This window comes from Chlamydia poikilotherma (genome assembly GCF_900239975.1).
GTDB classification, from domain to species: domain Bacteria; phylum Chlamydiota; class Chlamydiia; order Chlamydiales; family Chlamydiaceae; genus Chlamydia; species Chlamydia poikilotherma.
Genome location: NZ_LS992154.1, coordinates 980,414 through 1,038,084 on the forward strand (window position 1 = coordinate 980,414; position 57,671 = coordinate 1,038,084).

Here is a 57,671-nt window from a genome sequence, read left to right on the forward strand (position 1 = left end):
GAGGGAAGAACTCGAATTATTGTTAAAGATTCATGATAAAAAACAGGGATCTTAAAAGTAGTTTAGCATAGAAAAAAGGCTTGTTTTTTTATTAGCTCATATGCTCCTAAAAATAAGATATCCTTTCGGGAACAGGTGATATGCATAACAAATCTTCAGAAGCTTATCGTATTATTCATATCTCTGATGTGCATTTTTGTGTCTTCCCCAAGAATCCATTAACCTGTCTTAATAAAAGATTTAAAGGGGCATTACGCCAAGTATTTGGTGGCGTTACATTCCAATCATCAACTATATCCGAACGTTTCCCTGACTTAGTTGTAAAATTGCAAGCTGATAGCATTTGTATTACAGGAGATTTTTCTCTTACAGCTTTGGACGCAGAGTTCCTACTTGCTCAAAAATTTGTGAATAACCTAGAAAAGCATGCTTCCGTCCACGTACTTCCTGGAAATCATGACGTTTATACTCAGAAGGCACTGAATCACCAAACATTTTATCAATACTTTCCTAATACACAATTACAAAATCAACAAATCTCTTTTAATAAACTTATAGACCACTGGTGGCTAGTCTTATTAGATTGTTCTTGTTTGAATGGTTGGTTCTCAGCGAATGGTATGATAAAGTCATCTCAAATTTCTGTTTTAGAAAATTTCATTCTTAGTCTTCCTCCAAAAGAAAACATTATCATCGCTAATCACTATCCTCTTTTACCTACAAAAGATCCTTCTCATGATTTAATGAATCACCTACTTTTACAACATGTCCTGAAAAAGTATGCTAATGTACGTTTATATCTTCATGGGCATAATCATCAGGCTGCAGTTTACAACTGTAAAGATCATGCACCAAATATGATTTTAAATAGTGGTTCTATCTCATTACCTTCTAATGCGCGTTTTCATATTATAGACCTGTACTCCCAAGGGTATCATGTCTATACTGCAGCAATAACCAATCTCTTAGACACAAAAAAACCTTTAGAGATCTCTATAGAAGCTAGTCTGGAGTCGTGGTAATTTAAAAAATAGGATGAAAAATAGAAGAAACTGTGTAGAAAACTACACACCTTCTTCATAAATTTTTTCTGCGATAACTCGAAATACTTCTGGAGTATCAGGAACTTCGCAATGAGAAATGTCACGAGTAGATTCCGGCATAGCTACGAGCTTTTCAACCCAAACTTTCCGTTTTCTTTGTTCTTCAAGAACCAAAGCCTTATCTCGTAATTTTTTAAGCAGCTTTGCTTCTGCAGATAGCTCTTTTGTTTTCTTTGTTTCCATACTATGGAATCTAAAAAAAATCATGTTTTTTACACAATAGAACTTCTTATAGCTAGCAACTACTTAGAGACTCGGGATTCGTAACTCCCTGTGCGTGTATCTATTTTAACAACTTCACCTTCTTCAATGAAAATAGGAACCATAATTTTTGCTCCTGTATTGGTCGTTGCTGGTTTCAATACTCTTCCTGAAGCTGTATCTCCGCGTACACCTGGCGCTGTTTCAGCAATAGTAAGTTCCATAAAAATTGGAGGTTCTACCCCAATAACATTACCGTTGTATAAGACTAATGTATAGATTGTATCTTCTAATAACCACTGCCGGATATTTTCTATTTTATCCCAGAAAATCATCTCTTGTTCAAATGTCTCATCATCCATGAAGGTAGCGCCTTCTTGATCCGAGTAGAGGAAACGCATCTGTTGCTCTCGTACATCTGCGGTTTCTACAGATTCCCCAGACTTAAACGTTCTTTCAATGACTCTTCCAGTCAAAAAATTCTTTACCTTAATCCTATTGAAGGCTTGGCCTTTTCCTGGTTTTACAAAGTCATTTTGCAAAATCAAATAGGGTTGACCATCTATTTCTATTCTTAATCCTACACGAAATTCACTAGTACTTACACGAACCATGGGGCCATTTATCCTTAAAATTCTCCTATTTATGTTATCTAGGACATTTTCCTTTGTCCAGAAGAATGTCTCCTATAGCCTAGGTCTATGCATCAAGAAAAAATTATTGATTTTAGTTTAAACGTGCAATTTTCCTATACACCATATAAAGCAAGTTAATATTTGATCTCGACAAATATCTAGTTGAACTAGGGAGCGAAAGCATGTCCAAGCAAAAAGACACAAATATCAATGAATCAAAAATAGCCCAGGATATGTTAGAGCGTTATTCCGGATCGACTATTGAAGAGTTTTGTCCTTATCTGCTCTTAACAAATTTTGCTTATTATACCCATGTATTTGCAGAAGCTTATCAAGTACCCATTTCAAAGGGGTCGATGTTTTCCGCAGCACACGCGCCTCAGGTGAATGCTTCTATTCTTGATTTTAAGTTGGGGTCTCCTGGAGCAGCTTTAACTGTCGACTTATGTTCGTTTCTTCCTAATGTAAAGGCTGCTGTAATGCTGGGTATGTGTGGTGGGCTACGTTCACACTATCAAATTGGGGATTATTTTGTGCCTATAGCTAGCATTCGAGGAGAAGGAACTTCGGATGTTTATTTCCCTCCCGAAGTCCCTGCTTTAGCAAACTTTATGGTTCAGAAAACTATTACAGAGATATTAGAAGAGAAAAAATCAAATTACCATATCGGAATTACCCACACTACAAATATCCGCTTTTGGGAATTCAATAAGGAATTTAGAAAGAAGCTTTATGAAAATAAAGCCCAAACCATAGAAATGGAATGTGCTACATTATTTTCCGTGGGTTATAGAAGAAATCTTCCTATGGGGGCTCTACTCATTATTTCAGATTTACCTCTAAGAAAAGAAGGAATAAAGACTAAGGAAAGTGGAAACCTTGTATTGAAGACCTACACACACGATCATATCGCCACAGGAATTGATGTCGTGACAAAATTAGACACAGTATTGCGAAATCGTTCTACAAACACACACAAAGGCTTACCCCATATGGAACTTGGGGAGGCTGACGATACGATGCCTAAAAATTCTGGAATCTCAGATAATGATTATTGAGAAAGTATCCTTTGCAAAATGCAATCTGCAGTAAATCCACAAGCTTCTGCTACATCAGCGGGAGCTCCGGAATAACCAAATCTATCCATGGCAATGGCTAAACCACTAGAACCTATATATTTATACCACCCCAATGCAGATCCTGCTTCTATAGATACTCTTAAACCTAAATCACCGCCGATTACACTCTCTCGATATTCAAAATCTTGCTGTTCGAATAGTTCCCAACAGGGGAAGGAAATTACACGAACTTTCTTATCTAAGTAGATTAACTCTTGAGCAACAGCTAAAGCTAAATGCAACTCCGATCCTGTAGCAAATAAAGTATAATCTGGCTTGCCTTGAGTCTCTTTTAAAACAATATAGGCTCCGCGTCCTACACCTTCTTTAAATGGTCTGTTTGTTTGCGCTAGAGTAGGTAAGTTTTGCCGGGAAAGAATCAATGCCGTAGGACCGAGATAGCGCAGTGCTGCATGCCAAGCTCCTTTCACTTCATTAGCATCTCCAGGACGGATAACTTGTAAACTTGGAATTGCCCTTAATGACATGATCTGTTCGATAGGTTGATGTGTTGGACCATCCTCACCAACAAAAATAGAATCATGGGTAAATTGGTAAATAACAGGCAACTTTGCCAATGCTGCCAAACGAATTGCATTCCTTAAGTAATCAGAGAATACTAAGAATGTTCCTCCAAAAGGTCGGAATACTTGAGAATAGGCTAAACCATTCATAATGGCTCCCATACCGAATTCTCGAACACCATATTTAATATTTCTTCCAGAAAAGTCGTGGCTATTAATATCTTTAGCATCTGCTATCCATGTTCCATCTGAACTTGACAAATCTGCAGATCCCCCAATAAGGGAAGGAATGTTCTTGGCTAAATTTTGAATGATCTTGTTAGACGCAGCGCGACCAGCTATAGCCTCTGGCATTTCTATATTTTCAAGTATTGTATCTAATTTTTCTGAGGAGATTGCAGCTTTTAGCGAAAGAAATTCTTGATGCAAATCAGGAAATTGACGGGACCAAACACGAAAATCGTCCTGCCATTCCTCTTGAACTTTACGATCTTCTTGTAATTTATGGGAAAAGAAAGACTTTACTACGGGAGAAATAAAGAATTTCTCTTCAGGAAGATGCCAAAAACGCTTTGTCTGTTCTACTCCATCTTCTCCTAAAGGCGCTCCGTGTGCCTTATGACTCCCTTCTTTAGGAGAACCATGACCTATAACTGTATGGGCTACTATTAATACAGGACGTTGCTGTGATTGTTTAATTTTTACAAATGTTTCATGAATAATGGAAAAGTCATATCCATCTATTTCATAAACTTCCCAACCGTAAGATTCAAAACGCTTCTTTACATCTTCAGAACTTACTTCCCCTAAGAAGCCATCTAAAACAATATTATTGTAGTCATATATAACTACAAGATTATCTAAACCTAGGGTTCCTGCTAAACTACAGACTTCATGGCTAACGCCTTCCATCATGCATCCATCACCAGATAAACAATATACTTTACTATTGAAAATTTCATGCTCAGGTCGATTAAAGCGGACTTGAAGCATTTTCATAGATAAAGCCATACCTACGGCATTTCCTAAACCCTGACCTAAAGGTCCAGTAGTGGCTTCAACACCCTCTGTTTCTCCAAATTCTGGATGGCCAGGAGTCCGTGAATGTAACTGACGAAATTGCTGCAGATCTTCTAGAGAAACATCGTATCCAGCAAGATAAAGACAAGCATATAATAATGCCGAGCCGTGTCCTGCTGACAAAACAAACCGGTCTCTATCAATCCATAAAGGATCTTTGGAATTATGTCTCAAAACATAACTATACAAGTATGCGGCAAGTTCCGCACAGCCTAAAGGCAATCCCGGATGACCAGAACCAGCTTTTTGAATGATCTCTATGCTTAACTGTTTAAGAGTTCCCGAGATCTTTTCTAAGACATCTATATCTAATTCTCTGTTGACCATTTGTCGGACCTAAAAGCACTTCACAAGAATACAAAGATCAAAATTATAAGGTATGCATTACCAAAAAGCAAGACTACTCAATTCATACACGCTTTCACAACTCTTATATGTCCATCTCACATTAATTTATCTCAACTGAACAAAACATTTGTCCATGTCTAAGAACAAAAAGATTCTTTCTTAGGACAGTATTAGAGACTAAAATCAATCTCTCCCATATAATTAGATAGAGCAAGAACATTTTTGACATTACAAAGTCATGCCTTATGTTAAGTAACACTCTTCGATCTAATTTTTTAAAATTTTACGCTAACCGCCACCACACCATCGTTCCTTCTTCTCCCGTTTTCCCTCATAACGACCCCTCAATTCTTTTTACAAACGCAGGAATGAACCAATTTAAGGATATTTTTTTAAACAAAGAAACTGTGAGCTATACGCGAGCCACCACTTCTCAAAAATGTATCCGTGCTGGAGGCAAGCATAATGACCTTGATAATGTTGGACATACATCACGTCATCTTACTTTCTTCGAAATGTTAGGGAATTTCTCTTTCGGTGATTATTTTAAAGAGCAAGCGATTGCTTTTGCCTGGGAAGTATCTCTATCTGTATTTAATTTCGATCCTGATTTTATTTATGCGACTGTTCATGAAAAAGATGATGAAGCTTTTGCTCTTTGGGAAAAGCATCTTCCCTCGGAACGTATTTTCAGATTAACTGACAAGGATAACTTCTGGAGTATGGCAGAAACCGGTCCTTGCGGATACTGTTCTGAGCTTCTTTTTGATCGTGGCGAAAAATTTGGCAAAGCCACATCTCCCCTGGAAGATACTGAAGGTGAACGCTTTTTAGAATATTGGAATCTTGTTTTCATGGAATTCAATCGTACGGCGGAGAGTTCTCTATTAGCTTTACCTAGTAAACATGTCGATACAGGCGCAGGGTTAGAACGCCTGGTTTCTATTATTTCTGGGACAGATACAGTTTTCGAAGCTGATGTTTTACGTCTTCTTATTTCAAAAACAGAAGAACTGTCAGGGAAAACTTATAACGCAGACAAGGCTTTAGGCGCTGCTTTTAGAGTCATTGCAGATCATACGCGCTCATTATCCTTTGCTATTGCTGATGGTTTACTTCCTGGAAACACAGAACGTGGTTACGTATTAAGAAAAATTTTACGAAGATCTATCAACTATGGGAAACGTTTAGGATTTACTAAACCTTTCTTAGCAGAAATTGTTCCCTCTTTAGTTGATGCTATGGGAGAGGCCTATCCTGAATTACGCCTATCTTTATCCCAAATTCAAGAAGTTATGACTATGGAAGAAGAGAATTACTTTAAATCTCTTCATCGTGGTGGGAACTTACTCCAACAGGTACTCAAATCGTCATCATCATCCTCAATCATTTCTGGAGAGGATGCCTTCAAATTAAAAGACACCTATGGGTTACCCCTTGATGAAATCGCTTTATTAGCTAAAGATTACGACTTCTCCGTAGATATGGAAACCTTTCATCAATTAGAAGAAGAGGCCAAAGAACGTTCTCGAAAAAATATTGCCAAATCTCATAGTTCTACAGACGCAATTTATGACGCATTATCCTTAGGAGAGAATTCAGAGTTTATTGGTTATAATGACCTATCCTGCGATACATTTATTGAGGCAATAGTTTGTGATGGGAAACGAGTGTCTTCACTTAAGGAGAAAGAGAAAGGCACCTTAATTTTAAAAGTCACTCCTTTCTATGCAGAAAAGGGGGGCCAAATTGGAGATGCTGGAGAGATATTCTGTTCTGATGGGACATTTATTGTTAGTCATACAACGTCTCCAAAAGCAGGAATGATAATTCATCACGGAGAAGTTTCCCAAGGACAACTTTCTCAAGATCAAGCAATAACCGCACAAGTAAATTGTATTCGCAGAAAGAAAATTGGCAATAATCATACGGGCTGTCATCTTCTACATAAAGCTTTAGAGATGACTCTTGGTGATCATGTTCGGCAAGCAGGATCTTATGTTGACGATTCAAAAATTCGTTTAGATTTCACTCACCCCAAAGCTATTGCTCCAGAAGATTTAGTTTCTATTGAACTTTTAGTTAATGAAAAGATCAGGGAAAATCATCGTATAGAAACTCGTGAAGCTATGTATTCTGATGTTATGAATTCCAAAGAAATCAAACAATTTTTTGGAGATAAGTATAGCGATGTTGTCCGCGTAGTCTCAGCAGGATTTTCTCATGAACTTTGTGGAGGAACTCATGCAGAATTTACAGGAGATCTCGGTTATTTTCGCATACTTAAGGAACATGCTGTAGCCACAGGAATACGCCGCATAGAAGCTGTAACGGGTAGAGAGGCTGAGACTCTAGCACATGAAGACAATGAGGATCTCAATGAAATTTCTCTTATCTTACAATCTCCTCGAGATCAAATTCTGAATAAATTACAAAACATTCTAGAAGAGAAAAAAGAACAAGCAAAAGAGATTTCCGAATTAGAAAACAAACTTATTAATTCTCTATTGGATAAGCTTGTTGACCGTTGTCAACAGGTTGAAGATGTTTCCTATTTGATTCATCACTTACCTGAATCAGAAAGTCATCGTCTACAACGGTATGCTAACTGCTTACATCAGAAAATACCCTCACGTTTAATTTCCTTATGGACAACTCAGAAAAATGGAAAACTTATCATTTTTTCTCGAATTTCTGATGATCTTGTTAAACAAGGGCTACAGGCTAAAGATCTTTTAAAAATATTACTCACACCTTGTGGTGGTCGTTGGGGAGGAAAGGATATATTTGCACAAGGTAGTGCAGATCATCTCCCACAAGCAGACGCATTAAATAATACTTTATGGCAATGGATTTCGACCCAGTTAATTTAAATCTACCTCTCTTATCTGAAATAACTAACGCCTCTATTCCATTGCTAATAGAAAATATCCGTCCCGGAGCTCGCGGATTCTTAACTGCCAAGTTTTTCCGTGAGAGGGAAGAATCTGTAGTAATGATCACTACACGTTCTCGTATTGATGATCTTTTTGAAGATCTTTCCTCATTCTTAGGCTTCCCTCCTGTTGAGTTTCCCTCATCAGAAATTGATTTATCTCCTAAGCTTGTTAATATTGATGCCGTTGGCAAACGCGATAAGACTCTTTATGAATTATATGAAAAGAAAGCTCCTTTATTCTGCGTAACAACCCTAAAAGCCTTATTAGAGAAAACACGCTCACCAAAAGATACCGCGCATCAACATTTAGATATCCAAGTTGGAGATATGCTAGATCCTGAAATGATGATGGATCTATGCAAAAACTTGGGCTATCGCCATGAAACCCTCGCTAGTGATAAAGGAGAGTTTGCGTATAGAGGAGGGATTATTGACATCTTCCCTCTGTCTTCTCAAGAACCTTTTCGGATAGAATTTTGGGGAGAAAAGATTATCTCTATACGTCCTTTTAATCCTTCTGATCAACTTTCAACAGGGAAAGTTTCTAAGCTATCAATATCTCCAGCTACAAAAGATTCAGGGAAAGAAGTGTTATCACACTCCCTATTGGATTATTTTAATACACCCCCAAGACTTATCTTTGATAACCTAACGATGTTAGAAGATGATTTTTCTGAAATTTCAGGAACATTATCCTCGTTACCCAACCGCTTTTTATCGATTACAGATCTATGTGAACGCGCTTTCCAATCTCCCACAATTTTCTTTGAAGAGAAAAGCTTCCCTAATGTCCATAATCTTAAAAATAATGAAGTAAATATCGAAGTCTTTCATCGTCATATAAAAGCCTCTCGACTCATCGCTCCATTTATTTATCCCAATGAAACTATCGACGAACAGGAAAATCCTCTTCTAGGTTTTCTAAAAAAACTTCAAGAATATATTCCTAATAAAGGCCAACCCTTTAATGCGGCCCTCTACAATACAAAAGCAAAATCTTTAAAAGAAGCTCGTGCTTTAGTAGAAACACTAGCAGAAAATTCTATACATATTTACGAAAGACCTGGGAATCTCTCTTCAAGCTTTGCTCTTGTTCAAGAAAGATTTGCAGCGATTTCCCTTTCGGAATTTTCATCTACAAAAGTATTGAGAAGACAAAAACAGAGAAATTATTTTTCTGTAACCACAGAAGAAGTTTTTGTTCCCGTTCCTGGAGAGACTGTTGTGCATCTTCACAATGGCATCGGTAAATTTATTGGGATGGAAAAAAAACCAAATCATTTAAACATTGAAACAGATTATCTGGTTCTTGAATATGCTGATAAGGCTAGGCTGTATGTACCTTCCGATCAAGCTTACCTAATTTCACGTTACGTAGGGGCCTCTGAAAAAGCTCCTGATCTTCACAACCTGAATGGTTCTAAATGGAAAAGATCTCGAGATCTCTCTGAGAAATCCCTCGTGCTTTATGCTGAAAAACTTCTTCAGCTCGAAGCACAACGTTCTACTATACCTTCGTTTATCTATCCTCCTCACGGAGAGGAGGTGATTAAATTTGCAGAAAACTTTCCTTATGAGGAAACTCCTGATCAATTAAAGGCTATCGAACAAATTTACTCTGACATGATGTCAGATAAGTTGATGGATCGATTAATTTGTGGTGATGCCGGATTTGGAAAAACGGAAGTCATCATGCGTGCTGCTGTGAAAGCTGTTTGTGACGGTCATCGACAAGTTATTGTTATGGTACCCACAACGATTCTAGCAAACCAACATTATGAGACTTTCTCACAACGTATGGCAGGATTACCTATAAACATTGCTGTTCTTTCACGATTTTCTGAAAGGAAATCAATGAAAAAGATATTTGAGGATGCTGCTAAAGGTGATATTGACATCCTAATCGGAACACACAAGCTAATAAACAAAAATCTCGAATTTAAAAATCCTGGGTTATTAATTATTGATGAAGAACAGCGTTTCGGTGTTAAAGTCAAAGACTTCCTAAAAGAACGTTATCCTACTGTAGATTGCTTGACAGTATCTGCAACACCAATCCCCAGGACATTGTATATGTCTTTATCGGGAGCTCGTGATCTTTCTTTAATTACCATGCCCCCATTAGATAGACTTCCTGTTTCCACTTTTATTTTAGAACATAATGAAGAAACATTATCAGCATCCTTACGTCATGAATTACTTCGTGGTGGTCAAGCTTATGTGATCCATAACCGTATTGAGAGTATTTTTAGATTAGGAAATACAATACGAACATTGGTTCCTGAAGCATGCATTGCTGTTGCTCACGGACAAATGTCATCAGATGAATTAGCTTCTATTTTCCAAAAGTTTAAAGACCAGGAAATCAATATTCTCGTGGCAACAGCATTGATAGAAAACGGTATTGATATTCCTAATGCCAACACCATTTTAGTAGATCAAGCAGATAAATTTGGTATGGCTGATCTTTATCAGATGAAGGGTAGAGTAGGAAGATGGAATAGAAAAGCCTATTGTTATTTCCTAGTTTCTCATTTAGATAGGTTGTCAGGTCCCGCTGCAAAACGTTTAGAAGCTCTGAATAAACAAGAATATGGTGGGGGTATGAAAATAGCCCTTCATGATTTAGAAATTCGTGGCGCAGGAAATATCTTAGGAACAGACCAATCAGGTCACATAAGTGCAATCGGATTCAATCTCTACTGTAAACTATTGAAAAAGACAGTCGCCGCATTAAAAAATAACACCTCTCCCCTGCTATTTAACGACGACGTAAAGATAGAGTTCCCTTACAAATCACGTATTCCTGATACCTATATTGATCTGGCGTCTATGCGTATAGAATTCTATCAGAAAATAGGTAGTGCTGAAGATACTGAACAGCTTGAACTAATAAAAGAAGAGATGAGGGATCGCTTTGGTCCTATTCCTGAAGAGGTTCTATGGTTATTTGCCCTTGCTCAAGTACGCCTGTTTGCTCTACAACACAACATCTCTAGCATTAAAGGTACGGGAAATGCTTTGTATATTCAACAATGTCATGGAAAAACAAAGCAAATAAAGAAAACATTACCCTATTCTTTATCTCCAACTCCAGAATTGCTAATATCTGAAGTTTTAGAATCTATAGAAAAAACTTTTCCTCTAAAAACCCCTCGTTAAGGAGGCGTTATGTCGGGATTTTACAACGTTATAAAGCCGAAAACTACGCGGCCACCTGTCTGGTTTTTACGACAGGTAGGAAGATACATGCCTCAATATAAAGAGCTCAAGGGCTCTCAAACATTGAAAGCCTTTTTCCACAATACAGAAGCAATTACTGAAGCAACTCTTTTAGGACCGAATTTATTAAAAGTGGATGCAGCAATTTGCTTTGCTGATATTCTTTCACTATTAGACGGTTTTAATATCTCTTATGATTTCGCTCCCGGACCACAAATCTCATTTTCTCCTAATCAAGAATTGATTTTCACAAAAGACCCCAAAGAGACATTCTCCTATCTTCTTGAAGCAATTAGAAATCTTGTGAAGTGTTTAAAAGTCCCTTTAATTGCTTTCGCAGCGTCTCCTTTCACTATGGCAAGCTATCTTTTAGATGGAGGAGCTTCTAAAGATTTCCCAAAAACGATGGCGTTTCTTTATCAATATCCTGAAAGATTCGATACTTTGCTTAAGAAATTAACAGAAGGAACGGTCGTTTATCTAAAGGAACAAATTCATGCTGGAGCTTCGGCCATCCAGCTATTTGAATCTTCGAGTTTACGTTTACCCTCGGAACTATTTTCCCAATATGTGACGACACCAAATACACGGCTCATTTCTCAATTAAAGCGACAGGTCTCCTCACCTATAAGTTTATTTTGCCGCTGTTTCTATGAAAATTTTTTAGACCTTTACTCGACAGGTGCGGACACATTACATCCTGACTATCATGTAAATCTTAATAAGCTCTATAAAACAGTTACACATCCAGGATCTTTACAAGGAAATATCGATCCTGCACTATTTCTACTTCCTCAGGATGAACTTCTCGCTCATCTTGAAAAATACCTTACTACTTTGAAATATCAACCTAATTATATTTTCAATTCAGGGCATGGCATTCTTCCTGAAACTCCCCTAGAAAACGTCCAAGCTGCGGTATTATGTTTAACGTCAATTTCAACTTCTTAGAAGGTCTCCATCAACCTGCACCAAGATACACAAGCTATCCAACAGCTTTAGAATGGAAATCATCCGATGCCAATCCTGCATATCTTGCTTTTGAGCGTCTCCAAGAAGATGACCATCCGTTATCACTATATTTCCATATTCCTTTCTGTCAGTCTATGTGTCTATATTGCGGATGCTCTGTAGTAATCAATCGTCGCGAAGATATTGTAGAAGATTATATCTCTACTCTTATTAAAGAAATGGAACTCGTTCATACTCTTTTAGGAGGGAAACGGAAAACTTCACGAATTCATTTTGGAGGAGGAACTCCAAGTCGATTATCTAGAGCACTATTTGAGAAATTATTTTTTCATATTCATCGTTTGTTTGATCTTTCTGAAGTTGAAGAAATTGCTCTTGAGTTTGACCCTCGTTCTTTAAGGAATGATAGTGAAAAAGCTGAATTTATCCAGTCATTAGGATTTAACCGTGTAAGCTTAGGAGTTCAAGATACACAAGCTACTGTTCAAGAAGCTGTACGACGACGACAAAGTCATGAAGAATCTCTACATGCTTATCAGAAATTTCGAGAACTAGGTTTTGAGAGTATAAATATAGATTTGATTTATGGTCTCCCTAAGCAAACAAAAGTAACATTTACACAAACAATCGCTGATATTTTACAGATGCGTCCTGATCGCCTAGCGTTGTTTTCATTTGCCTCCATTCCATGGATAAAGCCTCATCAAAAAGCTATGAAAAAAAGTGACATGCCCTCTATGGAGGAAAAGTTCGCTATATATTCTTATGCACGACATACATTAACAAAGTCAGGATATCAGGCAATTGGTCTAGATCATTTCTCTCTACCTGAAGATCCCTTAAGCATAGCCTTTAAAAATAAAACTCTAATTCGCAATTTCCAAGGATATTCCTTACCTCCAGAAGAAGATCTTATAGGGTTAGGAATGACATCAACAAGTTTTATCCGCGGTATATATTTACAAAATGCAAAAACTCTAGAATCCTACCATGAGCAAATCCTTGGAGGATCTCTAGCAACGATTAAAAGTAAGATTCTTTCAGAAGATGATAGAATAAGAAAATGGGTAATCCATAAGCTTATGTGTACATTTGTCGTATCTAAAGAAGAATTTTCAGATCTTTTTAGCTATCGTTTTGATGAATATTTTTCCGAAAGTCAAGAACGGATAGATGGTATGGTAACGACAGGACTAATCCAAAATAGTTCTTCTTTTCTTACTGTAACTCCATTAGGAGAGCTATTTGTACGTGTAATTGCTACAGCTTTTGATGCTTATTTCTTAAAAACTGTTTCTTCAAGCCCTAGGTTTTCAAGATCTATATGAGAAAAGTCATTGTTATAGGAGCGGGAATTTCAGGATTAGCCACAGCGTGGTGGTTACATAGAAAATTCCCTAATAGCGAACTTATGATTATAGATAAGGCAGATCGTCCTGGAGGACTTATCTATACAGATCATCAAAAAGATTTTCCCTTAGATCTCGGTCCTAAAGGTTTTTTAGTTCGGGGAGAGGGAAAGTATACTCTCGGATTAATCCATGATCTAGAATTACAAGATTTCCTCGTATCCAGTGACAAAACAGCAAAAAAACGTTTTATCCGCTACAAAGGGAAAACTCGCAAAGTCTCCCCCTGGACATTGATAAAGGAGGGCTTACCTTTTGCCATGGTCAAAGATCTCTTCGCCTCCCGATATACAAAAGATAGTTCTGTTTATGATTTTCTACGTCGTCATAGTACAACAAGTCTTATTCAGAATGTGTTAAATCCCGTTGTTACAGCAATTCGTGCGGGACATAGCAATGTACTTTCTGCGCATATGGCTTTTCCAACTCTTTCTCAACGCGAAGCAAAAACAGGATCAATATTACGTAGTTATCTGAAAGAATTTTCGAAGAAAAAAAATAAGGATATTCCTTATCTCGCCTCCCTACGTCCGAATTTAGGGATTCTCATAGATACTTTAGTGAAGAAAATCCCAGCCAAATGGAAATTCTCTTCACCTGTCACAAAGATAGACTGTTCTCCCTCGGAAGTTTTGGTATCAACAGCAAACGAAACATTCTCGGCAGATTTAGCGATCTATACTGGACCTACAACTACTCTTCCCTCTCTTATTGATATTCCTGGTATCCAGCATCTCTCCAATAAAATACTCCATTGGGATCTTTCTTGTGTGACTTTAGGATGGGATAAGAATCCTCCTTCTATTCCGAAAGGTTATGGAATGCTCTTCGCCGATGAACCTCCTTTACTTGGTATTGTCTATAATACTGAAGTTTTCCCCCAGCAAATACCTGGGAAAACGGTCATCTCATTATTATTAGAAGATCGCTGGCATGACGAAGAAGCTTATGCTTTCTCTTTAGCAGCAATTTCTGAATATCTGGGAATTTCTACAAAACCTGATGTATTTTCATTATTCTCCCCAGAAGAGGGTCTTCCCCAGCATTGCGTAGGATTCCTAGAAATGAAAAAGCAAATACTTCCTTCTATTCCTCATAATCTAAAAATTGTAGGACAGAATTTTGCAGGACCAGGGTTAAATAGATGTGTAGCTTCAGCCTATCGTGCTGTCGCTGCCATTTAAAGGAAGGAAACGTTCACAAAGAGAAAGCGTTGTGGTTAACATCTCTCCGAAATATTCTCGTCGCGGAGACATTTCGAGTAATCTTTTTTCAATATGATCTAGAAGATGTTGAGCTAGCTTTTCTTTTTCATTAAGTTTCTCATAAGCGCAAGCAAGTCCCGATACCCAACGCATTTCCATAGCTACGCGATTGGTAATTTCTTCAATAAGGATTACCTGTGGGTGCTTAGGTGTTTGCCAATCTCCTTTTATCTCTTCAAAAACCTCAATAGCGCGTGAAGTATTTCCAAAAGCGAGATAAGCATCAGCAAGATCTAACTTCAAAGTATAGTATATATATGTCCAAGCTTTAGCATTTTCTCCAGATAATGTGACTTCTGAAAATTCATTTAAAGCTTTTATAAACCAACTAATTTTCCTAATTAGTGAGGATTCCACATACCCTTGAAGATAATAAACCAAAGATAATAGTGAAGAATGAGGGAAGAGTTCTTGAAAACGAGATAAATGGCATAGAGCGGTATCTTTTCCCGAAAGATAGTCTTCTATATCATAGGCAAGAAGATACAATCGATCTCCATACAAACGAAGATCCAGATTATCGCAATAGAGATCAAGATTCTCACTACACTTTCTCGTTAATGCCCAAACTAATCTAATAGTAGACTGTAACGAAGAACGTTCTTGAGAAAAGACTCTTGTTAACAATGCGCAAGATTGCGCATTTCTATAGTATAGAGAAACAAAACAACATTTCGCAAGATCTTCTAGGGATACAGATGGATCTATTTCACCTGTAGAAGATACTTCCTTCATTAGTTCCCCACGACGAAATGCCAACCATAAAGTTAAAGCTCTACTATATTCACTATCCCCCACTCTTTCTTTGGCGTTTTCTAAATAATTTTGTTCGGCGAGATCTATGTGCAGGTCAATGAGGGAAAGTATAGGACTATCGTTATGAATCCCACAATGCTTTATCATATCATAGATAAAATAGTGATAAAGATCCTCAATAGACATTCTACTGTTACCACTCAATGATTCACAGACCTTAACAACATTAGATGAAGATCCATGATCTTCTTTTATAAATAACGCATCTAGAGATTTGAGAATCTTACGGTGTAGAAATGAAAAACGAGATTTAGAGGTGAACTCTTTACAAGAATCAATTTTTTTTTGAAGAGCATAAATAAGAAACAATCCTAAACCCGCCTCTTCACGACTCCAACTTTTATAAGCCCTAAGAAAAAAATTCTCAGCATCATCATACTTTTGTTGTCGGCAAGAAATACATCCTAAATATTCATATACTCGAGCTAAAGTCACTCCCAATCTAGCAGAATGATCTAAAGTAGATAAGAAAATTTCTCGAGATTTTATGAAGTCTTGTTTTTCATAGCTATAGCAACCCAGGAAGAAACTATATTCTGGGAAATAAGCATGTTCCAAAACAAATATAGATTCTCCAGCAACTAATAGTCGCTGCATAGCTGAGAGATTTTTGATCTGATGATAGATTTCTAATAATGAAAAGTAGCCATAATAAAGTAATGTCGATTGTAAATAGTTTCCATGATCTATAAGGACTTCTAATTCGCGAATGCCTTCTTCTTGATCCCATGGAAGCGTATACAAAGCATGAGCAAGAAGAAGTACATCAACTTCATGAGCACGCTGTACTTCTCCCTTTGCTATCCTCAATACCAATTTATCAATAGCGTGCGCGTAATCTTTTTCAGCCTGACAATAGGGCAATAATAAAGATTCACAGGAAGCCTTAGCCTCTCGTGCTTTTTCAATTTCCAACCCTAAGACTATTTTCCTTAAAAAAATCTTCTCTATATCAATAACATCAGGATGGGGACTACACGTACCTGCTTCAACACTATGAGAAAGTTTATCACACAGTCTTAAAGCCTCGTCGTAATTTCCTCGTTCCTTCATTACGAGAATCTCTTGTTTTCGATCCTCATAACTACTGTGTAAAGTCATACTATAGAGCTGAAGAAGAAGATTATCTTCTAGGGTTTCTCTACCACTGTCAATATTATGAAATTGCGTTATCAAATCTCTAAGAGAAACACTATCAGGATTCAATCTCTGCCAAGCAAGACGTATTTGAGATCTGATATGAGGAGGAATTGTAACTACGGATAATAATTTTCTTACTATATCTTTACTGGTTGATCTACCATCTTGTTTTATTTTCACCTGTACATACTGGCGCGTTAGCGATGCTATAGTTTCCCAATCTCTAGGAGATAACACTGTTTTTTCAGAAATTATACGTTCTACAAATGCTGAAAAAGCTTCATCACAATCGGTTCCCGAATTCAATACTGTATGTAGATCTGCACAATGATGGCCGAAAGACAACTGCTGAGTTGGAGCAGCACTGACAACTCCTATACTCATAATTAAATAAAATTGAAAAACGCATAGACATGCGCGAAGACATACTTTCATGATAGATTTCTCTCTACCATAGTACTGGCAGGAAATATAAAAAAAATTCGCAATAGTTCAAAAAATAAACTATATGCAAACCAAAAGTATAGGAGAAGACACTATTACTAAAAAAGAAAGTTCTTTTTGAAATTTTGTTATAAATTAAATAACGACACAACCAGAACACTACCTAAAAAATACAAAAAAAATCTCATTTAATGAAAATCAACAGTTTACTTCTTCCAAAAAAAGACTTCAGCATTATATCAACTAACACACTGACAAACAAAGAAGTACGAAAAATTAAAAAAAGTAAAAATGATTCTCTGTTTTCTTTTCTCTAAAAAAATTGTTGCATGAATTTGAACAAACAAACTAATTAAAAATTAAAACAAGTAAAAATAGTTTAAAACAACAACTAGAGGACGCTTTTCATGGCGCTAAAAGATACGGCAAAAAAAATGAGAGATCTGTTGGAAAGTATCCAACAAGACTTAGACAAAGCCGAAAGAGGAAATAAAGCAGCAGCTCAGCGAGTACGCACTGACTCTATCAAATTAGAGAAGATTGCTAAGCTGTATAGAAAAGAATCGATCAAAGCTGAAAAGTCTGGCTTGATGAAACGCAAGCCTGCGACAAAAGCTAAAAAAGCTACTGCCGCTAAAAAACCTGCAAAATCTGCACCTAAGCCTAAGGCAAAAGTAAAAGCTAAACCAAAAGCTAAAGCAGCTCCTAAAGTAAAAGCTAAAGCCCCTGCAAAAAAGACTCCAGCAAAAGCAAAAGCAAAAAAAATCTCTAAATCTCGCTCCCTAAGAAAATAATTTTTTCCTTGTCTTGGTTTTTAGAGGGTAATTATATTTTATAACTTGCCCTCATTTTTTTCTTTCCCCTAGTTTTCAAAAGATTGTCCCCAGAAAGCATCCCTTATGATAAAATTCCATAGTAATTTTTATCTGCGGAATATCTTACCCTTATTTCATTCCTGCAGGTACGTGACGAGTTTTACATAAAACCCTACCTAAGGTGGGCTATGCCTACAGTAATGAATTGTAAACATCTAGGCATTTGTGGAGGATGTTCCTCTCCTCAGACTGCCTATGCTGATTCTTTAAAAACTAAAGAACACCTTTTACATAAACTTTTTTCTCCTATTTTTCCTTCTTCAGAAATTCTTCCTGTGATTCCTTGCGATCCAATATTGCGAGGGAGAAATAAGATGGAGTTCTCATTTTTTCAAACAAATGAAGGAAAGAAAAGTCTAGGATTCATTACGCCTACAAAACCTAAACAAGGTGTTCCTATTACAGAATGTCTCATGATTCATGAACACGCTGTCGATATTCTAAATCTTACTCGCACTTGGTGGGATAATCATCCTGAACTTACAGCTTACTATCCTCCTTTTAATAAGGGTTCTCTTTGTACTCTTACTGTGCGTATCGGAAATCCAAAACAGACACTCATGGTTATTTTAACAACATCGGCAAGAGAAGAATATGCTGTTAAAGAAAAACTTATTGAGGAATGGAAAAATGTTCTTATAAATTCTAACCTCCCTATTATCTCCATCGTTTGGGAAGAAAGAGTCAGCGCAAAAAATGCTCCGACATATTTCCGTTCTCACTTAATTCATGGAGAACCATTTATTAAACAAACATTAACACTCCCCAAAGATGGTAATTCTGGAGTGTTTCACGTGTATCCTAGAAGCTTCTTTCAACCGCAAAGTCTTCAAGGAGCAAAAATTATTGAAATTGCTAAAGAGTTTATGAATCCACAAGGATCCGAAACATTACTGGATCTCTATTGTGGCGCAGGAACTATAGGTATTATGCTCTCTGCCTACGTAAAAAAGGTTATAGGAGTAGAAATTGTCCCAGATGCTATAGATTCTGCAAAAGAAAATATCTTAATAAATAAAAAAGAAAATCTCATCGAAGTACATTTAGAAGATGTAAAAACATTTTGTAGAAGACATCAAGACTGTCCTCCTCCTGATGTCGTTATTATTGACCCTCCACGTTGTGGAATGCAGAATAAAGTTCTTAAATATCTTCTGAGAATTTTTCCAAAAAAAATTATTTACATCTCTTGCAATCCTAAAATACAGTTTGAGGAATGTTGTAGTTTAATTTCTGCAGGTTATTGTATTAAAAAAATTCAACCTTTGGATCAATTTCCCCATTCTCCGCACTTAGAAAATATTATTTTGCTAGAAAGGGAAGATAACCTCTAGGAAAAGCATTGAACGTACGCTTCCTATTATGTTAACCTTTCCCTGAAATAACCGAAGTAAAGGTGGTTAAATGTTATCTCGTTTATTCATGTGTTTTTTATTTCTGTTGAGTTCGTCATCTCTCCTTGCGGATGAAGAAGGCACTCAAGTAAAAAGTACTTTTGCTCAACCCGCTGTAATGCTAGGCATTGCCATTTTGTTCTTTTACTTCATTTTATGGCGTCCGGAACAAAAACGTAGAAAAGCTATGGAAAAACGCAAAAATGAACTTGCGAAAGGCGATAAAGTTACCGCTATGGGGATTCTAGGAACTATTGATGAAATCCGAGAACATACTGTAATTCTTAACGTTACCTCTGGGAAAATCGAAATACTAAAAGCAGCGATTTCTGAAATTTTAAAGCCTGATGGAACTAAAGCATAAGCTTTAAGATATAGACATTTACTTTCTGTGATATTAGAGAGATCTACATTGATTTTTTATAAGCCAAGTTATAACTTGACACCATAAGCTATTCAAAGAAGTCGAGGATTTTTAGGATCATGACTTGGCTTTCAGGCCTATATTTCATCAGCATTGCTAGTTTAGTATTTTGTGTTATAGGTTTGATACTTTCTGGGATCATTCTTATTTCCCGCAAATTCCTAGTTAAGATTCATCCTTGCAAGCTAAAAATTAATGATGACGACTCTCTTACTAAAACAGTAGATAGCGGCCACACTCTGTTATCCTCTCTTTTAGATTCGGGTATTCCTATACCTTCTCCGTGTGGAGGCAAAGCTACTTGTAAACAGTGTAAGGTAAAAATCGTAAAAAACGCTGATCAACCTTTAGAAACAGATCACGCTACTTTTTCGAAGCAACAGCTAGAACAAGGTTGGCGTCTTTCCTGCCAAACAAAAGTTCAACATGATATGTGTTTGGAAATAGAAGAACGCTATTTAAATGCTTCTTCTTGGGAAGGTACAGTTGTTTCTAATGACAACGTAGCCACATTCATAAAAGAACTTGTTGTATCTGTTAGTCCTGAACACCCTATTCCCTTTAAACCTGGGGGATATCTACAAATTAGCGTTCCCGCTTATAAAACTAATACTTCCGATTGGAAGCCAACTATGGCTCCTGAATACTATAGTGATTGGGAACATTTTAATTTATTTGATCGGACTATAGACAATAGTCTCCTAGAACTAGATTCTGCAAATAAAGCATATTCTCTAGCCTCATATCCTGCAGAGCTTCCTCTTATTAAATTCAATATCCGTATTGCAACGCCACCTTTTATTAACAATACTCCGAATCCAGAGATTCCTTGGGGAATATGCTCATCATATATTTTTTCATTAAAACCTGGAGACAAGATTAATGTTTCGGGTCCCTATGGAGAATCTTTCATGAAAGAAAACAACCGCCCCTTGATTTTCTTAATCGGTGGTGCGGGTTCTTCATTCGGTAGAAGTCATATTTTAGATCTCTTATTAGACAAGCATTCTACAAGAGATATTACGTTATGGTACGGAGCTCGCTCTCTAAAGGAAAATATCTATCAAGAAGAGTATGAGAAATTAGAGAAGAATTTTTCCAATTTCCATTATCATTTAGTACTATCAGAACCCCTTCCTGAAGATATCGCTTCGGGTTGGGATAAGAATAACCCAGAAAAAACAAATTTCCTTTTCCGAGCTTTTGAGCTTGGTCAACTCAGTAAATTAAGTAATCCTGAAGATTATCTATATTATGTATGTGGTCCGCCGCTACACAACAGCAGTATTCTAAAATTACTCGATAACTATGGTGTAGAGCGATCTTCTATAGTCCTCGATGATTTCGGAAGCTAATTTTTAGCTATATGTTTTTTTCGCCATAGATATTTTCTATATTTTATCGGTTATTAGATCTTAACAATTCGAATTAATGACATGACGTAGATCATCATGGCGAGGAAACTAAATAGCCTATGTGTGGCTTGGCTAATTGCATAGGCTCGACTATTAGTGAACCCACATAAAAAGTTGTATGATCATTTGAGATAATAGGAATAAGCTCACTAGAATTCGAACTATTTCGACATGAGGAAGCGACTTCTAAACCTCCCAAAGTTGTCATTGCTGACAGAAAAGTCAGAAAGATTCCAAATACAGTCGTGTTTACTATTCCAATAATTCTATAGTGGTTGACAACGTTCTGAAGACGAACTCTCAATCTTCCTCTATTTTGGATTCTGTTTGTTCATTATTTTGATCTCCATTATTTCCAACCCATCTCAAGCATCGGTTAAATAAGATATCACGAAGTCCCGGAGCGGCATATTCTAACAGATCTCGACCAAGTATGCTCCATCCAAGTATAATCGCAGGTCGTGCTGCCATACGAATATTATTTATAACGTCGTATAGAGGTTTACAATAGGGCCAAAAGCACGAAAGCACAAAGCTGCTATACGCATATTTCGGTAGCTTTCTCTTCTAGCACGAGGATTAATTAGCATTAAAAATACACTACAAAAGCCAAGACAAGGAAAAAATTATAACGAAAAGAATGCAGGCAAAAAAAAAGGAGAATATTTCTATTCTCCTTATAAAAAACTCAGTTTACGAGTCAAAATAACTAAAAGCTTGGCAATGACCTACTCTCCCATACTCTTGTGTATAGTACCATCGGCGATAAAAGGCTTAACTTCTGAGTTCGGAATGGGGTCAGGTGTATCCCTTTTTCCATTATCACCAAGCAAATTCTTGTAACGTAACAATTCACGTATACTAATAGACGCTTAAGAGGGTCTTTAGTATCAACTTACATCGATCGATTTATTTCAACAAAAAAGCCTATTGAGCTTTTTATATGATAAAAACCAAGTCAATGGACTTATTAGTATTGGTTAGCTAAACACATTACTGTGCGTACACACCCAACCTATCAACCACATAGTCTATATGGAGTCTCATAGGGATACCTTATCTTAAGGGAGGCTTGGCATTTAGATGCTTTCAATGCTTATCCTTTCCGAACGTAGCTACTCGGCTATGCTTTTGGCAAAACAACCGACACACCATTGGTTCGTCCATTCCGGTCCTCTCGTACTAGGAACAGCTCCTTTCAAGTATCCTGCGCCCACAAAGGATAGAGACCAAACTGTCTCACGACGTTTTGAACCCAGCTCGCGTACCGCTTTAATTGGCGAACAGCCAAACCCTTGGGACCTTCTCCAGCCCCAGGATGCGATGAGCCGACATCGAGGTGCCAAACCGCCACGTCGATATGAACTCTTGGTGGCGATCAGCCTGTTATCCCCGGAGTACCTTTTATCCGTTAAGCGACGGCGATTCCACTTTCCACCGCCGGATCACTAAGCCCGACTTTCGTCTCTGCTTGACTTGTAGGTCTTACAGTCAACCTATTTTATACCTTTACGCTCTACTCGTGATTGCCAACCACGATGAAATAAGCTTTGGGCTCCTCCGTTACTTTTTAGGAGGATACCGCCCCAGTAAAACTGCCCGTCTGGCAATGTCCATATTCCAGATTCATGGAATTATGTTAGACTCCCAACTTGTTAAGACCAGTATTTCAACGATGACTCCCACTCTCCTAACGAAGAGTGTTCATAGTCTCCTGGCTATGCTACACATAACAAATCAAGAATCAATACCAAAGTACAGTAAAGGTTCACGGGGTCTTTTCGTCCTTTTGCGGGTAAACAGCATCTTCACTGCTACTACAATTTCACCGAGTCTTTCGTTGAGACAGTGCCCAGATCGTTACACCATTCGTGCAGGTCGGAACTTACCCGACAAGGAATTTCGCTACCTTAGCACCGTTATAGTTACGGCGGCCATTCACCAGGGCTTGGGTTCAATGCTTTGCCTTGCGGCTGACATATTCCTTTAACCTTTTGGCATTGGGCAGGCGTCACACCATATACTTCCCCTTAGAGGTTTGCATAGTGCTGTGTTTTTGTTAAACAGTCGCCTGGGCCATTTCTCTGCGGCCTCCCGGAGCTCATACCGTAAAGGTAATCACCCTAGAAGGCTCCCCTTCTTCCGAAGTTACGGGGATAATTTGCCGAGTTCCTTAACGAAAGTTATCTCGCGCGCCTTAGAATACTCATCTCGCACACCTGTGTCGGTTTAGGTACGGTCACCATCAACAGCTAGAAATTATTTCTTGAAAGCATTGCGCTACACTATCAGTTCCTCCGAAGATTTCCCTTAACCACAACCTAACCTTATGTTAGCGGATTTGCCTACTAACCGGTCTCATTGTGATACGGACATTTCCAATCGTCCGCGTGCTTAACGTACTCCGTCATTCCATTGCTAAAGTTTTAGGTGGTACAGGAATATTTAACCTGTTGCTCCATCGTCTACGCATTTGTGCCTCGACTTAGGGGCCGACTAACCCAGGGAAGACGAGCTTGACCCTGGAAACCTTGTGCTTACGGCGAGGAAGATTTTCACTTCCTTTATCGTTACTTATGCCATGGATCTTCACTAGTATCCGCTCCAGTACTCCTTACGGTATACCTTCGCTGCTGAATACTACGCTCTCCTACCGCGTATATATAAAACATACACCCGCGATGTCGGTTTTATGCTTGAGCCCCGATTATTATTGGCGCGATGATTCTCGATTGGTGAGCTGTTACGCACTCTTTAAATGATTGCTGCCTCTAAGCCAACATTCCAACTGTCTTAGAATCATCACTTCCTTACTCACTTAGCATAAAATTTGGGACCTTAATCGGCGGTCTGGGCTGTTCCCCTCTCGACAACGAAGCTTAGCCCCCGCTGTCTATCTCCCGGACTCGCTTTTGGTATTCGGAGTTTGATTTCCGTTGGTAAGCCGGTAGGCCCCCGCTAGAATTCAGTGCTCTACCCCCAAAAGCTTAATATCCGAGGCTAACCCTAAAGTTATTTCGGAGAGAACAAGATATCTCCAAGTTTGATTGGCCTTTCACCCCTATTCACAACTCATCCAAACATTTTTCAACATGTACTGGTTCGGTCCTCCACAAGGTCTTACCCATGCTTCAACCTGGTCATAAATAGCTCACTTGGTTTCGTGTCTAAATCAAACGACTATACGCTCTATTAAAACTCGCTTTCGCTTCGGCTCCGGAATGTAAATCCCTTAACCTCGCCGTTTAACTTAACTCCCTGGCTCATCATGCAAAAGGCACGCCGTCAACCATCGCTTCCGAGGAAGCTATAGGTCTCCGACCGCTTATAAGCTACTGGTTTCAGGTTCTATTTCACTCCCTTAACAAGGGTTCTTTTCACCTTTCCTTCACAGTACTGGTTCACTATAGGTCATTGACTAGTATTTAGACTTGGAGAGTGGTCTCCCCAGATTCAGACTAGGTTTCACGTGTCTAGCCCTACTCAGGTATCGAATAGAGTCTCTTGTTCTTTTGCTTACGGGACTATCACCCTGTATCGTTCTACTTTCCAGAAGTATTCAACTAAAACTTAAGATCTCATGTTATCGACCCTACAACCCCACACCAAAGATGTGGTTTGGTCTTCTCCCCTTTCGCTCGCCGCTACTTAGGGAATCTCTTTGATTTATTTTCCTCTGCTTACTAAGATGTTTCAGTTCAGCAGGTGTCGCTTTATATGCCTATGTATTCAGCATATAATGGTAGACGATTAATCTACCGGGTTGCCCCATTCGGATACCTCCGGGTCATAGCTTTATACCAGCTCGCCGAAGATTACTGCAGGTAAACGCATCCTTCATCGCCTGTCAATGCCAAGGCATCCGCCAATAGCTCTTAACAACTTGGTCTGTAAATTATTGATCCATGCAAGTTAACTTCACCAAAGACAGATATTCTTAAACGTCTATTATTATATGTGAATTTACTTGTTACCATATTATTTACATAACATACTTGATCGTAAACTGAATGTTTTGGAAACAAACGCTTAACAATGCAAAAGAAATAGAATACAAGTTTTTAAAGATGCTTGCCCAACCTAGTCAAACTGTCCTAAGACAGTTATCCTTATCCTTAAAAGGAGGTGATCCAGCCCCACCTTCCGGTAGGGCTACCTTGTTACGACTTCATCCCAGTCATCAGCCTCACCTTGGGCGCCTCTCTCCTTTGCAGGTTGAGTCAACGACTTAAGGCAAAACCAACTCCCATGATGTGACGGGCGGTGTGTACAAGGCCCGGGAACGTATTCACGGCGTTATAGCTGACACGCCATTACTAGCAATTCCGACTTCATGTAATCGAGTTGCAGACTACAATCCGAACTGGGGCCAGCTTTGAGGATTTGCTCCATCTCGCGATATTGCTACCTTCTGTACTGGCCATTGTAGCACGTGTGTGGCCCTGGGCATAAGGGCCATGCTGACTTGACGTCATCCTCGCCTTCCTCCTGGTTAACCCAGGCAGTCTCGTTAGAGTTCCCACCCTAAGTGTTGGCAACTAACGATAAGGGTTGCGCTCGTTGCGGGACTTAACCCAACACCTCACGGCACGAGCTGACGACAGCCATGCAGCACCTGTGTATTTGTCCTTGCGGAAAACGACATTTCTGCCGCGGTCAAATACATGTCAAGCCCAGGTAAGGTTCTTCGCGTTGCATCGAATTAAACCACATGCTCCACTGCTTGTGCGGGCCCCCGTCAATTCTTTTGAGTTTCACCCTTGCGAGTGTACTCCTCAGGCGGCATACTTAACGCGTTAGCTACGACACGGATAGGGTTGAGACTATCCACATCAAGTATGCATCGTTTACGGCAAGGACTACCAGGGTATCTAATCCTGTTTGCTCCCCTTGCTTTCGCGCCTTAGCGTCAGGTGTAAATTAGAAAAGCGCCTTCGCCACTGGTGTTCTTCCACATATCTACGCATTTCACCGCTACACGTGGAATTCCCTTTTCTCCATCTACCCTCTAGAAAGATAGTATTAGATGCTGGCTTGGGGTTGAGCCCCAAGATTTAACATCTAACTTTCCTTTCCGCCTACACGCCCTTTACGCCCAATAAATCCGATTAACGCTAGCACCCTCCGTATTACCGCAGCTGCTGGCACGGAGTTAGCCGGTGCTTCTTTACCTGGTACGCTCAAATCAATTGGATATTAGCCAATTTCTCTTATTCCCAAGCGAAAGTGCTTTACAACCCTAGAGCCTTCATCACACACGCGGCGTCGCTTCGTCAGACTTTCGTCCATTGCGAAAGATTCTCGACTGCAGCCTTCCGTAGAAGTCTGGGCAGTGTCTCAGTCCCAGTGTTGGCGGTCAATCTCTCAATCCGCCTAGACGTCAAAGCCTTGGTAGGCCATTACCCCACCAACAAGCTGATATCCCATAGACTCTTCCTTAACCGAAAGGTCCTAAGATCCCCTTCTTTAATATGTTTTAGATGCCTAAACATACCACATTCGGTATTAGCGGTCGTTTCCAACCGTTATTCCCAAGTTGAGGACAGATTATCTATGTATTACTAACCCTTCCGCCACTAAATAATAACCGAAGTCATTATTCCGTTCGACTTGCATGCCTCATCCACGCCGCCAGCGTTCAATCTGAACCAAGATCAAATTCTCAGAAAAAATAAATTTAAAAATTAACGGATTTTAAAAATCCGAACAAGCATTCTTTATACTGGCTTGCATTCTATCTCATTTGCATTGTTAAGAAGAGAAGATCAGCATTGCTGAACCCTCGTTTGCGCATCCACATCGAAGTGTGGACTCTTCCTTCTTTCGCTTTTCGCGGTGAAGAAGAAATCAATATCTTATATAAACGGCATTTATTTATGCAACATATTTTGCTGCACTTTTTTTCGAGCTATAAATTCTATAAATTAAATTTATGCCTCCTCAATACCCTCAGAGCAAGAAAAACGTATTTTATTTTTCTTAGATTTTTTGTTTTTTTAATCGCAAATTTATCTGTTTTGAAAGCTCAAATTGCTATTGAAACGCTGTCTATTATTGACGTCAGAAATGCTCCTCAAGTAAATTATATAATAAAATTTTGATTTTAATGATTGGCTTGCATCCGAGTTCATTTTTCTTAATTAAGGTATAGAGAATTTACTTCTTAAAACGCTTCAACACGATTCCATTTTTAATAAATGCCTAATGGCCGAGGATGAGAGCCTTTTCCTTAATTGAAGCAAAAATTTTGATCAGTGTGTTTAAAAATTTTAAATCCAAATAATGTGCACAATTGAGCATGGTTTAAAAAACTAGGATACAGATCTTCTCTGACATGATTAAAGAAATGCGTTTAAGAACTTGTATTAGGAAATCATTGTAGAACAAAACCTCCCTTTACAAGCTCGATTGACTTTAACTAACGAATTATGTTTGAGATCATAGGCTTTTTGTCTTGGATAAATATTATCGTCGAGATAATATCCTCTCTTAGCTTTCATAGCTTGTGGCGAACGTAGCTCAGTTGGTTAGAGCGTCGGATTGTGGTTCCGAAGGTCGCGGGTTCAAGCCCCGTCGTTCGCCCTTCTTTATCTTCTTTGTTTCTTTTGCGATTCTTGTTATAACCAAGTATTAGAATAAATTCTCACTCTACTAAAAACCTTGTGTCTATTCATGGTAAGAGAGCGACAGAAATCTAAATCTGCCTTATTTCCTTCAATTCCCTTCGCGGTTAGGGCGAGCATCTATTTGTTTTTGGCTTGTTTCTCAGGTCTGAGCTTATGGAGTTTTCATAATACACAGCCGTGCACGCAAAATTGGATAGGATTGCTGGGATGGTCTTTAAGTTCCTTTCTTTTATATTGCTTCGGAGCAGCATCTTTTCTTATTCCACCATATTTTTTATGGTTATCCTTTCTAAATATAAGAAAAACGCCTTCAAAGATCTTACATCGTAAAGCACTTGCATTTGCATGCATCCCTATTTGTTCGGCAATATTGCTATCGATGTTCTCTCCAGTACAAGTATTGCCCCATATTTTAGACGCCCGTCTTCCTAAATTTATTTTAGGAATTAATCCTCCTGTTTCTTACTTAGGAGGTATTCCTTTCTATATTCTTTATGCTGGACAATCTTTCTGTTTGAAGCATTTGATTGGTTCCGTAGGTACCGCTCTTATTTTTTCATTTATATTGTTCTTTTCTATTTTTTATCTCTGTGGGGGTATAGTCCTAATTAAAAAAAAAATTCTGCAAAGATTCCTCAAAAACAGATTTCAAGCCTGTTGGCGTATTTGCAAAAGCATTTTAAAAAGACTAACTAATAAGCAAAATTATCTCCCTAAACCTTCAATCAGAGTTCCTTCTGCTCCCATAGCAAGGAATGATTCAAGGAAGCTTCCGACTCCAATTGTTTCCCTACCAATAGAAAAGGGAGACTTATTTGATAACCCAAATATAGCTCCCCAAGATTCTTCAGAAAAAGCAACCCTTTTTCTAGCTCCTCATCCTCAAAAACGTATTTTATCTACATTCACAAAACCACAAAATACAGTTCAGAAAGAATCTAAGATTACCGTATTACCTCAATCCTTACCTCCACCAAGTAAGAGAGTTGAAAAATCTCCCCCTATGGATTTATCGACACTTGGAGGGGGGAATTCTGAGCTACCTCAATATCATCTCTTGAGTAAAAATGATAATTCAAAACCCGAGTCTCTTCGTGAGGAACTTCAAAAAAAAGGCATGCTTTTACAACAAACTTTAGAAAGTTTTGGAATAGATGCTGATATTGGGAATATTTGTTTTGGCCCCACGCTAGCTGCATTTGAAGTACAGCCTCATACAGGTGTAAAGGTTCAAAAAATAAAAGCTTTAGAAAATGATATAGCTTTGAATTTGCAGGCCTCAAGCATTCGTATTATCGCCCCGATTCCTGGGAAAGCTGCCGTTGGTATTGAAATTCCGAATCCCTATCCACAACCAGTAAATTTCCGCGATTTATTAGAAGATTATCAAAAACAAAATCATAAACTACTGGTTCCTCTTTTACTTGGGAAAAAGGCCAATGGCGATAACTTCTGGGCTGATTTAGCAACAATGCCTCATTTAATTATTGCGGGAACAACAGGATCAGGAAAGTCCGTTTGTATCAATACGATTGTCATGTCTCTAATCATGACAACATTACCCTCTGATATCAAACTTGTTATTGTCGATCCAAAAAAAGTAGAGCTCACTGGATATTCTCAACTACCCCATATGCTAACTCCTGTGATCACAGAATCTCGTGATGCTCATAGTGCTCTAGTCTGGCTCGTTAAAGAAATGGAACTTCGTTATGAAATTTTAAGATTTTTGGGTCTTCGAAATATTCAGGCTTTTAATTCTCGTGAACGCAATATTGAAGTAGAAAGTTCTTTTGATAAAGAAATCCCAGAAAAAATGCCTTTTCTTGTTGGTATCATCGATGAGCTTGCCGATCTCTTACTTTCTTCTTCTCAGGATATAGAAACACCTATCATTCGTTTAGCACAAATGGCAAGAGCTGTTGGCATTCATTTAATCTTAGCCACGCAAAGGCCTTCTCGTGACGTAATTACAGGATTGATTAAAGCAAACTTTCCTTCTCGCATCGCATTTAAAGTTGCTAATAAAGTGAATAGTCAAATCATTATAGATGAACCTGGAGCAGAAAATCTCATGGGGAATGGAGACATGTTAGTTGTTTCTCCTTCTTCTTTTGGAGCAGTTCGCGCTCAAGGAGCTTATATTTGCGATGAAGACATTAACAAAGTCATAAAAGATCTATGTTCCCGGTTCCCGACAAAATACGTCATTCCTTCATTTGATACTTACGAAGAATTTGTCGGTGATGATTCAACGGATAGAGATCCACTATATAATCAAGCAAAAACTCTTGTTTTACAAACAGGAAACGCTTCTACGACTTTCTTACAAAGAAAACTTAAGATTGGCTATGCTAGAGCAGCCAGTTTGATAGATCAACTTGAAGAGGCCAGAATCATTGGTCCTTCAGAAGGTGCAAAACCTCGTCAAATCTTAATACAAATGCCTCCGCAAGAAGGATAAAGTTTATGGAAGGTTTTTTCCCTTTAGCCTCGGGTTCGAAGGGGAACTGTACCTATTTGGGAACGGACTCCTGTAAAATTCTGATAGATTTAGGTATTAGCAAGCAGCTTGTAACGCATGAACTATTATCTATGAATATCTATCCCGAAGATATTCAAGCTATTTTTATTTCTCATGAGCACTCTGATCATATTTCCGGAATTAAAAGTTTTGTAAAAACATACAATACAACAATTATCTGTAACCTCGAGACTGCACGCAGTCTATGTCAGATATTGGATGTTCATCCTACTTTTAAGATTTTTTCTACAGGAACAACATTTTCCTTCTATGATTTAAAAATTCAAACTTTCAATGTTCCTCACGATGCTATAGATCCAGTAGGATTTATTTTTCATTACCGTGATGAAAAGCTGGGTTTTTGTACTGACTTAGGCTGGATAACTTCATGGATCGTTCACGAGCTTTATGATTGCGATTATTTGCTTATAGAAGCAAACCATGATCCCGAACTCGTCCGGCAATCAACGCGTCCTGATATTTATAAAAAACGCGTTCTCAGCAAACTAGGGCACATATCCAATCGTGAGTGCGGAGAATTATTACAAAAAATTCTTACTCCTAAAATTAAGAAAATCTATCTTGGTCATCTTTCTAGAGAATGCAACACTCCTGAATTAGCTCTATCCAATGTATCTTCTGCTATAGAGAATATTACATCGATTCTTCCCGTAATTGCAGAAAGCCAAGGAATTTCCGACCCCATTTACTTTAAGCCTTTAGTAAACGTATGAAATTAGAATCCGTTTCATCCAAGCCTCTATATATTTCTTTAGATCATAACTGGGAAGAGAGCACTCCCTACAGTATGGAGAGAGCCTCTCAATTACTTAATTTCAAATTTCTTCCTTTTCTTACTTTTACAGATTGGAAAGTAGAGGAAAAAGTCCGAAAATTATGTGATAAGGTTAAGAGAAGACATTGCATTTCTCCACTAGCTAAATGGCTTGGAGAACTTCATAAACAAGATCTAATCACTCCTCCCATGCCTCCTATAGCAGTATGCTGGGTAAATTCCTATATTGGTTATGGGGTTTTTGCTCGAAAAAGAATCCCCGCTTGGACATATATTGGTGAATATACTGGAATGCTTCGTCGCCGTCAGGCTATTTGGATGGATGAAAACGATTATTGTTTTCGTTATCCCCTATCTGTAGGATTATGGCGCTATTTCACTATCGATAGCGGTCGTCAAGGGAACTTTACTCGTTTTATTAATCATAGCGATAAACCTAATGTGGAGGCCATAGGCGTTTTCCAAAACGGATTATTTCATGTGGTTATTAGAACAATTCAAGTAATTGAAGCGGGCGAGGAATTATGTTATCACTACGGCCCGCTATATTGGAAACACAGGAAAAAACGAGAAGAGTTCATTCCTGAAGAGGAGTAAATATTTAGCTCTTTTCGTATGTTCCCATTAATTCAGCACTGTCTACAACGTGATTTTCCATCACTTCAAGAAGCTGATCTCTGGTAACATTTTCTTCTGCTGGTAAGATAGTATCTAAAGCGTAGCAGTAGAAAAAATAGCGATGTTGTCTATCTGGTGGGCAGGGACCTTCATAACAAGCTTTTCCTGAAGTATTCAATCCCTGAACAGCAAAAATACTTGCTCCCTCTGCTAGCTCGGTTATGGTTGGAGAGAGGTTATATACCACCCAGTGAGTCCAAAGACCGTCGGCTCGTAGACTTTTAGGCACATCGGGATCTTCTACGATCAATGCTATGCTTTTTGCTTCTAGAGAAACATCTTTAAATATTAAGGGTGGAGAAATGTTAACGCCTTGACATGTATATTTTTTCGGAATTGGTTTTCCATAGTCAAATGCTGGTGAGAGTAATTGCATAATTCATCTCCGTTTAGATATCTAGATTTTGCAAAACATTGGATTTAGCATCTTCTTCCAGTCTAAGTAGGGCAACTTCCCTATTTGTAGATAATACATCCTTAAACAAAGCTACCAAAGCTATAGAATTTAGAATTACCATACCCGCAAACCCTGCATCAGAAAGACTCCAAATTAATCGCATGTCTACAATTCCTCCGAAAGGTATAATTGCAACAAACAGAATCTTTAACCAGGAATTAGCTCGTTTTCCAGGTATCATATATTCTAAACTTTTTTCTGCGCAAGCAAACCAAGTCAAAGCTGTTGTGTACCCAAATAAGGCCATCGCAAGAATAACAACAAGTCCTCCAAGAGATCCTAGACTTGATTTAAAGGCATGTAGCACCATAAGCGTTCCTTCTTGTCCCGAAGCATAGGCTCCAGACACAATAAGTACGAGAGTTGTAATCGAACAGACTACCATAACAATAACGGGTGGCAAGAGAGTAACCAAACCATCAATCACAGGATTTTTACTTTGAGAGTCAGATTGTAAAATTGACACCATACCACTACCACAATCAGTTGCCATGATAGCGCGGCTCATTCCTGTTGAAATCACTTGAGTTATTGTATAACCTCCCAAACCTGCAATCGTAGCTTTTATCCCGAATGCAGACGAAACAACAAGTTTTAATGCAGGAAGAATCATAGAACCGTGTTGCGCAAGAATAACAAGACAAGAAATTGCATAGAAGCCGGCAATAAAAGGAATTACTCTAGCTGAGAATCTAAGAATACGCGTATTTCCTCCCACGAGCACAGGAAGAATTGTTAAAGCAAGAATAAAGCCTATCAAAAACTTCAGGGATGTACTTTCAGCGCAAAGAGGCACGATACAATTAATTTGTACAAAATTTCCTGCTGAAAACGCTGTGATAATTGTGAATATACAGAAAAGACCGGCAAGGAACCTACTCCCCATACCATAGGCCAGGCATGCTGTTGGCCCCCCGATAAACTCTCCTGACTTCCCGTGAAGTTTACGATATTTTATCCCTAAAAATGATCCTGAATATTGAACAATCGCTCCTAAAAGAGCAGCTATCCAAATCCAAACTAAAGCACCTGGACCTCCGCAAGCAATAGCAATAGCCATACCTGCGATATTCCCAGTACCAAAATTTCCAGCAAGAATCCCCGCTACAGCTTCATAACGAGATACCTTACCGTCTTCAGTAGATGGACTCTCCTGTTTATTTTTTAGCATGAGCTTAAAGCCAAGCCTTAATCCCGTGAATTGTAAACCACGAAGTTTCCATGTTAGTAACCCACCAAGAAATAAAATCATCGGGAATACACAGAAGGAAATGCAAAAATTATTTAATTGTTCTAGAAAATGTAACATTGGTCTCTCTTTTTATTGCTAATAGTGTTCTTAATGGAAGATCACAGCAAAATTAGCTCGTAACTTCCTCTCCTTGTTTAGGGGAAAGGAAGCTTTGTTGTAGAGAGCTTAAGAAGGTTGAGATATCACGATATCTAAAAGCTCAGGCCACCTTTCCCCTTGCACAATGGAGGCAACGGTCCCGGAATCCAATCCTAAGGTGGAGGCAAAAGCAGCGATATCTTCTTCAGTGATAACACCCTGAGAAGCAGCTTGAGAAAATACTTCGCTTAATTCGGACATGAACATATTCCAAATCCAATCACGGCCTTGCATTTTCTTCATCCCCTCAATCAATGAAGGGTTTTCAGCTAACAGCTTTAATAAAGCTAAGGGGTGAAGTTCTCTGATACGGTTTAAAGCGCTCTTAATCTGACTTTGAGACATAGCTAATGAAATAGAAGATTTTTCAGAAGCAGCGTCAACGACGAAAGAGATATCTCTTTTGTCTTGATCTGTTATCTGAGCTTCATATTTCTTAAAATTAGCTTGCACTTTCTGTGTGTCCTTCTTAGATTGGCTACGTCGAACAAATAATCTTCGCGAACGACGTGAAGGCTTCTTTTCACTTTCCGTGAGTATAACAGATTCGTTATTTATGTCCTTCGAGTTTTTTGAACGCTGCTTAGATCCATAAGGGCTCAAGCAGCAACTACTCAAACTCAAGAGCAATATCAAACCGCCAAAACTGTACTTATAGATATATTTTTTCATTACTTTAGTTAAATTTAAAATTAAAAGTTATAATATTGTATCACAAACGCATTAAAAATAGTGCGTATTTACGTTTTTATTTTTTATTATTAAGATTTTTAACATCATAACGATATCTCTCTGGCTTCTCTCTGGGAAATGATTCTTGAGTTTCTCGGGTTGATTTGTTATTGGCCATTTTGTTATCAACATGGGGCATTTAGTTAATCCTCTTTATCAAGGGAAATTAACAAAACAATTAGATGCCAGAGGATCTTATGTTAAAAATCCTTATAATTCGAAGCTGCGCTTGTTTAGTAGCTTGTCTTTTAAGTTTTCCTTACATTTCTTATGGAGCTCCGACTTCATCAACGATGCTCTCCATGAATACGCCTTCTGGCAAAGGGAAAATAGGGTCTGATTCTTGGATCGAATACAAGTTGCGTCAATATCCAGAACTACTTTGGTTAACAGAGCCATCGACTGCGACAAGTATTACCTCAACATCTAAAACAGCTTATTCTTTATCATTATTTGATAGAAAAATCCCTGCTTTTGATGTCGCTATACGCAGTTTGATGTATCTCCATTTATTAATACAAGGTTCGCGCCAATCTTATGCACAGCTCTGTCAGCTACAACCATCGGAAGATAGTATCACGTTTAAGCAATTCCAAACTACCCACAGGCAGTTGATTTATTTCTTAAACTCCCCTAAACATTTTGACAACACTTTAAAAATCTTAGAAACAGCTATTGTTTTAAAACACATGGGGTGCTCTGCAAAAGCTGCTGCAAATTTTAAACCTTACTTCACAGAGTCTCGCGCTGATGCTTTCTATGCGAAAGCTTTACATGTGTTAAAGGCGTTTCCAGAATTAAGCCCCTCGTATTCTCGATTGTCTCCTGAACAAAAAGAGGTATTTGTCACTTTGCGCCGTTTAGGTGATTACGATTCGCTCTTCAATCTTACAACAATGCCGAGTGCTCAACTTCTATCCATTGGCAGAGCCAAGCGTCCTTTAGTCGTTTTAGATCTATATCTCTACTCTCTGGACATCTGCGGAGAAAACAACTGTTCTCAAGAATTTTACTATAATTTTGCTCCTTTATTATCCATGCTCCAACAACATGCCACTGTAGAGGAGGCCTTTTCCCGTTACTTCACATACAGAGCCAATCGCTTGGGATTTGAAGGATCTTCCCGTAGTGATATGGCTTTAGTACGCTTAGCAACTCTTATGGAGCTTTCACCCGTAGAAGCTAATGCTCTTACCTGGAGTTTTAAAAATCTCCCCATTGATGAATCCGAAAGTTTAGTAAATAGTTTCTATACAACACAAGGGGAACACGTTCCCTTAGAAATCCGAGGCCTTCCTAATCTCATTACTGGTTTACTACAGGCAAATCACGGAACAGCAACAGCAAGTCCTGAAAGCCGTTTACGTCAAGTTTACTCTACAGCATTATCCTTAGTAGTAAAAAGTTTGCGTGTTCACAAGGATATGTTAAAAAAGCAATTGCTTGACCAAACAACTGTTTTAGACTTTTCAGAAACTACGGTTTCTTGTGGAGGTTTAGATATCTTTTCGGAGAATATTGCTGTGCGGGTACACTTAAATGGTTCTGTTAGCGTTACACTTTAAAGTGCAACACTACATTATTATAACTTTTTAAAAAGATCAGCCATTTCTAAAGCTGTTTTCATCCCGGAAATCCCTAAATTTGACCCCTTAATTCCTGCACGTTGCCATGCGGAATCTATGCAAGGTGCTGTGATGACTGAAAAGGTAATTGGGAGATTAAATTCTATAGATAATTCGCTAATCCTTGCTGAAACCTGATCAGCTATATGGTCATAATGTGTGGTTTCACCTTTAATAAGGACACCACAGGCTACTATAGCATCGTACTCTATACCTGAAGTAAGAAGTTTCTTCAATGTACAAGGAATCTCAAACGATCCGGGAACACGTACTATGGTCAACATATCTTCTGTTCCACCTAGATCCAGAAAAGTCTGCTGTGCTCCTGAAACCAATGCATCGGCTATAGGCCCATTAAAACACGCACCAACGATAGCAATGCGCATCCCTTTTGCCGATGCTACCCCTTTAAATGTTGTCATATAATCCTAGATTATCTTGTGTTCACTTCCTCAATATAGGGGAAGTCTATCCAATGCCCCATACGCTCCTTTTTTGTGCGTAGGTAACACTCGTTTTCTTCGGAGACATTAATTGGGAGAGCGATTCTATCAACAATCTCCAACCCAAAACCCTGAAGCCCGAAATATTTGTGGGGATTATGGGTAATCAATTTGATCTTTGTCAATCCTAGATCAACTAAAATCTGAGCTCCTATCCCATACTCTCTAGAATCTACGGGAAAGCCAATTTCTAAGTTAGCATCGACAGTGTCGTAACCACGATCTTGTAAAGCATAAGCACGAACCTTATGACCTAAGCCAATACCGCGTCCTTCCTGTCCGCGTAGGTAAACAACAACACCCTCTCCTTCCAACGCAATATATTCCATAGCAGAGCGTAGCTGATGTCCACAGTCACAACGCGTGGATCCCATAATATCCCCAGTAAGACATTCAGAATGCACACGAACAAGAATATTTTCTTTTCCCCTTATATCACCTTTCACCAAAGCAATATGTTGGATACCGTCAAGAAGAGATTCATAAACATGAATATTGAAATCCCCATATTCTGTAGGAAGACGAGCTGACGAAACAGGAATCACTAACCTTTCGGATAGCATACGGTAGGCTATCAAATCCGAAATAGAGATTACCGAAAGTTTGTGTTGTTTAGCGAATTCTATAATTTGAGGAAGACGCATCATAGTATGGTCTTCGTTAACAAGCTCTGAAAGAACCCCACAAGGCTGCATATTCGCTAAACGCACAAGATCTAAAGCAGCTTCTGTATGTCCAGCACGTTTTAATACGCCTCCTGGAGTGCCTACTAGGGGGAAAAAATGTCCTGGCCGGACAAAATCTTCAGGGCGACTATTAGGATCAGATAATAACTCTACAACTTTTGTTCTATCTGCTGCAGAAACTCCTGTAGTTATACCTTTGGCAGCATCTACAGAAACTGTAAATGCTGTATGATAACGACAACGATTATCTTCAACCATAGGGGGCAATTCTAAATCTTTTATTCTCTCAGGTTCTAAAGAAGCACAAATAATTCCTGTCGTATATTTAAGAAGAAAAGTCATTTTTTCTATGGTCATCTTTTCACCAGCGATGATAAGATCCCCTTCATCTTCTCTCGAAGCTTCATCAACAACAATAACAAATTTCCCCTCGGAGATATCTGCGATTGCCTTTTCTATTGGGACAAAACATGATGCACATGCATCCTCATCGGATTTTATCACTAGGGTTCCTCCCAATTACTGACCTCTATCCTCTAGGAATCCTAATAGAAATCCCCTATTCACTTCAATCCCTTCTCCTATTTCCTCTACCCAACAATTTCCCAACACGTTTTTAAAGAATTTCCTAAAATCTTAGAAAACTTAGGAAGAATTTTTTGAGCGGAATCTAAACGATACCCCAAATTTCCGAAAAGTGGTTTCCTTTGATCTCCAAAAACTTTTGGTCCCAGGTAAACAACTAGAGCATTTGCTAAACGTTCTTTCAAAAATTCAGTGTGTAAAATAGAGCCCCCTTCAATAAGAACCTGTAAAATATGTTTGGTAGATAGATATGAGATTAATTCGTGTAAATTTACTCTAGAATTTCGAGGTTCGGTAACTAAAACCTCTACACCAAATTTTTCAATATTTTTAATATGATCTTTTGAACATTGCGACGTGGTTACGTAGAGAGATTGTCCAGGACTATGAAAAATTTTTGCCTCTGCTGTTACAGCACCCAAACTATCAACAACAACACGTAATGGTTGATGAGAATAGAGCTCTCCAGAAGGTTTCCTTGCAGTCAACAGAGGATTATCTTGTAAAACAGTTTTAGAACCCACAACAACAGCCTGAGAACTAGCACGTAATTTACCCACATCAATGCGAGCTTCCGGGCAAGTGATCCACTGAGATTCTCCATAACTGTCGGCAGTCTGACCATCCAAAGTCGCAGCACTTTTAAGCACAATCCAAGGCTTGCCGAAGGTACGTTGATAAATATAAGATTTTAAAGACTCCTCAGCCTCTTTTTTACCTAAGCCTTCAAAAACACGTATCCCTGCTTGTCTTAAAGCAAAAACTCCCTTACCAGCAACCCGGTTATCAGGATCTAATAAAGCAACGTAAACAGTAGAAATTTTATATTTGATTAATAGATTCACACAAGGAGGTGTGCTTCCATAATGACAACACGGCTCTAAAGTTACGTAAACATCACTACCCTCTACAGATACGGATGTAGAGTTTATCGCATTTTCTTCTGCGTGCGGTTGACCTTTTTTCTCATGATATCCTTCTCCTATAATCTGTCCATTTTTTACAATTACACAGCCCACCCAAGGATTAGGTGGGGCAAAAAACCTTCCCTTTTCTCCTAATTCTATAGCTCGACGCATAAAAAATAGTTGTTGCTCAGAGAAATCTTCCATATACTTTGCCTTTGTGAGAAAAGGTAATTAAAGAGATACAAGGATGTTGGATATAAAATTAATACGCAAGGCACCTGAAGAATGCGAAACCCGTCTTCGCAGGAAAGATCCTAATATTTCTCTTCTTCCTATTCTTGATTTGGATAAAGAAGTCCGCCAATTGAAAACAGATTCAGAATCTCTACAATCTCAAAGAAAACTGCTGTCTACACAAATCCATAAAGCCAAGGCTCAAGATGAAGATGTATCTAATATGATTGGTGAAGTTGAAAAACTCTCTCAAGATTTGGAGAAATTAGAGGCTTTACTTGAAGAAAAAAATGCCACTTTACAAGACCTTCTCGTACGTCTTCCTAATTACCCTGAAGAAGATGTTCCTGTATCCCCCGACAAATCGGATAATCAAGTAATTAAAAGTGTAGGTTCTTTGCCAACATTTTCTTTCACTCCTAAACATCACGTAGATCTGAATCAAAAATTACAAATTTTAGATTTTAAACTTCCTGCAAAAACTTCAGGATCTGGATGGCCTGCATATAAGAATCAAGGTGTTCTTTTAGAGTGGGCATTACTTACTTATTTATTAAATAAGCAGCGAGAGCACGGATTTCAATTATGGCTCCCTCCCCTTCTTGTAAAACGCGAAATTCTTTTCGGCTCGGGACAAATTCCTAAATTTGACGGTCAATACTATCGTGTAGAAGACGGGGATCAATCTCTTTACCTGATTCCTACTGCTGAGGTTGTTCTCAACGGATTCCATTCTCAAGAAATTTTTAATGAGAAAGATCTACCTATATATTACGCGGCATGTACACCATGTTTCCGTAGGGAGGCTGGAGCTGCGGGTGCTAACGAACGTGGACTTGTTCGTGTACACCAGTTTAATAAAGTAGAGATGTTTGCTTTTACTACTCCAGAGCAAGCTGATCAGGCTTATGACAAGATGCTTGCTGTTGTGGAAGACATTCTCACAGAATTAAAACTTCCTTACCGTTTATCTTTACTTTCCACAGGAGATATGTCTTTCACAGCCTCAAAAACCATAGATGCCGAAGTTTGGCTCCCTGGACAACAATCTTACTATGAGGTTTCTTCTATTTCCCAATGCACAGATTTCCAGTCACGTCGTTCAGAAACTCGTTATAAAGATAGCCAAGGGAAAATGCATTTTATCCATACCCTTAATGGTTCAGGTTTAGCAACACCACGTTTATTCGTTGCAATTTTGGAAAATAATCAGCAAGAAGATGGCTCTGTAATTATTCCTGAAATTCTACGCCCCTACTTAGGAAATCAAAAAGTATTATTACCTCAAAAATAGGATCTGTATTGCAAATATGAAAAAATCTAAGGCACTATAAACTATATACCGCATGGATAAGATTGATGAAGACCGATTATCACCATTTCAAAAACACAACTCCTGAAGAGCATCTTAAGACTGTTAGAGATCAACATGGAGTTTGTATTGGCGAACCTCATACAACAATAAAAGGCTTTTTCTATCATCTAGCAAGTGATGCCTTATCTACAGGTATCTTCCTATTTTTTATCAGAACACTTGCCTTTCTTCTTCCTATTTCTCAAGGAACACAAACAGAGGTTCTATTTTCACTAGGATTGGGATGGATTTTTTATCGAGGCTGCCTGAAAGCAAAAAAAGCCTGGTCTTACATGGAGCTTTCCCATCGTTTTATGCTTCAGGAAAAAGAGGAAATAGAAAAACATCCCGAACAAGAACTTTTAGAACTCAATGTTATTTTTAAAAATCAAGGGTTCAAATCACCCCTTCTTGAAGAAATGGTAGATTATGTCAGTTCTGATTCTACTCTCCTTCTTGATACTATGATCCGCGAAGAACTTCATATTTCTATCGAGAACTTCCCGCATCCTTTAAAACAAGGGGGGACACGTATACTTGGAGGACTTATCGGTTTAATTCTCTTCTTACCACTAGTTCTCTGTTCTAGTTATACAGTAGCAGGTGTATTATCCGGAGCACTCATCACCATACTCTCTGCTACCAAAGCAAAAATATTAGGAAATGATGTGATCACAGAGGTTGTGTGGGTTTTAGGTATTTTTATTACCTCCATAAGCATCGTTTGCACTTGTGTAAAATTTTTATAGAGCCCAGGTATCGTAGTGTTTTCACAATTATTCTCTACACCATTTTCACCAGAAATATTAAACAATTTTTTTGAATCAGGCATGACAGAAGATAATAGCCCCATGTTATCCCAAAAGAATCGGTTGTTGAGTCGCAACCTTTCTTTAAAGTCTGCATGTATTTCTTTAGGAACATATCTGTGTGCGTTAGCTTTTTATTGGTTTCGCATTGTTGATATTTCTAATTTATTTGTTGTTTTTACGTTTTTTCTTGCTGGAACCCCAGCTCTGATAAAGTCTTTAGATGATATCCGCAATAAGACTGTGAATATTGATATTTTAATGACCTCAGCGGCCTTCGGCTCTATTTTCATTGGCGGGGCCTTAGAAGGGTCTTTACTTCTTGTTTTATTTGCCATTTCTGAAGCCCTTGGACAAATGGTATCAGGGAAAGCAAAGAGCACACTAGCTTCTCTGAAACATTTAGCACCCACTATTGCCTGGATAGTTGGTGAAGATGGGAACTTAGAAAAAACGCCAGTAAGTCAAGTTCAAGTTGGTGATATTATCCGAGTCAAAAGTGGTGAGATCGTTCCCTTAGATGGAGAAATTATTCACGGTTCCTCTTCTATTAATCTTATGCATCTTACTGGAGAAAAAATTCCTAAGTCTTGTCAGATGGGCTCCATAGTTCCCGCGGGAGCACATAATCTTGAAGGTAGTTTTGATCTGAAGGTTTTAAAGACAGGTGCAGACTCAACAATTGCCCATATTATTAATCTAGTTATTCAAGCACAGAAATCCAAACCTCGTTTACAACAACGTTTAGATAAATATTCTTCAGCCTATGCATTAACAATCTTCGGTATTTCGTCATCTATAGCTGTTTTGGTTCCTCTATTTACCTCTATTCCTTTCTTAGGACCAAATAGTGCTTTTTATCGTGCCTTAGCATTTCTCATTGCAGCATCTCCCTGTGCATTAATTATTGCTATTCCGATTGCCTATCTAAGTGCAGTAAATGCCTGTGCAAAACATGGAGTCCTTCTTAAAGGCGGTGTCGTCTTAGATCGCTTAGCTTCTTGTAATTCTATTGTTATGGATAAAACAGGAACACTAACCACAGGAGAGCTTACTTGTATTGGTTGTGATAATTTCGGACAAAAAAATCCCAATTTCTTCCCTGCTATTTTAGCTTTAGAACAATCTTCTATGCATCCTATTGCACAAGCAATTGCTGCCTATCTTATAAAGAATAATGTTTCTTCTCTCCCTGCTGAAGAATATTGTATGATTCCTGGTAAAGGGGTTCGGGGTATTTTCCAAGGTCAAGAGGCGTTTGTAGGAAGAGTCGATACAGCTCTACAAAAAGTCCCTCAAGAGTACGTTCAGGAACTAGAAGAGCGTGTACATACTGCCAGACAACGCGGAGAAATATGTTCACTAGCTTATTTACAAGGAAGCTGCGCATTATTTTATTTTAAAGATACTCCCCGTCCTGATGCTGGGAAAATTGTGAGAGAACTTAGAGATGAAGGTTATCCTATTAGCATGCTCACAGGAGACCATCAAATTAGTGCAGAAAATACTGCGAAGCTCTTAGGGATTTCTGAAGTCTTTTCTGATCTATCTCCAGATGATAAATTAGAAAAAGTACGCGAACTCGCCAAGAAACGCCATATCCTTATGGTTGGTGATGGTATTAACGATGCCCCCGCTCTCGCACAAGCAACAGTTGGTGTTGCTATGGGAGAAGCGGGAAGCGCCGCAGCGATAGAAGCTGCCGATATTGTTCTTCTCCATGATGCAATTTCCCTATTACCGTGGATCATAAGAAAAGCAAAGAAGACGCGAAAAATCGTCACACAAAACTTAGGCTTAGCCTTAGCGATTATCCTTCTTGTTTCATGGCCTGCCTCACTAGGAATTATTCCTTTATGGCTTGCTGTAATTCTCCATGAGGGCAGCACCATTGTGGTTGGGCTTAACGCCTTACGGCTGCTAAAGTAAGCTTTTAGTATTTTGAGAATCTACGACTATAGATACTTTGTAAAATTCCTAAAGATGCCATTGTAGAAATCACTGAAGACCCTCCGTAAGACACTAAGACTAAGGGGACTCCGGTAATAGGCATCAAGCCACACATCATGCTAATATTAATTAACACGTGCATAGAAATATGCACGGTAATTCCTGCAGCTAATAATCTACCGAAATCATCAACAGCCACAGCTACAGTTCGGCAACCAAAACAAATGAGACAGTAAAACATCCATAAGGCAAAAAATAGGCCAATCAAACCGAACTCTTCTCCTAAAGCAGAAAATACTGAATCTGTATAACCGTAAGGCAACCATCCTCTACCAGCAAATTCCCCAGACTTCCATCCACGACCTTTAACACCACCTAAGCCAATAGAAATTAAAGACGCACGTTGATGATGATTAGAAGGGCTTAGCCTTTCGTATTGGTATTCTTTAATCACCTTTAGTGCATAAGGCTTAACCTTCTCGTGAGAAATTATTCCTGAGAAAATCAGCAAAGAGCAGAACATGCTTAAACCTGCAATTGTTGCACAAATTTTCACAAATAAAGGATGGATATTCCCTAAATAAAAAATTGCCAAGGCAACAGGACATAGCACCAGGGCGGTTCCTAAATCTGGCTCTTTAAAAATAAGCAAAAAGGGAATACCAACAATAATACAAGCAAGTAGAGCTGTGGTCTTTGAAGAAATTACTGATTTGCGCACATCTAGTGTATAGCTAAGCATGATTACAACAATAAGCTTGGCATACTCAGAAGGTTGGACACTCAAACCAATAAAAGAAATTCTATACCATCTATGAACATTTTGTACTGTGGGGACAAAAAATAAACCTACAAGGCTCAAAAGCATAAGAATATAGAGAACCCACGCCCAGCTTCTTAATCTATGGTAATCAAGATACATACATAAAGAAAAAGCTAGCCATCCCAAAGCAAAATGACGAATTTGCATGATGCTTTTATTCGTGAATAACCCCTTGGATGATGTGACTAGGATGGTAGAGGGGTCCATAGAAGAAATAACAACTACGCTAATCATCATTAATAAAATAATGACAATAAACACCCAAGAATTGACATAGCTGAAATATCTAGCGTTTCTCATAATGCTCTTTATAGCTTAAGAGTGGGATACTTCCAATGAAAGTTATTTATTATGAAATAGCAGAAACTCCTTCCACAAATGAAACAGCAAAACAGCTTATACATCTATGGAATCCCTATGTCCTTACTGTTATTTCCACTCAAAAGCAAACAGCTGGGAAGGGTAAATTTAATAAAACTTGGCTTTCGTCGAATAAAGACCTTACCATATCGTTATGCTTTTTCATTACTGACTTAGATATTGATGTTAGCCAATTATTCCGTTTAGGAACAGAAGCTGTTCTGGCTCTCATCCAAAATTTGGGCATTCCTAATGGAACTATAAAATGGCCAAATGATGTTTTAGTAAATGAAGAAAAACTCTGTGGCATTCTTAGTGAAACTATTCCTGTGCAAGGCAATTTAGGAATTATTTTAGGGATAGGGATAAATGGTAATACTAAAAAAGAAGAACTTGCTTTTATAGACCAACCAGCAACATCGCTTTCAATACTATTAAATCACACTGTAGATCTTGAAGAAATTCGTGAGAAGCTTATTGAACATGTAAAAAAAAGTATCCTGCAAAGATTCTCAAAAATCCTAGCGAGAGAAATAGATCCTAGGTAGATCAAGAAAACGAAACAGTTTAGAGGCTATCCACAACGACGGACTTGATCGCTGCTTTAGATATTTTTCAACAGCCTGCTCGTAGGCAGCGGTCTCAAAGGCAAATAAATTATCCCTAGCCCAAAAATCCTCTAGAGAGCAAACAATAGCCTCACATTCATGATGTTCTCCTATAGATTCTAAAATCTGATGGACAAGTTTAGGAAGAGTTTTTTCCATTTCTTGAAATGCAAAAAGAATATCGTAACCATGTTTTAAAAACTTTCTCCAAGACATCTTATGATGCTGCGTTAAAAACTCTGCTTCCTGAGATAATCGTGGTGAAGCAAAATTTACTGAAAGAGAAAGTAACGCCTGACGTTTTGCTATTGCATGAGAAAGCAAACACTCCCAAGAAAGCATAATATTCTTTACGAGATAATATAGCTGACAATATGCCCCAAGAAAAGCGCCGAATAATACGCTAAAAATAACTACAAAGACTAATCCTGCCATGGGTTGCATATGGCTCACCAGTGATAAAAAAGCAACAGAGCGCTACATATACGTAAGAATCTCAGCATCGGTAAGCTCACGATATTCCCCATAACGAAGACCTCCAAGAACAAAGCTTCCTATACGAATACGTGTAAGCTCTAAAATAGGCAACCCCACAGCTTCTGCAAACAAACGGATCTCATGTTTTTTCCCTTCATTTACAATAATTTTGATTGTACCCCGACGAATCTTCTCAACAGAAACAGGACGAATTCTCTTACCATCAATAACAGTCCCTTCCATAAGATCTTCAAGATTTTTCGCAGTAATTTCGCGGTTTACCTTAAGTAAATATTCTTTGGTAATTCCAAAAGAAGGATGGATAATCTTATTAGAAAATTCTCCATCATTCGTTACTAAAATCAATCCAGAAGTTTCCTTATCTAACCTCCCGACAGTAAATACCCGATAAGGAAGATGGGAAAACAAATCGATAACCAGTTTATCTCCTGGGAATTTTTTCTCCGAAGAACATAGGTATCCCAAAGGTTTATGCACCATGAAATATACTTTCTTAGTCATACCTACGCGCTGACCATCTACCTTCACAGTATCCATTTCTTCATCTACCGTCACAAAAGGGCCAGGAGCCACACGACCATTTACAGTTACATGCCCTGAAAAAATAATCTCATCACACTTCCTGCGTGATGCAACACCAGAAGAAGCTAAAAACTTATTGAGACGAACCTTTGCCATAATATTCTCCATTCGAGACATATATTGTGCCCAAGAGTGACAATAGAGGTCCACTGTTCTTTGTTATAAAAAAATATTGTCATGGAAAAGATCTTTCTTCTAGACAAAAGTTTTTTTGTTCCTATGCTAGTTTTCTTAATCCACTACTCAGGAAATCATGGCTTTTCTCATCTTATTACGACACGGAAAATCCGTCTGGAATGAAAAAAATCTTTTTACAGGATGGGTAGATATCCCTCTAAGTCAAAAAGGAATCGACGAAGCTATTCTTGCAGGTCAGGCAATAAAAGACTTCCCGATAGACTGTATCTTCACTTCTTCTCTCGTTAGAAGTTTGATGACGGCATTGCTTGCAATGACAAACCACAATTCTAAAAAAATTCCTTATATTATTCATGATGATGAGCAACAGAAACAGATGAGTGGGATCTATAGTGATGAAGAAAAGAATATGATTCCTCTTTATCGTTCTAGCGCGTTAAACGAAAGAATGTATGGAGAACTTCAAGGGAAAAATAAAAAAGAAACTGCTGAGAAATTTGGTGAAGAACAAGTCAAATTATGGAGACGAAGCTATAAAACAGCACCCCCCAACGGTGAAAGTCTCTATGATACCGGGCAACGTACCGTTCCCTATTTTGAAGAAAACATCTTCCCTTTATTGAAGAATTCAAAAAATGTGTTTATTTCTGCTCATGGAAATTCGTTACGTTCACTTATTATGGATATAGAAAAATTAAGTGAAGAAGAGGTACTCTCTTTAGAGTTACCTACAGGAAAACCCATAGTATATTTATGGACCGGCCACACATTCGAACGACATCCAGAACCATTTGGTTAAACAATCAACAAGCAATACCTCCTTCAGTTTCAGTGCGAAAGGGTTTGGATGCTTATGCTGATCCCTTCTCTTTAACACCTTCGTCAGCAATGAAGTTGCTTAATGAAACTGAAGAGGTTGCTCGTACGCTTGTTGGTTGCTCTGAAGAAACCCATACATTTCACTTTCTTCCTCATTTTCCCCATGCTGCTGCAATTATCGTAGCTGCTTTATTGGAAAACCTTACCTTTTTTCAAGGGAGGAATCATCTTTTAGTCTCCTCTCATGAGCAGCAATATAATATTGATGCTATTTGCCACCGGCAAGGATTAAGAACTACTTATGATTGGGTAACAATAAACTCTTCAGGAAGACTTTCTCCAGAAGAACTTACAGAGGCACTAACACCACGCACCCTACTCTTTTCATTATCTGCTGCTAACGGTATGACAGGGTTCATTGAACCTATAGAATCTCTACAACCCTTATGTAAAGATCGTGGTGTCGTTCTACATTTGGACCTTTGTGATATTTTAGGACGTGCAGTAATCACTCCAGAAATGCTCGATGCCGATATTCTTACATTTTCTTCTTTAGCTTTAGGAGGAATTGGAAATATCGGAGGCATGTTTATTAAAAAATCCCTAAGCAAGTTTTTTAATTTATGGCTGCCTACGTATTCTCCAGGAACCTTATGTTTGGGTTCGGTAGCAGCCATGAAGACAGCGTGCCAGGAACGCCTATCCTCTTTTTCTTCATTAATCTTATCTTCAATCAATTTAAGAAATAAGCTTACTAAAGAACTTCAAGCAGCCTGCTCCGACGTCCAGTTTCTTTTCCCAGAATTAGAAAATAAACTTCCTAATGTAATGATTGCCTCTATAGGAGATATTCCTGCTGAAAGTTTAGCATTCTTCCTACATCAGCAAGGTATCTATCCAGGACTTGGCTATGAGCGTTTCCAACCTCTGTCTCAAATACTACAAAATTGTGGGGTATCGCCTTTTCTCTGTCACAGCGCTCTACATTTTTCTTTTACAGAGAGAACGAAAGATGAACAATTTACAACTTTAGGACGTGCTATCCAAGAGGGTAGCGCTCACCTTCAATCTGCAATTGCGAGCTCAGTATGACAATTCCATTTCAACCTGTAGCCTCTTGGGCAAATGTATCCCCAAAAGTTATGAAGAAATTTCATAAATTTTATTGCGGCGGAACATTTTCAGCAGAAAATGCTGAAGCAAAAGGAGCTAATCTGATTATCGGCAGTCAAGGCCATAGGCTTATGGGCAATTATGTGATATTTTATTGGCTGATAGATAAGATAAATGGAAAAATTATCGACGCAAAATTCCAATATTTTGGACACCCTTTTCTACTCGTACTTGCAGAAACAACATGCAACCTAGTTATTGGCAAAACTTATGCTCAAGCTTATAACTTAACTGTTAATAACATCGATACTGAGCTACGTTCCCATCCTAACAAACCCGCTCTTCCAGACAATAATTCAGCTTTATATCACTGTGTCATTGATGCTTTAGATATCGCTGCTGAACAATGTATGGAAATCCCCCTTGAAGATGGTTCCCTACCCCTAAAAGAATCCTTTTTACCTTCAGAGATTGAAGATGCTAATCCCTATACTAAAGAAGCTTGGGAAAGCCTATCTATAGAATCACAATTACATGCCTTAAGAACAATCACTGAGGATAAAATATCACCTTATGTAGCTCTCGATGGCGGCAGCGTGCTTATTGAAAAGCTAGAGGAGAATATTGTAACAATTGCCTATGCAGGAAATTGTTCTGGATGTTTTTCTGCTATAGGGTCTACATTGAATTCTATAGGCGAACTCTTACGCGCCTATGTTTATTCTGAATTGCAAATTAAAGTAAATGAGGCATCTTTAGATTTTTCTATGTCTCAATACTCTGACGAAACTAATTAACTTTTATAGTTCGTGAATTGTCAATAATTCATATCTTTTGATAAAGAATGATGAAATGTTAATAACTCTATGATTATTTCATTATTTTTTCTTGAGGATTGTTGTGTTTTTTCAATTCCTAAAAAAGAAAGCTGCTTCGTTAGGCATCTCTCCTTTAGGCCTTTTAGTTGTTTCTACAGCTTTAGGAAGTGCCCTCTTTTTTGGAAAAAATGCTTCCAAATCTCCTGATTTTTCTGAGCCACCTGCAAAAAAAACTACAGGTTGGTTTAAGCTTAGCCAAGTAGGAAATCCGAAATTACTAGAATCCTTAGCAAAAAAAGAACAGATAGAAAGAGATCTTACAATGTTTCAATCAGTAGCAAATGCCACTGTAGCTCTATCTTTGCCTACGGAAGATGATCCTAATATTGTTCCCCAAGTTTCAGTTATTCTTTCGTCTCATAAAAACGAAGTATTCTCATCATCTCTGTTACTTTCTATCACGGACTATCTATCCAGTAGCATTCCTGGATTAAACAAAGAACATATTACCCTATCGGATAATCTGGGGAATATCTACTCTCCTGGGGAGTTTCCTACTAACTCTCTATTATTATCTGCGTGCGAAGGTTACTTAGGAAAAATTTTCCCTAAGGAACATTTTTCTCTTGCCTATCTAGCAACAAAAAACTCTCCTACTGTGCAGCTAACAATTAATGAGAAGTATTTAGCAAAATTCCCAAAAGAAAAAAGAGAAGCTTTTCTAATTCATGCCGAAGATCATCTAAAGAAAATCTGCGGAAACACCCATGCTATTGTCATCGAAAAATTTCCTTTTTCACAAACAATACAGAAAGATCGTCTCTCTTATAAATTGCTCGTTGGAGGGACTATTCTACTTTCTAGTTTAGGAATTATTGCTTTGGCAAGCTTTTACCTTGCTTTTTACGCTTATGAGCGCATTCCTGTAGAATCAAAAAAAATAAAACAGGGCATAAATATTACAAAGCTGGTAGAGATACTACAAAAAGAATCTCCCGAAAAAATTAGGTTGATTCTCTCGTATTTGGATCCTAACAAAGCCGATGAGATCTTCAATCATTTGCCTGAAGATGTAAAACACCAAGTACTGAAATTATAAACATTAGGAATTAGGTATATCTTGTGACACTGTCTCAATCCCCTGGTTCGCTTTCAGATACTGGAGATTCCCCAGAAAGAAATAAAGACTGGGACGAAGGATTCTCCCAAGGCTTTTCAGAAGGAGAAACCTCAGGATATGATAAAGCCTTTCAAGAACTTCTATCTTTAATTCAGATATTTCGAAAATTATCGATTCGCATGCTTTCTGAAATAGAGAAGGTTCCTCAACAACTGAAACCCGATCTTGTAGAACTCGCTATCTTAACCTGTGAGAAATTCCTCTATAAGAAATTAGACAATGTTGAAGAGCTGGCACTTTTAATTTCCTCTGCTCTACAACAACATACATCTTTGCGATCTTTATCTCCCATAAAGATCTTCCTTCATCCCGAAGATCATAAGAAACTTAATGATTGGATAGCAACGCATGAAGTCCCCATGATTAAACATGCGGAGTTTCTCCCTGACACATCTTGCAAAAAATCCAGCTACAAAATGGAGGTTCCCTCAGGAATCCTAAGACAAGAAATTGGAGAAGAATTAGATCATTTGCTTTCTGTTTTAACTGCATGACACATCTAAATTACGAAAAATCCCAACTTCAATATTGGCAGCCTTACCGCACGTGTGGACTTCTCTCTAGAGTCTCAGGAAATCTCTTGGAAGTTCAAGGACTATCGGCATGCCTTGGTGAACTTTGTCATATTTGCACGCCAAAATATCCTGATCTCCTTGCTGAAGTTATTGGTTTCCATAACCAGACAACATTATTAATGTCGCTATCTCCTATGCACTATGTCGCTTTGGGTGCTGAAGTTCTTCCTCTACGTCGTCCTCCATCACTACATCTTTCTGATCACCTTCTTGGTCGTGTGATTGATGGTTTCGGAAATCCGTTAGACAATAAAGAAAATCTACCAAAAACACATATAAAACCTTTGATCGCTCCTCCTCCATCTCCCATGTCCCGACAGCCTATTCAAGAGATTTTTCCTACAGGCATTAAAGCTATCGACGCTTTTTTAACCTTAGGGAAAGGACAACGCATCGGAGTATTCTCAGAACCAGGAAGTGGAAAATCTTCACTATTATCTGCAATAGCTTCAGGATCAAAATCCACAATTAATATCATTGCTCTTATCGGAGAACGGGGTAGAGAAGTACGTGAATACATAGAGCAGCACGCTTCAGGATTGAAACAACACCGAACTATTATTGTTGCTTCTCCTGCTCATGAAACAGCACCAACAAAGGTAATTTCAGGACGTGCTGCTATGACAATAGCAGAATATTTCCGAGATCAAGGTCATGACGTTTTATTCATTATGGATTCTTTATCAAGATGGATAGCCGCCCTTCAAGAGGTTGCCCTAGCGACCGGTGAAATCCTAGCTGCTCACCAATACGCAGCTTCTGTTTTTCATCATGTATCAGAATTTACAGAACGCGCAGGGAATAATGATCGAGGTTCTATAACCGCCTTATACGCTATCTTACATTATCCTAATCATCCGGACATCTTTACAGATTACCTAAAATCCCTCTTAGATGGGCATTTCTTCCTTACCAACCAAGGAAAAGCTCTAGCTTCACCTCCTATTGATATTCTTCTTAGTCTATCGAGATCAGCGAAAAAACTTACTCTTCCTCATCATTATGCAGCTGCGGAAAAACTTCGTGCCTTATTAAAAACATACCAAGAGGCTTTGGATATTATTCAACTAGGAGCTTACACCCCAGGACAAGATAAAGATCTGGATGATGCCGTAAAAATCCTTCCCAGTATAAAAAGTTTCCTTTCCCAGCCATTATCAAGTTACTCTCAGCTAGAAAACACCTTAAAAGAGTTGGAGGCATTGGTAAATCTTGAGTAAAAAATTAACTAGCCTTTCTACTCTATCGAAAATAAAAATTTATCAGTCTTTATTAAAAGTACGACACTTTAAAAGTAAAAAGTATTATCTATCTCAAGAGCTCGTAAGTATAAAAGACCAGATGACGGTGATTTCTAAAATCAGGAAGGAGAGGTTTTTATACCGCAACAATATAGAACATTACAATTCGCTTTTAGAACACTTGCAAACATTACAAGTATCTATTTATAAACAACACAATATCTCCTGTAAGCGTCTACAAGAGCATCAAAATAAACTACTAGAATTAATTAACCGTAGAAAAATCATCGAAAAGATCAAGAATAATAAGTATTCTAACATCAAGAGATAGGAACGCAAGGCTAACTGTAATGACCGACTCTGTAATCTTTCCGTCTGTCGTGGAAATGTCTTCACTAACAGAAAAACTTAAATCTATTAATCAAGAGCATTTATTAGATTCATGGTCGTCCCTTTCTCAAAAACAACAACAACGCCTTTACTATCAAATTTCTTCCATAAATGTTGAGCTTTTCCATAAACAACGTCAGCTCATCACTTCTCCAAGATCTATCTTAAAAGATTTTCATCCTTTAACTTCTTTCGCTTCTTCTGGAGAAGATTCCGAAAGAACAAAAATAGGAACAAATCTTCTAAAGGAAAAGAAAGTGGCTTGTGTGGTTCTTGCTGGTGGACAAGGATCTAGATTAAAATGTGACGGTCCTAAAGGGCTTTTCCCCGTATCTCCTATCAAAAAAAAGCCTCTCTTTCAGCTTGTTGCTGAAAAAGTCTGTGCAGCAAGTAAACTTGCAAATCAGCCTCTACCTTTAGCTTTTATGACATCTCCGTTAAATAATCGTCAGACGCGTTCCTACTTCGAATCTAATGATTATTTCCATCTTGATCCCAATCAAGTTGACTTTTTCTGTCAACCACTTTGGCCTTTATTATCCTTATCAGGAGATCTCTTTCTAGAAGACACTGATACCTTATCCTTAGGGCCCAATGGCAATGGTTGCCTGGCAACTCTTCTATATACCTCAGGACTTTGGGAAAAATGGAAGAAAGCGGGAATCGAAATGGTTAGCGTTATTCCTATTGATAATCCTTTAGCTCTACCTTTTGATGTAGAACTTTGTGGATTCCACGGGATGGAAAATAACGAAGTAACTATTAAAGCTACTTCACGACAAACGGCCATTGAAGATGTTGGCATCTTAGTACAGTCTAATGATTCGGGGAAAACCTCAGTTATTGAGTATTCCGAAATACCTCAAAACGAACGTTTTGCCACAAATCAAGATAGCACTTTAAAGTATTGCCTAGCTAATATTGGATTATATTGTCTGTCTATGGACTTCATCGCACACGCAGCTCTACGTGAACTTCCTCTTTATAAAGCTCATAAACATGCAAAACAATTAGGACTCTATTCCTCTGAGAAAAATTCTTGGAAATTCGAAGAATTTATCTTTGATCTATTTTGTTATAGCGAACGTTGTCAAACTCTTGTCTACCCACGTCAAGAATGCTTCGCACCATTAAAAAATCTCGAAGGCAATCACAGTCCAGCAACTGTTCGAGAAGCTCTTTCTGCTAGAGAACGTCAAATTTTCCATAAAGTGACCGGGAAAAAACTTTCTCCAAACACAGCATTTGAATTAGAAGCCGATTTCTATTATCCTTCAACCTCTACTTCCCTGCATTGGGAGAATAAAGCATTTTTCGAGGAACCGTTTTTTGAGGCCTCATGAAAGAAAAAATTGCCTACCTAGGTATGGGCATTTGGGGATTTTGTCTCGCATCATTATTAGCAAATAAGGGTTATGCCGTTGTTGGATGGGCTCGCAATCCTGAATTGATTGCTCAGCTACAAATAGAACAACGTCATCCCCAAGCTCCTGATATTCCTATTCATCCTAATCTGTCCTTCACTACAGATATGGCAGAAGCTGTGGAAGGAGCTTCTATGATTGTTGAAGGAGTATCCTCAGCAGGCATACGTCCCGTATCTGAACAGCTAAAAACAATCACAGATCTCAATGTGCCTTTTGTCATTACTTCAAAAGGTATCGAACAACATACGGGATTATTACTTAGTGAGATTGTTGTAGAAATTTTTGGTAAAGATGCTTCGAAATATCTTGGTTATCTTAGTGGGCCTTCTATAGCTAGAGAAGTTCTTAAAGGCTGTCCATGTTCCGTAGTGATTAGCGCGTATAATCCAGATACCTTGAAAAAAATACATAATGCTTTCCTAACTCCAACATTCCGAGTGTATCCTAATAGTGATCTTAAAGGTGTGGCTCTCGGCGGAGCTTTAAAAAATATCATAGCAATTGCTTGTGGAATTTCTGATGGATTCCATTTTGGAGACAATGCCAAATCAGGATTAGTTACTCGAGGACTTCATGAAATACGAAAATTTGCAACGATTATGGACTGCCGTCCTGATACTCTGAATGGTTTAGCAGGTCTTGGGGATCTCTGCACAACGTGCTTTTCTTCATTAAGTAGAAATACAAAATTCGGGAAACTGATAGCTCAAGGGATGACTCTTGAGAAGGCAAAAGCAGAAATCGGCATGGTTGTTGAAGGTGCCTATACTGCCCTTTCAGCATACCAAATTGCCAAACATCATAAAATCGATATGCCAATAACCACGGGTATCTATCGCGTGTTATATGAGAATCTCGATATTAAAGAAGGCATCGCTGCACTTTTACAAAGAAATACTAAAGAAGAATATCTTTAAAAAATGAAGATTCTATCTTTTTCATCTCCTTATATAGAAGTCCTATCTCTACAGAGTTTTCATTTGTACATTTTTTTATCATTTGTTAAAGATGAATTTATAACACATAGTAAATAAGGCCATCCACTAAATGAATAGCAAGCTGAAAAAGCATCTACGTTTAGCATCCCTCTCTCTCCTAGCTTTATCAGGAATTTTTTCTTCCTCAATCCTTAATGCTATGCCATCGGGAAATCCTGCTTATCCTGTCATCCCAGGAATTAATCCAGAACAGAAAGGAATGTGTGCATTCGAACTTTGCAATAGCTATAGTCTCTTTGCAGCACTTACAGGAAGCTTAAAAATAGGCTTTTCTGGAGATTATATTTTTTCAGAAAGCGCAAGAGTAAAAAATGTTCCCGTGGTGACATCTGTTACTACAGCGGGGACAGGACCTCAACCTAACGTTACCTCTACATTTAAAGATTTTGACTTCGATCTAAATGATTCTAAAGTTAGCTCTAGTTGTATTTTTGCTTCAGTAGCTTTCCAAGATACTTCACCCGCTGCTATTCCCCTATTAGATATCAGCTTCGATGTAAAAATCGGTGGGTTAAAACAATACTACCGTCTCCCTCTTAACGCCTATAGAGACTATACTTCTTCACCTCTTGCTTCTGAATCACAAGTTACCGACGGTTTGGTAGAAGTGCAAAGCAATTATGGTTTTGTTTGGGACTTAAGTTTGAAAAAGATTCTTTGGAAAGATGGGATTTCTTTCATTGGTATTGGTGGAGATTATCGCCATGCAACGTGTCCTATTAACTACATCATAGTAAATAGCCAAGCAAATCCTGAAGTATATTTTGAAGATTCTAACGGTAAAATTAGCTACAAAGAGTGGTCCGCAAATATAGGAATCACCACCTATGTGAATGATTATATCCTTCCCTATGTTTCTGTTTCTGTAGGAAGTTCATCAAGAACCGCACCCGCGGATAGCTTTAAACGTCTAGAAAGCCAGTTTTCTAACTTAAAGTTCAAAGTACGGAAAATCACAAATTTCCATAGAGTGAACTTTTGCTGTGGAGCAACAAGCTGCGCATCAGATAACTTCTTCTATAGCGTTGAAGGACGTTGGGGTTGCCAGCGTGCTATAAACGTAACCGCAGGGTTCCAATTCTAATTATAAGAGCTAATTAACGTACGATATACATTATGAATCAGTTTCAATGATGCCGCAATTAAGCTCCATTCCTGTTGCATAGCACGCATCTGAAGTTCCAACATCAATTGATGCGTTTGAGCTAAATCCCCGTAATTTTGCACATCAGAAAGACAGTTGTTAAAGAAATTCAACAAGCCACCCTTTGCAGTTCCTGTTTTGATGTCAATTTCTCCATCAACAACCTTATGTTCCAAATCTTGTAATTTAATTATAGAAAAATCAGAACCCATAATCTTATAAGAAGGATCGTATTCATTATTCCCAGGAATGAAAACAAGAGCATTTAGATTCAATATCAGATTCTTCATCTGATTTAGCATGATGCCTAGTTCATTATTATAGCCTTTAACGATGTCCTCGAGCTGTTTTTTTTGAGCATCGGAAAGAGAACTATTTCCCTGAATATTCTTAGAAATTTGCTTTAATAAAAGCTGAGCATTCTCAGCACTTTTAATATCATTTCTCAACTGTAAACACTCTTCTTCATAGCGATCTACAATCATCTGATAACCAAATTTAAAATTGGCAGTTCCTGATGTTTGAGAAATGTAAGATCCTAAGTTATATACAATAGGTGCAGAGTTGAAGCTCTTTATAATCTCTAAAAGAGGACTAAATAAGTTCTGAGCGTATCCTGAAAGATTTAATTCTCTTCCTAATGCATATAAAGCAGTCTCTTGCGCAGGGATATATTTATCTAAAAGGATATAAGCAAATGCCGATTGGAAAGGCATTTTATTAACTATAGAATCCGCTACCGGAGCAAGCTCGGGAGCTGTTGTTAACGCTTGCGGAGATATCCTATCTAAATGCTCTTGAAAAATCTTATTTGCTTCTTTACGTAGCTCTTTATTTTCTTTTTCTGTAAGGACAGTTTGTATTACAGCAAGTTCGAATCCTGTATCTAAAAAGTCATGCTTCAAAGAAGATACAAAATCTCTATGCAATCCCAAATCACTAGCTTCTTTAAGCAAGTCATGCATGATTTTTAAATGAGAAGCTACCTCATTCATCTTTGTATAATCCGCAGCTACCTCAGCAGGAGATACACGACGTTCTGCAAATACACGACCTTCAGAAATTTGATTAGCCTGTTGATAGCCTTGTATTGAAGAGTTTTTCATAACTTCACCTATTTAAATCTACGTGTTAACTTCGCAACTATCTGATTCATCAATGCTAAAGCAGCGCTGACCATAGTCCACTCTTGCTGAATTGCGGAAGACTCTAACTGTAATGCGAGCTGTTGGTTTTGGTTAAAGGTTGTAAAATTTTGTTGGGTAGCTTCTAAACTTTGTAAGATCTGCTGCTCACCACCAGGAACAACACCGTTGTCACCACCTTCAATAACAAAGCTTTCAAAAGATGAGAGGAAACGAGGCCAATTCTCAGATGTTTGACCGTTAACCTTAATATCAAAGGCTTCATCAACCTCTTCAGGTTTTGCTACTGCACTAAATTGCATATTGTTTAGGAAGACGTAAAGATTACCTAGATTACGCAATAAAGCGTCGAATTGGAATTCGTATCCGGAAATTGTCTGACGAAGCTCTCGTTTCTGAGAAGAGGTAAGCTCGTCATCATTTTTGACGCTTTCTAAGATTTTAGTAAGTTCGGTTTTCACTCTCTGACAACGCTCAACATCCGCTTTACAACGTACTTTTTCTTTATTTAAAACACTCTGAGCTTTCCCTAAAGCATCCGTAAGGGCCTGTAAGTTCATTTGACGCAAGTATATCGCTAAAGAATAATAGACATCTGCAGTTTGGAAATTCGTAACATGAGTAATGATTTG

Annotated in this window: 46 protein-coding genes, 1 tRNA gene and 3 rRNA genes (1 of these 50 cut by a window edge); 29 read left to right on the forward strand and 21 right to left on the reverse strand. The window is 38.2% G+C overall.

Annotated features, from left to right (window positions below):
• Nucleotides 1–140: 140 nt before the first annotated feature.
• A complete protein-coding gene (locus C10C_RS04395; protein ID WP_117274611.1) occupies nucleotides 141–1,022 on the forward strand; it encodes a metallophosphoesterase family protein in 882 nt (293 codons plus the stop codon).
• Between the two features lie 42 nt (nucleotides 1,023–1,064).
• Here the strand turns inward: C10C_RS04395 and C10C_RS04400 are convergent, their stop codons facing one another.
• Both C10C_RS04400 and efp read right to left on the reverse strand, forming a co-directional pair.
• Nucleotides 1,065–1,286: a hypothetical protein gene (locus tag C10C_RS04400; protein ID WP_117274786.1), complete on the reverse strand. Its 222-nt coding sequence runs from the start codon at nucleotides 1,284–1,286 to the stop codon at nucleotides 1,065–1,067.
• A gap of 59 nt (nucleotides 1,287–1,345) precedes the next feature.
• Entirely contained in the window at nucleotides 1,346–1,918 is a 573-nt protein-coding gene (gene efp / locus C10C_RS04405) for an elongation factor P (protein ID WP_117274612.1), read from the reverse strand.
• Nucleotides 1,919–2,121: 203 nt separating this feature from the next.
• Between efp and C10C_RS04410 the strand changes: the two genes are divergently transcribed.
• Nucleotides 2,122–2,997: an AMP nucleosidase gene (locus tag C10C_RS04410; protein ID WP_117274613.1), complete on the forward strand. Its 876-nt coding sequence runs from the start codon at nucleotides 2,122–2,124 to the stop codon at nucleotides 2,995–2,997.
• Here C10C_RS04410 and tkt read toward each other — a convergent pair.
• A complete protein-coding gene (tkt, locus tag C10C_RS04415) occupies nucleotides 2,991–4,988 on the reverse strand; it encodes a transketolase (RefSeq protein WP_117274614.1) in 1,998 nt (665 codons plus the stop codon). The genes C10C_RS04410 and tkt overlap by 7 nt on opposite strands.
• Nucleotides 4,989–5,254: 266 nt before the next feature.
• On the opposite strand from tkt, the gene alaS reads away from it, so the two are divergent.
• The 5 genes from alaS to C10C_RS04440 are packed head-to-tail and all read left to right on the forward strand — an operon-like array spanning nucleotide 5,255 to nucleotide 14,734.
• Nucleotides 5,255–7,882 (forward strand): alanine--tRNA ligase, encoded by a 2,628-nt coding sequence (alaS, locus tag C10C_RS04420; protein ID WP_117274615.1) that lies wholly within the window; start codon nucleotides 5,255–5,257, stop codon nucleotides 7,880–7,882.
• Entirely contained in the window at nucleotides 7,852–11,109 is a 3,258-nt protein-coding gene (gene mfd, locus C10C_RS04425) for a transcription-repair coupling factor (RefSeq protein WP_117274616.1), read from the forward strand. The genes alaS and mfd overlap by 31 nt, the downstream gene beginning before the upstream one ends.
• 9 nt (nucleotides 11,110–11,118) lie before the next feature.
• Nucleotides 11,119–12,120: a uroporphyrinogen decarboxylase gene (hemE, locus tag C10C_RS04430; RefSeq protein WP_117274617.1), complete on the forward strand. Its 1,002-nt coding sequence runs from the start codon at nucleotides 11,119–11,121 to the stop codon at nucleotides 12,118–12,120.
• A complete protein-coding gene (hemN, locus tag C10C_RS04435) occupies nucleotides 12,093–13,469 on the forward strand; it encodes an oxygen-independent coproporphyrinogen III oxidase (RefSeq protein WP_117274618.1) in 1,377 nt (458 codons plus the stop codon). Before hemE ends, hemN begins: the two co-directional genes overlap by 28 nt.
• Nucleotides 13,466–14,734, forward strand: a complete 1,269-nt coding sequence (locus tag C10C_RS04440) for a protoporphyrinogen oxidase (protein WP_117274619.1) — start codon at nucleotides 13,466–13,468, stop codon at nucleotides 14,732–14,734. Before hemN ends, C10C_RS04440 begins: the two co-directional genes overlap by 4 nt.
• Here the strand turns inward: C10C_RS04440 and C10C_RS04445 are convergent.
• Nucleotides 14,705–17,206 (reverse strand): DNA-binding protein, encoded by a 2,502-nt coding sequence (locus C10C_RS04445; protein ID WP_117274620.1) that lies wholly within the window; start codon nucleotides 17,204–17,206, stop codon nucleotides 14,705–14,707. The genes C10C_RS04440 and C10C_RS04445 overlap by 30 nt on opposite strands.
• Nucleotides 17,207–17,622: 416 nt before the next feature.
• On the opposite strand from C10C_RS04445, the gene hctA reads away from it, so the two are divergent.
• The 4 genes from hctA to nqrF all read left to right on the forward strand — a co-directional run bounded on the left by hctA (nucleotide 17,623) and on the right by nqrF (nucleotide 21,263).
• Nucleotides 17,623–18,009, forward strand: coding sequence for a histone H1-like protein HctA (gene hctA, locus C10C_RS04450; protein WP_117274621.1), 387 nt, complete (start codon nucleotides 17,623–17,625; stop codon nucleotides 18,007–18,009).
• 209 nt (nucleotides 18,010–18,218) lie between these two features.
• Nucleotides 18,219–19,424, forward strand: a complete 1,206-nt coding sequence (gene rlmD / locus C10C_RS04455) for a 23S rRNA (uracil(1939)-C(5))-methyltransferase RlmD (protein ID WP_117274622.1) — start codon at nucleotides 18,219–18,221, stop codon at nucleotides 19,422–19,424.
• 70 nt (nucleotides 19,425–19,494) lie between these two features.
• The gene (yajC, locus tag C10C_RS04460) at nucleotides 19,495–19,848 is read left to right on the forward strand and encodes a preprotein translocase subunit YajC (protein WP_117274623.1); all 354 of its coding nucleotides are present in this window, start codon (nucleotides 19,495–19,497) and stop codon (nucleotides 19,846–19,848) included.
• Nucleotides 19,849–19,967: 119 nt separating this feature from the next.
• Nucleotides 19,968–21,263 carry an NADH:ubiquinone reductase (Na(+)-transporting) subunit F gene (nqrF, locus tag C10C_RS04465; protein WP_117274624.1) on the forward strand — a complete coding sequence of 432 codons (1,296 nt, stop codon included), beginning with the start codon at nucleotides 19,968–19,970 and terminating at the stop codon, nucleotides 21,261–21,263.
• Between the two features lie 94 nt (nucleotides 21,264–21,357).
• On the opposite strand, the gene C10C_RS04470 is transcribed toward nqrF, so the two are convergent.
• The 6 genes from C10C_RS04470 to C10C_RS04495 all read right to left on the reverse strand — a co-directional run bounded on the left by C10C_RS04470 (nucleotide 21,358) and on the right by C10C_RS04495 (nucleotide 26,993).
• The gene (locus tag C10C_RS04470; RefSeq protein WP_158543025.1) at nucleotides 21,358–21,627 is read right to left on the reverse strand and encodes a DUF687 family protein; all 270 of its coding nucleotides are present in this window, start codon (nucleotides 21,625–21,627) and stop codon (nucleotides 21,358–21,360) included.
• Nucleotides 21,624–21,854, reverse strand: a complete 231-nt coding sequence (locus C10C_RS04475; protein WP_162496151.1) for a hypothetical protein — start codon at nucleotides 21,852–21,854, stop codon at nucleotides 21,624–21,626. The genes C10C_RS04470 and C10C_RS04475 overlap by 4 nt, the downstream gene beginning before the upstream one ends.
• The gene (locus C10C_RS05300) at nucleotides 21,806–21,913 is read right to left on the reverse strand and encodes a DUF687 family protein (RefSeq protein ID WP_117274626.1); all 108 of its coding nucleotides are present in this window, start codon (nucleotides 21,911–21,913) and stop codon (nucleotides 21,806–21,808) included. Before C10C_RS05300 ends, C10C_RS04475 begins: the two co-directional genes overlap by 49 nt.
• A gap of 125 nt (nucleotides 21,914–22,038) precedes the next feature.
• Nucleotides 22,039–22,153, reverse strand: a 5S ribosomal RNA gene (gene rrf / locus C10C_RS04485).
• 119 nt (nucleotides 22,154–22,272) lie between these two features.
• A 23S ribosomal RNA gene (locus C10C_RS04490) occupies nucleotides 22,273–25,212 on the reverse strand.
• Between the two features lie 229 nt (nucleotides 25,213–25,441).
• A 16S ribosomal RNA gene (locus C10C_RS04495) occupies nucleotides 25,442–26,993 on the reverse strand.
• The 16S, 23S and 5S rRNA genes sit together here, the layout of an rRNA operon.
• Before the next feature lie 838 nt (nucleotides 26,994–27,831).
• Between C10C_RS04495 and C10C_RS04500 the strand changes: the two genes are divergently transcribed.
• From C10C_RS04500 to C10C_RS04515, 4 genes are all read left to right on the forward strand, one after another.
• Nucleotides 27,832–27,905, forward strand: a tRNA-His gene (locus C10C_RS04500).
• A gap of 90 nt (nucleotides 27,906–27,995) precedes the next feature.
• Nucleotides 27,996–30,413, forward strand: a complete 2,418-nt coding sequence (locus tag C10C_RS04505) for an FtsK/SpoIIIE family DNA translocase (RefSeq protein ID WP_117274628.1) — start codon at nucleotides 27,996–27,998, stop codon at nucleotides 30,411–30,413.
• 5 nt (nucleotides 30,414–30,418) lie between these two features.
• Nucleotides 30,419–31,207 (forward strand): MBL fold metallo-hydrolase, encoded by a 789-nt coding sequence (locus C10C_RS04510; protein WP_117274629.1) that lies wholly within the window; start codon nucleotides 30,419–30,421, stop codon nucleotides 31,205–31,207.
• Nucleotides 31,204–31,866, forward strand: coding sequence for an SET domain-containing protein (locus C10C_RS04515; protein WP_117274630.1), 663 nt, complete (start codon nucleotides 31,204–31,206; stop codon nucleotides 31,864–31,866). The genes C10C_RS04510 and C10C_RS04515 overlap by 4 nt, the downstream gene beginning before the upstream one ends.
• A 4-nt stretch (nucleotides 31,867–31,870) precedes the next feature.
• On the opposite strand, the gene C10C_RS04520 is transcribed toward C10C_RS04515, so the two are convergent.
• From C10C_RS04520 to C10C_RS04530, 3 genes are all read right to left on the reverse strand, one after another.
• Nucleotides 31,871–32,323 (reverse strand): YbhB/YbcL family Raf kinase inhibitor-like protein, encoded by a 453-nt coding sequence (locus C10C_RS04520; RefSeq protein ID WP_117274631.1) that lies wholly within the window; start codon nucleotides 32,321–32,323, stop codon nucleotides 31,871–31,873.
• A gap of 13 nt (nucleotides 32,324–32,336) precedes the next feature.
• Entirely contained in the window at nucleotides 32,337–33,713 is a 1,377-nt protein-coding gene (locus tag C10C_RS04525; protein WP_117274632.1) for an alanine/glycine:cation symporter family protein, read from the reverse strand.
• A gap of 108 nt (nucleotides 33,714–33,821) precedes the next feature.
• On the reverse strand, nucleotides 33,822–34,466 hold the full coding sequence (locus tag C10C_RS04530; RefSeq protein WP_117274633.1) for a DUF8085 domain-containing protein: 645 nt from the start codon (nucleotides 34,464–34,466) through the stop codon (nucleotides 33,822–33,824).
• 257 nt (nucleotides 34,467–34,723) lie between these two features.
• Here C10C_RS04530 and C10C_RS04535 point away from each other — a divergent pair, with 257 nt between their 5' ends.
• A complete protein-coding gene (locus C10C_RS04535) occupies nucleotides 34,724–36,091 on the forward strand; it encodes a hypothetical protein (RefSeq protein WP_117274787.1) in 1,368 nt (455 codons plus the stop codon).
• A gap of 17 nt (nucleotides 36,092–36,108) precedes the next feature.
• Here the strand turns inward: C10C_RS04535 and ribH are convergent, their stop codons facing one another.
• From ribH to ribD, 3 genes are all read right to left on the reverse strand, one after another.
• Nucleotides 36,109–36,573, reverse strand: a complete 465-nt coding sequence (gene ribH / locus C10C_RS04540; protein WP_117274634.1) for a 6,7-dimethyl-8-ribityllumazine synthase — start codon at nucleotides 36,571–36,573, stop codon at nucleotides 36,109–36,111.
• An 11-nt stretch (nucleotides 36,574–36,584) separates the two neighbouring features.
• Nucleotides 36,585–37,844, reverse strand: a complete 1,260-nt coding sequence (locus C10C_RS04545) for a bifunctional 3,4-dihydroxy-2-butanone-4-phosphate synthase/GTP cyclohydrolase II (protein WP_117274635.1) — start codon at nucleotides 37,842–37,844, stop codon at nucleotides 36,585–36,587.
• A gap of 86 nt (nucleotides 37,845–37,930) precedes the next feature.
• Nucleotides 37,931–39,037, reverse strand: coding sequence for a bifunctional diaminohydroxyphosphoribosylaminopyrimidine deaminase/5-amino-6-(5-phosphoribosylamino)uracil reductase RibD (gene ribD / locus C10C_RS04550; RefSeq protein ID WP_117274636.1), 1,107 nt, complete (start codon nucleotides 39,035–39,037; stop codon nucleotides 37,931–37,933).
• A 43-nt stretch (nucleotides 39,038–39,080) separates the two neighbouring features.
• Between ribD and serS the strand changes: the two genes are divergently transcribed.
• From serS to C10C_RS04565, 3 genes are all read left to right on the forward strand, one after another.
• On the forward strand, nucleotides 39,081–40,361 hold the full coding sequence (gene serS / locus C10C_RS04555; protein ID WP_117274637.1) for a serine--tRNA ligase: 1,281 nt from the start codon (nucleotides 39,081–39,083) through the stop codon (nucleotides 40,359–40,361).
• A 65-nt stretch (nucleotides 40,362–40,426) separates the two neighbouring features.
• Complete coding sequence (locus tag C10C_RS04560; RefSeq protein ID WP_117274638.1) at nucleotides 40,427–41,170, forward strand: VIT1/CCC1 transporter family protein; 744 nt, start codon at nucleotides 40,427–40,429, stop codon at nucleotides 41,168–41,170.
• Between the two features lie 15 nt (nucleotides 41,171–41,185).
• Nucleotides 41,186–43,159, forward strand: a complete 1,974-nt coding sequence (locus tag C10C_RS04565) for a cation-translocating P-type ATPase (RefSeq protein ID WP_117274639.1) — start codon at nucleotides 41,186–41,188, stop codon at nucleotides 43,157–43,159.
• Between the two features lie 4 nt (nucleotides 43,160–43,163).
• Here C10C_RS04565 and C10C_RS04570 read toward each other — a convergent pair whose 3' ends face one another.
• Nucleotides 43,164–44,303 carry an FtsW/RodA/SpoVE family cell cycle protein gene (locus C10C_RS04570; RefSeq protein ID WP_117274640.1) on the reverse strand — a complete coding sequence of 380 codons (1,140 nt, stop codon included), beginning with the start codon at nucleotides 44,301–44,303 and terminating at the stop codon, nucleotides 43,164–43,166.
• Nucleotides 44,304–44,338: 35 nt separating this feature from the next.
• Here C10C_RS04570 and C10C_RS04575 point away from each other — a divergent pair, with 35 nt between their 5' ends.
• Nucleotides 44,339–44,911: a biotin--[acetyl-CoA-carboxylase] ligase gene (locus C10C_RS04575; RefSeq protein ID WP_117274641.1), complete on the forward strand. Its 573-nt coding sequence runs from the start codon at nucleotides 44,339–44,341 to the stop codon at nucleotides 44,909–44,911.
• Here C10C_RS04575 and C10C_RS04580 read toward each other — a convergent pair.
• Together C10C_RS04580 and C10C_RS04585 are read right to left on the reverse strand one after the other, a co-directional pair.
• Nucleotides 44,885–45,406: a hypothetical protein gene (locus C10C_RS04580; RefSeq protein ID WP_117274642.1), complete on the reverse strand. Its 522-nt coding sequence runs from the start codon at nucleotides 45,404–45,406 to the stop codon at nucleotides 44,885–44,887. The genes C10C_RS04575 and C10C_RS04580 overlap by 27 nt on opposite strands.
• A 42-nt stretch (nucleotides 45,407–45,448) precedes the next feature.
• Complete coding sequence (locus tag C10C_RS04585; RefSeq protein ID WP_117274788.1) at nucleotides 45,449–46,147, reverse strand: pseudouridine synthase; 699 nt, start codon at nucleotides 46,145–46,147, stop codon at nucleotides 45,449–45,451.
• A 157-nt stretch (nucleotides 46,148–46,304) separates the two neighbouring features.
• Between C10C_RS04585 and C10C_RS04590 the strand changes: the two genes are divergently transcribed.
• From C10C_RS04590 to C10C_RS04630, 9 genes are all read left to right on the forward strand, one after another.
• Nucleotides 46,305–46,988 carry a 2,3-bisphosphoglycerate-dependent phosphoglycerate mutase gene (locus C10C_RS04590; protein WP_117274643.1) on the forward strand — a complete coding sequence of 228 codons (684 nt, stop codon included), beginning with the start codon at nucleotides 46,305–46,307 and terminating at the stop codon, nucleotides 46,986–46,988.
• Nucleotides 46,943–48,100, forward strand: coding sequence for an aminotransferase class V-fold PLP-dependent enzyme (locus C10C_RS04595; protein ID WP_117274644.1), 1,158 nt, complete (start codon nucleotides 46,943–46,945; stop codon nucleotides 48,098–48,100). The genes C10C_RS04590 and C10C_RS04595 overlap by 46 nt, the downstream gene beginning before the upstream one ends.
• Nucleotides 48,097–48,918 (forward strand): NifU family protein, encoded by an 822-nt coding sequence (locus C10C_RS04600; protein WP_117274645.1) that lies wholly within the window; start codon nucleotides 48,097–48,099, stop codon nucleotides 48,916–48,918. The genes C10C_RS04595 and C10C_RS04600 overlap by 4 nt, the downstream gene beginning before the upstream one ends.
• Nucleotides 48,919–49,021: 103 nt before the next feature.
• Nucleotides 49,022–50,038: a type III secretion system protein gene (locus C10C_RS04605; RefSeq protein WP_117274646.1), complete on the forward strand. Its 1,017-nt coding sequence runs from the start codon at nucleotides 49,022–49,024 to the stop codon at nucleotides 50,036–50,038.
• Between the two features lie 29 nt (nucleotides 50,039–50,067).
• A complete protein-coding gene (locus C10C_RS04610) occupies nucleotides 50,068–50,613 on the forward strand; it encodes a FliH/SctL family protein (RefSeq protein WP_174222247.1) in 546 nt (181 codons plus the stop codon).
• Entirely contained in the window at nucleotides 50,610–51,914 is a 1,305-nt protein-coding gene (locus C10C_RS04615; RefSeq protein ID WP_117274648.1) for a FliI/YscN family ATPase, read from the forward strand. The genes C10C_RS04610 and C10C_RS04615 overlap by 4 nt, the downstream gene beginning before the upstream one ends.
• A gap of 371 nt (nucleotides 51,915–52,285) precedes the next feature.
• Nucleotides 52,286–53,668 (forward strand): UTP--glucose-1-phosphate uridylyltransferase, encoded by a 1,383-nt coding sequence (locus tag C10C_RS04620; protein ID WP_117274650.1) that lies wholly within the window; start codon nucleotides 52,286–52,288, stop codon nucleotides 53,666–53,668.
• Nucleotides 53,665–54,669 carry an NAD(P)H-dependent glycerol-3-phosphate dehydrogenase gene (locus tag C10C_RS04625; protein WP_117274651.1) on the forward strand — a complete coding sequence of 335 codons (1,005 nt, stop codon included), beginning with the start codon at nucleotides 53,665–53,667 and terminating at the stop codon, nucleotides 54,667–54,669. Before C10C_RS04620 ends, C10C_RS04625 begins: the two co-directional genes overlap by 4 nt.
• A 130-nt stretch (nucleotides 54,670–54,799) precedes the next feature.
• A complete protein-coding gene (locus tag C10C_RS04630) occupies nucleotides 54,800–55,834 on the forward strand; it encodes a hypothetical protein (RefSeq protein ID WP_117274652.1) in 1,035 nt (344 codons plus the stop codon).
• Here C10C_RS04630 and C10C_RS04635 read toward each other — a convergent pair.
• Together C10C_RS04635 and C10C_RS04640 are read right to left on the reverse strand one after the other, a co-directional pair.
• Nucleotides 55,831–57,000, reverse strand: coding sequence for a CT620/CT621 family type III secretion system effector (locus C10C_RS04635; protein ID WP_117274653.1), 1,170 nt, complete (start codon nucleotides 56,998–57,000; stop codon nucleotides 55,831–55,833). The two genes, C10C_RS04630 and C10C_RS04635, sit on opposite strands and share 4 nt — an antisense overlap.
• Before the next feature lie 8 nt (nucleotides 57,001–57,008).
• A protein-coding gene (locus C10C_RS04640; RefSeq protein ID WP_117274654.1) for a CT620/CT621 family type III secretion system effector crosses the window boundary here: on the reverse strand, nucleotides 57,009–57,671 show its 3' portion. 1,584 nt of this gene lie beyond the right edge of the window; the window shows 663 of its 2,247 coding nt (coding positions 1,585–2,247); its start codon lies beyond the right edge, outside the window; its stop codon occupies nucleotides 57,009–57,011.

Excerpts from the sequence above, each read along its gene's own strand:
- hctA (WP_117274621.1), top strand. The coding sequence starts at position 17,623 with ATGGCGCTAAAAGATACGGCAAAAAAAATGAGAGATCTGTTGGAAAGT.
- C10C_RS04600 (WP_117274645.1), top strand. The coding sequence starts at position 48,097 with ATGACAATTCCATTTCAACCTGTAGCCTCTTGGGCAAATGTATCCCCA.
- serS (WP_117274637.1), top strand. The coding sequence starts at position 39,081 with ATGTTGGATATAAAATTAATACGCAAGGCACCTGAAGAATGCGAAACC.
- tkt (WP_117274614.1), bottom strand. The coding sequence starts at position 4,988 with ATGGTCAACAGAGAATTAGATATAGATGTCTTAGAAAAGATCTCGGGA.
- efp (WP_117274612.1), bottom strand. The coding sequence starts at position 1,918 with ATGGTTCGTGTAAGTACTAGTGAATTTCGTGTAGGATTAAGAATAGAA.
- hemE (WP_117274617.1), top strand. The coding sequence starts at position 11,119 with ATGTCGGGATTTTACAACGTTATAAAGCCGAAAACTACGCGGCCACCT.
- ribH (WP_117274634.1), bottom strand. The coding sequence starts at position 36,573 with ATGACAACATTTAAAGGGGTAGCATCGGCAAAAGGGATGCGCATTGCT.
- hemN (WP_117274618.1), top strand. The coding sequence starts at position 12,093 with ATGTTTAACGTCAATTTCAACTTCTTAGAAGGTCTCCATCAACCTGCA.
- C10C_RS04595 (WP_117274644.1), top strand. The coding sequence starts at position 46,943 with ATGGACCGGCCACACATTCGAACGACATCCAGAACCATTTGGTTAAAC.
- C10C_RS04575 (WP_117274641.1), top strand. The coding sequence starts at position 44,339 with ATGAAAGTTATTTATTATGAAATAGCAGAAACTCCTTCCACAAATGAA.
- C10C_RS04410 (WP_117274613.1), top strand. The coding sequence starts at position 2,122 with ATGTCCAAGCAAAAAGACACAAATATCAATGAATCAAAAATAGCCCAG.
- C10C_RS04560 (WP_117274638.1), top strand. The coding sequence starts at position 40,427 with ATGAAGACCGATTATCACCATTTCAAAAACACAACTCCTGAAGAGCAT.
- C10C_RS04625 (WP_117274651.1), top strand. The coding sequence starts at position 53,665 with ATGAAAGAAAAAATTGCCTACCTAGGTATGGGCATTTGGGGATTTTGT.
- yajC (WP_117274623.1), top strand. The coding sequence starts at position 19,495 with ATGTTATCTCGTTTATTCATGTGTTTTTTATTTCTGTTGAGTTCGTCA.
- C10C_RS04580 (WP_117274642.1), bottom strand. The coding sequence starts at position 45,406 with ATGGCAGGATTAGTCTTTGTAGTTATTTTTAGCGTATTATTCGGCGCT.
- nqrF (WP_117274624.1), top strand. The coding sequence starts at position 19,968 with ATGACTTGGCTTTCAGGCCTATATTTCATCAGCATTGCTAGTTTAGTA.
- C10C_RS04535 (WP_117274787.1), top strand. The coding sequence starts at position 34,724 with ATGTTAAAAATCCTTATAATTCGAAGCTGCGCTTGTTTAGTAGCTTGT.
- C10C_RS04530 (WP_117274633.1), bottom strand. The coding sequence starts at position 34,466 with ATGAAAAAATATATCTATAAGTACAGTTTTGGCGGTTTGATATTGCTC.
- C10C_RS04630 (WP_117274652.1), top strand. The coding sequence starts at position 54,800 with ATGAATAGCAAGCTGAAAAAGCATCTACGTTTAGCATCCCTCTCTCTC.
- C10C_RS04505 (WP_117274628.1), top strand. The coding sequence starts at position 27,996 with ATGGTAAGAGAGCGACAGAAATCTAAATCTGCCTTATTTCCTTCAATT.
- C10C_RS04585 (WP_117274788.1), bottom strand. The coding sequence starts at position 46,147 with ATGGCAAAGGTTCGTCTCAATAAGTTTTTAGCTTCTTCTGGTGTTGCA.
- C10C_RS04440 (WP_117274619.1), top strand. The coding sequence starts at position 13,466 with ATGAGAAAAGTCATTGTTATAGGAGCGGGAATTTCAGGATTAGCCACA.
- C10C_RS04590 (WP_117274643.1), top strand. The coding sequence starts at position 46,305 with ATGGCTTTTCTCATCTTATTACGACACGGAAAATCCGTCTGGAATGAA.
- mfd (WP_117274616.1), top strand. The coding sequence starts at position 7,852 with ATGGCAATGGATTTCGACCCAGTTAATTTAAATCTACCTCTCTTATCT.
- alaS (WP_117274615.1), top strand. The coding sequence starts at position 5,255 with ATGTTAAGTAACACTCTTCGATCTAATTTTTTAAAATTTTACGCTAAC.
- C10C_RS04635 (WP_117274653.1), bottom strand. The coding sequence starts at position 57,000 with ATGAAAAACTCTTCAATACAAGGCTATCAACAGGCTAATCAAATTTCT.
- C10C_RS04445 (WP_117274620.1), bottom strand. The coding sequence starts at position 17,206 with ATGAAAGTATGTCTTCGCGCATGTCTATGCGTTTTTCAATTTTATTTA.
- C10C_RS04620 (WP_117274650.1), top strand. The coding sequence starts at position 52,286 with ATGACCGACTCTGTAATCTTTCCGTCTGTCGTGGAAATGTCTTCACTA.
- C10C_RS04525 (WP_117274632.1), bottom strand. The coding sequence starts at position 33,713 with ATGTTACATTTTCTAGAACAATTAAATAATTTTTGCATTTCCTTCTGT.
- C10C_RS05300 (WP_117274626.1), bottom strand. The coding sequence starts at position 21,913 with ATGCTAATTAATCCTCGTGCTAGAAGAGAAAGCTACCGAAATATGCGT.
- C10C_RS04395 (WP_117274611.1), top strand. The coding sequence starts at position 141 with ATGCATAACAAATCTTCAGAAGCTTATCGTATTATTCATATCTCTGAT.
- C10C_RS04520 (WP_117274631.1), bottom strand. The coding sequence starts at position 32,323 with ATGCAATTACTCTCACCAGCATTTGACTATGGAAAACCAATTCCGAAA.
- C10C_RS04615 (WP_117274648.1), top strand. The coding sequence starts at position 50,610 with ATGACACATCTAAATTACGAAAAATCCCAACTTCAATATTGGCAGCCT.
- rlmD (WP_117274622.1), top strand. The coding sequence starts at position 18,219 with ATGCCTACAGTAATGAATTGTAAACATCTAGGCATTTGTGGAGGATGT.
- C10C_RS04510 (WP_117274629.1), top strand. The coding sequence starts at position 30,419 with ATGGAAGGTTTTTTCCCTTTAGCCTCGGGTTCGAAGGGGAACTGTACC.
- C10C_RS04515 (WP_117274630.1), top strand. The coding sequence starts at position 31,204 with ATGAAATTAGAATCCGTTTCATCCAAGCCTCTATATATTTCTTTAGAT.
- C10C_RS04570 (WP_117274640.1), bottom strand. The coding sequence starts at position 44,303 with ATGAGAAACGCTAGATATTTCAGCTATGTCAATTCTTGGGTGTTTATT.
- ribD (WP_117274636.1), bottom strand. The coding sequence starts at position 39,037 with ATGGAAGATTTCTCTGAGCAACAACTATTTTTTATGCGTCGAGCTATA.
- C10C_RS04400 (WP_117274786.1), bottom strand. The coding sequence starts at position 1,286 with ATGGAAACAAAGAAAACAAAAGAGCTATCTGCAGAAGCAAAGCTGCTT.